The organism is Pseudomonas sp. ASL8, assembly GCF_056680355.1.
This window is the reverse complement of record NZ_CM155278.1, coordinates 5,130,194-5,187,864: the sequence shown is the minus strand read 5'-3', so window position 1 is coordinate 5,187,864 and position 57,671 is coordinate 5,130,194. Positions and strand designations below refer to the sequence as shown.

Below are 57,671 nucleotides of genomic sequence, written 5' to 3'. Positions count from 1 at the left end.
CGGCTAATTTGACGACCCGGATTTCACGTAGCAGCGCGAAATTCACTCCATTTTTTAGCGCCCGGGCAGATCAAAAGAGTTTTCACACAGTCTGCACAGATCACATCTCCGCTTCCTGACTCAGCATCTTTATAAAGGCCTCCAGCGGCAGCGCCTCGCTGAACAGGTAGCCTTGATACAGATGGCAGCCCAGTTGCTCTAGAAACCTCAGTTGTTCCGGTTTTTCCACGCCTTCGGCGATCACTGCCAGGTTCAGGCTTTGGGCCATGGCCACGATGGCGCGGATGATTTCGGCGTCGTTGGGGTCAGTGGTTGCGTCGCGTACGAACGATTGATCGATCTTGAGCGCGTCCACCGGCAAGCGCTTGAGATAGGTCAGCGACGAGTAACCCGTGCCGAAGTCATCCATCGCGAAGCTGACGCCCATTTTCTTCAAACGGCGCATTTTGGCGATGGTGTCGTCCAGGTTCTGGATCACGATGCCTTCGGTGATTTCCAGCTTGAGAAGCCGGCTGGGCAGGCGATGAACGCGCAGGCTACGTTCGACGCGTTCGACGAAGTCAGTCTGGCGAAACTGCCGGGGGCTGATGTTGACGCACATGCTGAAATCATCCGCGTCGATCAATGCTTCCCTTAATAGCTGCCCGCCGGCCTTGCACGCTTCATCAAGAATCCAGCTACCGACTTCCAGAATCATTCCGCTTTCTTCCAGCACCTGAATGAAGTGACTCGGTGCCATTGCGCCTAATTGCGGATGATGCCAGCGCAGCAATGCTTCGGCACCGACGATGCGGTTGTCTCGTGCGTCCACCTGAGGCTGGTAGTGCAAGCTGAACTCGCCGCGCGGCAGAGCCAGGCGTAAATCGTTTTCCAGGCTCAGGCGCTCACTGGCGGCTTTCTGCATGGTGCTGTGGAACAGTTGTGTGGTGTTGCGCCCGGAATCCTTGGCCCGGTACAGGGCAATGTCCGCACGCTTGAGCAGGTCAGCCGGGGTTGAGCCGTGATCGGGGATCAAGGCCACGCCAATGCTCGGTGTCACCTGCAGACGTTGACCGTCGAGGAACATCGGCTCTGCCAGTAGCTCACGCAGGGTGTCAGCCAGGCCGCGCACCTGCTGGGTGACTTCGGCCCGCGTGCCCTCCAGTCCGGTGATCAGGACCACGAATTCATCGCCGCCCAGACGCGCCACGGTGTCTTCCGTGCGCACGCTGGCCTCCAGGCGTGCGGTGATGACCTTCAATACGCTGTCGCCGACCGGGTGACCGAGAGAGTCGTTGATGTGCTTGAAGTGGTCGAGGTCGAGAAACAATAGCGCGCCACGCAGGTTGTGGCGCTTGAGCAGGGCAATCTGCTGGCTTAGGCGATCCATCAGCAACGCGCGATTGGGCAGGTCGGTCAGCGGGTCGTGGTAGGCCAGGTGCTGGATCTGCGCCTGAGCGTTCTTCAGTTGGCTGACGTCGCGGGCAGTCATTAGCAGGCACGGCGTTTCATTCAGGGTGATGGGTTCTACCGACACGTCAACCGTCAGCATGTCTCCATTTTTATTGCGTGCCAGCATTTCCCGGTGATGGACGCGGCCTTGTTCCTGTAAATCACTGATTATCAGGCTGCGCTGCGTCGGCTCAGCCCAGATGCCCACCTCGTAGGCCGTGCGTCCTATCACCTCTTCGCAGGTGTACCCGGTCAACCGGCAGAAACCGTCGTTGACCTCAAGGTAACGACCCGAATCGCGCTCGGTGATGGTAATGGCGTCGGGGCTGGAGTGGAACGCTTTGGCAAACTTCTCTTCGCTGGCCTTGAGCGCCGCTTCGGCACGTTGCTGCTGGGTGATGTCGCGCAGGGTGGTAACGATGCACGGTTGTTCGTCGACCACGATCAAGCGGCTGGAGATGATGCAGGTCAGCAGTTCGCCTTCCTTGTTCTTCAGCAGCACCTCAAGATTGTCCAGGCCCTTGTCGCGGATGATTTGCTGGTTGCGTTGCTGGCGTTTTAACGGGTCGGCCCAAAAACTGATGTCTGTAACGTTCAAACCGATGATTTCATCGGCTTTCCAGCCAAATGTCTGGGTGAAGCTGGGGTTGATCTCGATGAATTGACCCGTCTCGAAATGGGTGACGCACACCGGGTCGGGGCTGGCTTGAAACAGGCTGGCGAATTTCTCCTCGGAGCTGGTCAGGCGTTGCTCGCGCTCGACCTGATCGGTGATGTCCAGCAACGTACCGGCCATGCGCAGCGGGTCGCCGTTTGCGTCACGGTAGAGCCGGGCGCGGCTTTCGAGAAAGCGCGAGGTGCCGTTCTCCAACTGAATGCGGTAGGTGATCTGATAATTGCCCGCCGGGCCTTCGCGCAGGCTGCGATAAGCCTGACGCATATGGTCTCGATCTTCGCCGGGCACACCCTCGAAAAAGGCATCGAATGACTCGTGAAAAGGCTCCGGCGCCAGGCCATGCAACTGCGCCGAGCGGGCTGACCCGTACAACATGCCAGTGGGGATGTGCCAGTCCCACGTGCCCAATTGCGCCGAATCCAGTGCCAGGTCCAGACGCTCCTGACTTTCTTTGAGGGCCAGTTCGGCACGCTTATGTTCGGTGTTATCCAGAAAAGTGCTGAGAAGATAGGCGCAGTTGTCCAGCACGATCTTCTGTGCGCACAGCGTGCCATCGTGAACCCGGCCATTACTGGCGTGCAATTGCACCTCAAGGGTGATCGGTTTGGGTTCGCCCTTGACCATGTCGTGAATCTGTTGACGTTGTGCCGGAACAGCCCACAGCCCGATTTCCACGCTGGTACGGCCCAGAATATCTTTGATTGGCCAGCCCAGCAGGCTTTCAAAATGTCGATTGGCCTCACAGATCATGCCGTCTTCCAGCCGGGTCAGAAGGACGACATTGGGACTGAGGTTATACAAAGTCTCAAAGCGTTTTTCCGACTCGCTAGAGTCAGTGACCGGGTCAAATGCCGGGATTAGGAGGCTGTCTGCTGTTTTTGGCATCGGTCAACAAGCCTTGAGGAAGTGGGCGAAGACGTTGATTTTTTTAGCATTTTTAAGCTCGGAAACTACGCTATTTGCGCATCCAGTAATGCCATGAACGCTCGTGCGGCATTGGATAGCGTCCGTTCAGTGTGCACGATGTAGCCTAGCTGGCGAGTAAGCTGAATGCCCGGCAAAGGGATGCGCGCCACTTGATCATCAAGCATGGTGCGTGGCAAGACGCTCCAGGCCAGGCCAATGGATACCATCATTTTGATGGTCTCCATATAGTTGGTGCTCATGGCAATATTGGGTTTCAGGCCTTGAGCTTCGCACAGGCGGCTGACGATGTGATGGGTGAATGTATTTTCGCCGGGAAACACCGCTGGGTAGCGCGCTATATCCATCAGGCTTACAGCGCCGCTGTTGGCCAAAGGATGTTCGGGGGCTGCGACGAAATCCAGGGGGTCGTCCCAGACCACTACCGCCTTGACCAGCGTATGCGGTTGCGGAGCGAGGGTGATCACCGCCAGTTCGGCGCGCCCATGGAGGATTTCATCGTAGGCCACTTCCGAGTCGAGAAACTGGATGTCCAGCGCGACCTCGGGGTATCGCCGCGTGAATTCGCGCAATAAGGGCGGCAGGCGATGCAGGCCGATGTGGTGGCTGGTCGCCAGGGTCAGCCGTCCGCTGATCTCGCCGCTGAGATTAGTCAATGCCCGGCGAGTGTCGTCCAGCACGCTCAGAATTTGATAGGCCCTGGGCAGCAGTGCCCGACCCGCCTCGGTCAGGCTGACTTCACGGCCCAGTCGGTCGAACAGCCGAACCTTGAGTTGCTGCTCCAGACCGGCAATTCGTTTACTGATCGCTGGCTGGGTCAGATGCAAACGTTCCCCTGCCGCTGAGAAGCCTCCCGTCTCGGCAATGGCAATAAACGCGTTGAGATTGGCTAGATCCATTTTAGGATTCCAATTGGTTATCCAAAGCATAAAAAATATGAATTTGAGTTATTTAATCATACCCCATAGGATCGGCCTCACAAGCCAAAGGGTTATTGAGCCACGTCATCAATAACCGGCATAGAAACAAGCTGATGAGGAAACGTCTGATGGCCGGCAAAACGCTCTACGACAAGCTCTGGGATTCGCATTTGGTCAAACAGCGCGACGACGGTTCGGCGCTGATTTATATCGACCGTCACATCATTCACGAAGTGACCTCGCCGCAAGCCTTCGAAGGCCTGCGTCTGGCCGGGCGCAAGCCATGGCGGATCGATGCCAACATTGCCACCCCAGACCATAACGTGCCGACCACACCGGAGCGTAAAGGCGGGATCGAGGCCATCGTCGATCAAGTGTCTCGCCTGCAAGTGCAGACCCTTGACGACAACTGCGATGAATATGGCATTACCGAATTCAAGATGAATGACCCGCGTCAGGGCATCGTTCACGTCATTGGCCCGGAGCAAGGCGCTACTCTGCCGGGCATGACCGTGGTCTGCGGCGATTCGCACACCTCGACTCACGGCGCGTTTGGCGCGTTGGCCCATGGCATCGGTACGTCCGAGGTCGAGCATGTGCTCGCGACGCAGTGCCTGGTCGCCCAGAAAATGAAAAACATGTTGGTGTCGGTCGAAGGCACATTGCCGTTCGGCGTCACGGCCAAAGACATCGTTCTTGCTGTTATCGGCAAGATCGGCACGGCTGGCGGCAATGGTCATGCTATCGAGTTCGCAGGCAGCGCGATTCGCGACCTGTCCGTCGAAGGGCGCATGACCATCTGCAACATGTCCATCGAAGCCGGCGCTCGCGTGGGCCTGGTGGCGACCGATGAAAAAACGGTCGCTTACGTGAAGGGTCGTCCGTTTGCCCCTAAAGGTGCGGAGTGGGACTTGGCTGTTGAAGCCTGGAAAGACCTGGTGTCCGATGCCGACGCCACCTTCGATACCGTGATCAAGCTCGATGCCGCGCAGATCAAGCCGCAAGTCAGTTGGGGTACTTCACCGGAAATGGTGTTGGCCGTTGATCAAAACGTGCCGGACCCGGCCAAAGAAACCGACCTGGTCAAGCGTGGTTCTATCGAGCGCGCGTTGAAGTACATGGGCTTGCACGCCAATCAGGCGATTACTGACATTCAGCTGGATCGTGTGTTTATCGGCTCCTGCACCAACTCGCGGATCGAAGACTTGCGTGCCGCGGCGGAGATCGCCAAAGGCCGCAAAGTCGCTTCCACCATCAAGCAGGCTATCGTGGTGCCGGGCTCGGGTCTGGTGAAAGCGCAGGCGGAAAAAGAAGGGCTGGACAAGATTTTCATCGAGGCCGGTTTCGAATGGCGTGAACCGGGCTGCTCGATGTGCCTGGCGATGAACCCGGACCGTTTGGAGTCCGGCGAGCATTGCGCGTCCACGTCCAACCGTAACTTCGAAGGCCGTCAAGGCGCCGGTGGCCGTACTCACCTGGTCAGCCCTGCCATGGCGGCAGCGGCGGCGGTCAATGGTCGATTCGTCGATGTTCGTGACTTGATCCAACACTAAGGAGCCCAGCATGAAAGCATTTACTCAGCACACCGGCCTCGTCGCTCCTTTGGATCGTGCCAACGTCGACACCGACCAGATCATTCCCAAGCAGTTTCTCAAGTCGATCAAACGCACGGGCTTTGGTCCTAATCTGTTTGACGAGTGGCGCTATCTGGATGTGGGGCAGCCGTATCAGGACAACTCCAAGCGTCCGTTGAACAAGGATTTCGTGCTCAATAACGCGCGTTATCAAGGCGCCAGCGTTTTACTGGCTCGCGAGAACTTCGGCTGCGGTTCCAGCCGTGAACACGCACCTTGGGCGCTGGAAGAATATGGCTTTCGCAGCATCATCGCGCCGAGCTATGCCGACATCTTCTTCAACAACAGCTTCAAGAACGGTTTGCTGCCGATCATCCTCAGCGATGCGGAGGTCGATGAGCTGTTCGAACAGGTCGAGGCCACGCCGGGTTATCAATTGAATGTTGATCTGGTGGCGCAGACCGTGACCCGTCCTGATGGCAAAGTCTTGAGCTTCGAGATCGATGCGTTCCGCAAGCATTGCCTGCTCAATGGCCTGGACGACATTGGTCTGACGCTGATGGATGGCGAGGCGATTGCCCGCTTCGAAAGCATGCATCGCGTCAGCCAGCCGTGGTTGTTTCGCGACTGATTGACAGACCGCGTCAAGCCGATCGCGGGCAAGCCCGCTCCTGCGGAATGTGTACCGTCCTTCTAGGAGCGGGCTTGCCCGCGATAGCGTCCCGACAGTTGAAACCGATTATGGAGCTCCATGATGACCCGCACCGCGCACACCCAAGTCGTCCAGCGTCAATTCGGTGAACAGGCTGCGGCCTATCTGAGCAGTGCTGTGCACGCTCAAGGCACCGAGTTCGCGTTGCTACAGGCCGAAGTGGCCGGGCGTGGCGATGCGCGAGTGCTGGATCTGGGCTGTGGCGCCGGTCATGTGAGTTTTAATGTGGCGTCGTCGGTGGGCGAGGTGGTGGCTTACGACCTGTCGCAGCAGATGCTCGACGTGGTCGCCAGCGCTGCGGTTGAGCGTGGGCTGAGCAACGTGCAAACGGTATGTGGGGCCGCCGAGCGTCTGCCGTTCGAGGACGGTGAGTTCGATTTTGTGTTCAGCCGTTACTCGGCGCATCACTGGAGCGATCTGGGCCTGGCCCTGCGTGAAGTGCGACGTGTGCTGAAACCGGGCGGCGTTGCGGCGTTTATTGACGTCATGTCGCCGGGCAGCCCGCTGTTTGATACGTATCTGCAAAGTGTTGAAGTGCTGCGCGACACCAGTCACGTACGCGACTATTCTGCGGATGAGTGGTTGCGCCACGTCAGCGAGGCCGGGTTATTCACCCGCAGTCACAGCCGCCAGCGCTTGCACCTGGAATACAGTTCATGGGTCGAGCGTATGCGTACGCCGCAGACGTTGCGGGTTGCGATTCGTGATTTGCAGCAGGCAATGGGCGCAGAAGTGCGCGATTATTTTGAAATCACTGATGACGGCTCCTTCAGCACCGATGTGCTGGTGTTGTGGGCGGAGCGTTAGTCTTGTTGCTTCTATAAAACAATTATAAAAGCGGCGATGGTTCTTTTGCAGGCGCACGATCACGCGCCGTTTAAATGGATTGAGGAAAGCATGAGCAAGCAGATTCTGATTCTCCCAGGTGATGGTATCGGTCCGGAAATCATGGCCGAAGCGGTCAAGGTGCTGGAATTGGCCAATGACAAGTTTCAGTTGGGCTTCGTGCTCAGCCATGACTTGATTGGTGGCGCGGCCATCGACAAGCATGGCGTGCCTTTGGCCGATGAAACCCTGGCCCGCGCCCGCGCTGCCGATGCTGTGCTGCTCGGTGCGGTTGGTGGCCCGAAATGGGACACGCTGGACCGTGCTATTCGTCCGGAAAAAGGCCTGCTGAAGATTCGCTCCGAGCTGAAACTGTTCGGCAACCTGCGGCCAGCCATTTTGTATCCGCAATTGGCCGAAGCGTCCACCTTGAAACCGGAAGTGGTGTCGGGCCTGGACATCCTGATCGTTCGTGAGCTGACCGGTGGTATCTACTTCGGTACGCCACGGGGCATTCGCACCCTCGACAATGGCGAGCGCGAGGGTTACAACACGCTCCCGTACAGCGAGAGCGAAATCCGCCGTATCGCCCGCGTGGGCTTTGACATGGCCCGGCTGCGCGGCAAGAAACTGTGCTCGGTGGACAAAGCCAACGTCATGGAATCCAGCCAGCTCTGGCGTGAAGTGGTCGAACAGGTCGCCAAGGATTATCCGGACGTCGAGCTGAGCCACATGTACGTCGACAACGCGGCGATGCAACTGGTGCGTGCACCCAAGCAGTTCGATGTGATCGTCACCGATAACCTGTTCGGCGATATTCTGTCCGACGAGGCTTCGATGCTCACCGGTTCTATCGGCATGCTGCCTTCGGCGTCGCTGGATGCCAACAGTAAGGGCATGTACGAACCCTGCCACGGCTCGGCTCCAGACATCGCAGGGCAGGGCATTGCCAACCCGCTGGCAACGATTCTGTCGGTCGCGATGATGTTGCGTTACAGCTTCAATCAGCTGGCTGCTGCTGAGGCGATCGAACGCGCTGTGAGCCTGGTACTGGATCAAGGTTTGCGTACCGGCGACATCTGGTCGATCGGTAACGCCAAGGTAGGTACGCAGGAAATGGGCGAGGCCGTAGTCGCCGCGCTGCTCAATCTGTAATATCTCGGGCCCGCTCTTATTGGAGCGGCCCACTTTTTCGTTAAAGGTGCAGTTGCGATGAAACGTGTAGGTCTGATCGGTTGGCGCGGTATGGTCGGTTCCGTGCTCATGCAGCGGATGCTGGAAGAGCAGGATTTTGATCTGATCGAGCCGGTGTTCTTCACCACGTCCAACGTCGGTGGCCAAGGCCCGGCCGTGGGCAAGGATATTGCGCCCCTGAAGGACGCTTACAGCATCGAAGAACTCAAAACCCTCGACGTGGTTCTGACCTGTCAGGGTGGCGACTACACCAATGAGGTCTTCCCGAAACTGCGCGAAGCCGGCTGGCAGGGTTACTGGATCGATGCCGCTTCCAGCCTGCGTATGCAGGATGACGCGGTGATCGTGCTGGACCCGGTAAACCGCAAGGTTATCGACCAGCAGCTCGATGCCGGGACCAAGAACTTCATTGGCGGCAACTGCACGGTCAGCCTGATGCTGATGGGCCTGGGCGGTTTGTTCGAAGCCGGTCTGGTGGAGTGGATGAACGTCATGACGTATCAGGCGGCCTCCGGTGCCGGTGCGCAGAACATGCGTGAACTGATCAAGCAGATGGGCGCTACTCACGCTGCCGTGGCCGACGACCTGGCCAACCCGGCCAGCGCGATCCTCGACATCGACCGCAAGGTTGCCGAAGCCATGCGCAGCGAAGCTTTCCCGACTGAAAACTTCGGCGTGCCATTGGCCGGCAGTTTGATTCCGTGGATCGACAAAGAGTTGCCGAACGGTCAGAGCCGTGAAGAGTGGAAAGGCCAGGCCGAGACCAACAAGATCCTGGGTCGTTTCAAGAACCCGATCCCGGTCGATGGTATCTGCGTGCGCATCGGTTCCATGCGTTGCCACAGCCAGGCGCTGACCATAAAGCTGAACAAGGATGTGCCAATCGCCGACATCGAAGGCATGATCAGCCAGCACAACCCTTGGGTGAAGCTGGTACCGAACCACCGTGAAGCCAGCATTCAAGAGCTGAGCCCAACGGCGGTGACCGGGACAATGAGCATCCCGGTGGGTCGTCTGCGCAAGCTGAACATGGGCTCGCAATACCTGGGCGCGTTCACTGTTGGCGACCAGTTGCTCTGGGGCGCCGCCGAACCGCTGCGTCGCATGTTGCGGATTCTGCTGGAACGTTAATGCGTTAGTCGCTTCAAAAAAAACCGCTTCTCGTTTAGAGAAGCGGTTTTTTATTGCGCGCCGTGTGAAAACGTAGCGAGCTAATTCATTCAGGAAGGCGTGGTGCCAGGCTTGCCGAGGTCAAGCGGTCCTTGCTCCATCGCTTGCCAAGCGCGATGCCGCGCAATTCGATGTGGCGATAACTCAGCACCGAAACAGCCAGCACCGCCGCCACCTCAATGATTATCAGCAGGTTGTCGAGGGCCATGCTACCGGTATCGATGTAGCGGATAACCACGCCAACGATTTCGCTGGGGAGGTCTATGAGCAGCGGCAGGTGGGTAAGCTTGGCGACAATCATCACCCCGATCGACATCGCGAAAATCACCGCTGCGTGGGTCATGTAGATAGAAAACGACAGCATGCCGAGCCAGGTGAACAGGGATGTGCGCAGCAGCGTCGAGACCCAACCGGCTTCGAACGCAAACACCCAGATTGCTACGCAGAACAGCAGGCTCAGGAGAATATCCTGGGGCGTGTCGCTGTAAATCATGATCAGGTAAATCACACCCAGAACCAGCACCTCAAGCGCGCTGCCAAGCAGTGGGCTCAGGTGCAGGCTTTGCAGTTTTGCGTAAACCCGATAAGTGACGCCCCCCGCAAAAAAACAGCCCAGGCCTTTCAGCGCATTGTCCGTTACCAGCGTGCTTTTGAAGTAGAGCGCGAGGAAAGCGAGTACCGCGATGGCTGCGAAGACCTTGCGCGCCTGTGTCGGCAAGGCCAGGGCGATCAGGCCGAAGATCAGGTACAGGTAGTACTCGACGCTGATGCTCCACGACGGGTAGTTGAACGACAGCGCGTTGAAACTCGGCCACCAGGACTGAATCAACAGCAGGTTCGGCACAATCTCGTCGGGCGCCCGGGCGCCGGTGAAACTCGGGGCGTTGAAGGACATTCCGTAGCGCTCGACCACGACTTTCAATACTTCGAAGCCGATGAATACCGCCAGCATCACCACGTGCAGCGGGTACAAACGGCAGGTGCGAGTGATCACGAAGCGGCGCAACTGCTCGACCGAGCCCAACCGGTTCGCATAGGTGTGATAAAGCACAAAACCGCTGAGGACGAAGAAGAACTCGACGAGGTAGTTAGCGTTCTTGAAAAACGCCAGTTCAGTAAAGCTGCGCAGCGCGTGGGAGTGATGCATCACCACCGCCAAGGCACACAGCCCCCGAAAACTATCGAGCACCAAAAATCGCTTCATGGCAGTTGTCCTTGCAGATGAGGAGTGGGTCTGACGACTTTTTTTGGCAACGCGACAATGGCCGCACAAACGCAGTGCGCACGGCACGACCACAACCCTGGAAACCTGTGCGCGACAAAGCGTCAACAGGCCAGAGAACACGCGGGGAGGGAGCGGACGAAGAATTTCAGGATAGTTACCACCCTCGGCGCAGGGGCCGATTGGCAGGTGGATCAACGCGGGAAATGCCTAGGCAGTATGCCGTATTTGGCAGAAATGATGCCAGTGCTGACGTGCTGCGTACAGGCGCGTTTGTCGGCACTTTATTTGTGGTTTTATCGTCCCTATATATGGGATGTGAATTTACATATTGAGATAGTCCAAACTTTGGGTCTATAGTCGTCGGGCACTCACTTATCTCGCAAAAAAATAAAACAGGTGAAGCGATGCACGCGCAATTAATCGCGCTCGATTGGGGGACAACCTCTCTGCGTGCCTACCGGCTCGGGGAACAGGGCCAGGTTCTGGAACAGCGCTCGCTGAGCGCAGGCATCATGCAGTTGCCGACGGCCCCTCGGCTGATTGCTGGCGTGATGTGTGCCAACGGATTCGAACTTGCGTTCGATCAGGCGTGTGGTGATTGGCTCGACGCCCAGCCCGGGACGCCTGTCATTGCCTGCGGCATGGTTGGCAGCGCCCAGGGATGGAGTGAAGCTGTGTACCGCGAAACCCCTGCGGATGTCGCGGGTCTCAGCGCAGCCCTGCAAACCGTACGCAGTGTCCGTGGGGTCGATGTACACATCGTTCCTGGCGTGCTACAGCGTTCTGTGTTGTCCAACGTGATGCGCGGCGAAGAAACCCAGGTCGTGGGTATTCTCGCCAGCTTGCCTGCCGAAAAAAATCACGACCCATTGTTGATCGGCCTGCCTGGCAGTCACTCGAAATGGGTGCAGGTCGCTGATGGCTGCATCGTGCATTTCGATACGTTCATGACGGGCGAGGTCTATGCCGCCCTGAGTGCGCACACCATCCTCGGTCGAACCCTGCAGCACAGCGAGGCGTTCGACGCCGAAGCATTTGATCGCGGCGTCGCTGTCGCAGGGTCTGCCGACGGTGCAGCCGGGCTGCTGTCGACGATATTCAGCTGCCGGACCCTTGGCCTGACCGGCGAACTCAGCGCCACCGCTCAGTCCGACTATCTGTCCGGCCTGTTGATCGGTCACGAATTGGTCGCGCTTGTCGCCTTGCAGCGGCGGGCCCGCGAACACCTCCCTCCCATCATCCTGATCGGCAATAGCCAGCTGTGCGCGCGTTATTCACGTGCGCTGGCCGCCTGCGGTTTCGCTCAGGTGACCGTGGCCGAACAGGCCACCGAACGCGGTTTATGGCAATTGGCGGTACAGGCCAACTTGCTCAAGCCCACTCTTGCAGAGGTCTGACATGCTTAAACAAACACTGGCTAAAAACGGTTTGATCGCGATTCTTCGTGGTCTGCGTCCTGAAGAGGCGGCGTCCATCGGTGAGGTGTTGTATCAAGCTGGTTTTCGCGTCATCGAAGTGCCGCTTAACTCACCTGAGCCTTACGACAGCATCCGTATTCTGCGCGCGACGTTGCCCGCCGATTGCCTGATCGGCGCCGGCACGGTGTTGACGTCTGAGCAAGTGGGGCTGGTCAAAGAGGCGGGCGGTCAAGTGATCGTCATGCCGCACAGCGATCCCAAGGTGTTGCGTGCCGCCAAAGCAGCAGGCTTGTACTTGTCGCCGGGTGTTGCCACGCCGACCGAGGCCTTCGCCGCACTGGCTGAGGGCGCGGATGTACTCAAACTGTTCCCTGCCGAGCAAATGGGCCCGGCAGTGGTCAAGGCCTTCCTCGCTGTATTGCCGGCCGGTACCGCACTGATCCCGGTGGGCGGTATTACCCCGGACAACATGCAGGTCTTTATCGACGCCGGTGTGTCCGGTTTCGGTCTTGGCTCCGGGCTGTTCAAACCGGGGATGAGCGCCGCTGAGGTTGCCGAGCGCGCCGATGCCTACATGTCTGCATGGAATCAATTGAGCTGAGCTGATCGGCGCCCTGAGCGTCGCCTCCAATAAGAGAGCGCACACATGAAAATCACCAAACTCACGACGTTTATTGTTCCTCCACGCTGGTTGTTCCTGAAAATCGAGACCGACCAAGGCGTGACCGGTTGGGGCGAGCCAGTGGTCGAAGGCCGTGCGCACACGGTCGCTGCGGCGGTGGATGAATTGTCCGATTACCTGATTGGCAAGGACCCGCGCAACATCGAGGACATCTGGACCGTGCTCTATCGCGGCGGTTTTTATCGGGGTGGAGCGGTGCACATGAGCGCCTTGGCCGGGATTGATCAGGCGTTGTGGGACATCAAGGGCAAGGCCCTGGGGGTGTCGGTCAGCGATTTGCTTGGCGGTCAGGTGCGCGACAAGATCCGCGTATATTCCTGGATCGGCGGTGATCGCCCAGCCGACACCGCTCGCGCTGCCAAAGAGGCCGTGGACCGTGGTTTTACCGCCATCAAGATGAACGGCACCGAGGAGTTGCAGTTCCTCGACTCCTTCGAAAAAGTCGACCTGGCACTGGCCAACGTCGCCGCCGTGCGGGATGCCGTCGGGCCTAACGTCGGCATTGGCGTCGACTTCCATGGCCGGGTGCACAAACCCATGGCCAAAGTGCTGATGAAGGAACTCGATCCGTACAAGTTGATGTTCATCGAAGAGCCGGTACTCAGCGAGAACTATGAAGCGCTCAAGGAGTTGGCGCCCCTGACCAGCACCCCGATTGCCTTGGGTGAGCGTTTGTTTTCGCGCTGGGACTTCAAGCGCGTCCTGAGCGAAGGCTACGTCGACATCATTCAGCCCGATGCCTCGCACGCAGGCGGGATCACCGAAACCCGCAAAATCGCCAACATGGCTGAAGCCTACGATGTCGCCCTCGCGCTGCATTGTCCGCTGGGGCCGATTGCCCTGGCTGCCTGTTTGCAGCTGGATGCGGTTTGCTACAACGCGTTTATCCAGGAGCAGAGCCTGGGTATCCATTACAACGAAAGTAACGATCTGCTCGATTACATCAAAAACCCGGAAGTATTCGACTACGACAAAGGCTTCGTGAAGATCCCCAACGGCCCGGGTCTGGGCATCGAAATCAACGAAGAATACGTCAAGGAACGCGCCGCCATCGGTCATCGCTGGCGCAACCCGATCTGGCGCCATGCCGACGGCAGTTTTGCCGAGTGGTGATTCAGTAGCCCCCCCCGTTCCGTGTTGTCCTCAAATAACCATAATAAGAGGCACCCCATGCAACCTCAGACCTTCGCAGGAAAGGCGTCGTTAGTGACGCCGACCCGTAAGCGTTTTTTCATCATGGTGCTGTTGTTCATTACGGTAGTGATCAACTACCTGGATCGCGCCAACCTGTCGATTGCCGCACCGGCCCTGACCACGGAGCTGGGGATCGATCCGATTCATGTCGGTTTGATCTTCTCTGCTTTCGGCTGGACCTACGCCGCCATGCAGATCCCCGGCGGCTGGCTGGTGGACCGCGTACCGCCGCGGATTCTGTATGCCGTCGCGCTGTTGCTGTGGTCGCTGGCGACCATCATGCTCGGCTTCGCGGCCAGTTTTATCGCACTGTTTGTTCTGCGTATGGCAGTGGGCGCCCTGGAAGCGCCGGCTTATCCGATCAATAGCCGTGTGGTTACCACTTGGTTCCCGGAGCGTGAACGGGCGACGGCGATTGGGTTTTATACGTCTGGGCAATTTGTCGGGCTGGCGTTTCTGACGCCGGTTCTGGCCTGGTTACAGGCGCAGTATGGCTGGCACATGGTTTTCGTCAGCACCGGTGCCGTGGGTGTCATCTGGGCACTGGTGTGGTTTCTGGTCTATCGCGAGCCGCGTGATTTCAAAGGCGTCAATCAGGCGGAAATCGAGTTGATTCGCGACGGGGGCGGGCTGGTGGATATCCAGACCAATGCCGAGAAAAACAAACGCGGCTTCAGTTGGCCGGATCTGGGGATCGTCCTGAGCAAGCGCAAGCTCTGGGGCATCTATTTGGGCCAGTTCTGTCTGAACTCGACGCTGTGGTTCTTCCTGACCTGGTTCCCGACGTACCTGGTGAAGTACCGTGGGATGGACTTCATCAAATCCGGTTTACTGGCTTCACTGCCTTTTCTTGCCGCGTTCATTGGTGTGCTTTGTTCGGGTTTCTTCTCCGATTGGTTGATCCGTCGCGGCAACAGTGTCGGTTTTGCCCGCAAGTTGCCGATTATTGGCGGGCTGTTGATTTCAACCTCAATCATTGGCGCCAACTACGTCGAGTCGACACCGCTGGTGATCGCCTTCCTCGCGCTGGCGTTCTTCGGTAACGGGCTGGCGTCGATCACTTGGTCGCTGGTGTCGACTCTGGCGCCCGCCCGATTGCTGGGATTGACCGGCGGCACCTTCAATTTCATCGGCAACCTGGCGGCGATCACCACGCCCATCGTGATCGGTTTTCTGGCAACAGGGGATTCCTTTGCCCCCGCGATCACCTACGTAGCCGTGTTGGCGCTGGTGGGCGCGCTGTCGTACATCCTGTCGGTGGGGAAGGTCGAGCGCATCGAGTTGTAACCGAGGCAAGCTGGCGACAATAATGCCGTCAGCTTTCTGACTGGATAAGGCGTGATATGCAGCACGATTCACTCAACCCTGCGATAAGCAACGCCACCAAGGACGTCGCGCCAACCGGTACCCAAACCCTGCTGCGTGGGCTTGGCGTGGTTCAGGCCGTGGCCAGCGGTGCCCGTGACCTCAAGGAAATTGCCCGGGTTATCGGCACCACGCGCAGCACGACCCATCGTCTGGTCAGTTGTCTGGTGGAGGAACGTTATCTGCGGGTCTTGCCACAGGTGGGTTACCTGCTCGGGCCAAAGCTGATCGAGCTGGGTTTTCAGGCCCGTGAGGAAGTGCCGCTGGCAATGTTGGCGCGTCCGTATCTCGACGAGTTGTCAGCGCTGACCGGGGATACCGTGCACTTGGCGATTCGTGAGGGTGATGACGTGTTGTATCTGCACAAAAACCCGGGCCGCAATGGTCCCGAAATGCGCTCGCGGGTCGGTCACCGTATGCCGTTGGCGCGCACCGGGATTGGCAAGGCGTTGATGATTGATTGCACGCAGGACGAGTGGCAGCGTCTGTATCAGATCAGCTTGCCAGTCGGCGGAAAATCTATGGTGTGGCCGCAGCATCAGGAGCAGTCCTGGGAACAGTTCTGGCAGCGAATGCTGGACTATGTCGCGGGCGGCTATGCGTTTGATCTGGAGGACAACGAACCGTCGATTCGCTGTGTTGCCGCGCCGGTACGTGATGCCAGCAACCGAATCGTTGCCGGCATCAGCATTGCCAGTACCGTGCCTTATATGCCCCTGGAGAAAATGGCCGAGCTGATCCCGCTGATCAAACAGACCGCAGCGCGACTCTCGGCCGAGTTAGGGGCCAAAGCCTGATTCAGGCTTTCAAACTCGCCATATCGATGACGAAACGGTACTTCACGTCGCCCGCGACCACTCGGGTAAAGGCGTCGTTGATGTTGCGGATGTCGAGCATCTCGATGTCGCAGGTGATGCCATGCTCGGCGCAGAAGTCCAGGACTTCCTGGGTTTCCGCCATGCCGCCGATCATCGAGCCTGCCAGCACACGACGTTTCGTGACCAGGTTGGCCGAATGCACTGGGGGTTCCACTGGCTCGACCAGCCCGACCAGAATATGCACGCCGTCGAAACGCAGGGTCTGCAGGTAGGGGTTGAGGTCGTGTTGCACCGGAATGGTGTCCAGCAGGAAGTCGAAATGGCCGGCTGCTGCTGCCATCTGTTTGGCGTCGGTTGAAACAATTACATGGTCGGCGCCCTGACGACGGCCTTCCTCAGCCTTGGCCTCGGAGCGGGTGAACAGGGTCACTTCGGCGCCCATGGCTTTGGCGAATTTGATGCCCATGTGACCCAGGCCGCCCATGCCGAGAATGCCGACCTTGTCGCCCGGTTTCACGTTGTAGTGCTTGAGTGGCGAGTACGTGGTGATCCCGGCGCACAGAATTGGCGCCGCGCTGGCCAGGTCCAGTTTCTCTGGAATGCGCACGACGAATCGCTCGCTGACCACGATGCTGTCGGAGTAACCACCCATGGTGATGCTGCCGTCGACGCGGTCTTTCGATGCGTAAGTCTGAGTCGGCCCTTCCAGGCAATATTGCTCCAGGTCAGCCTTGCAGGCTTCGCACTGGCGGCAGGAATCGACCATGCAACCGACCCCGACCTTATCGCCGACTTTGTAGCGGCTGACGTCTGCACCGACAGCGGTCACCTTGCCAACGATCTCGTGGCCTGGCATCAAAGGATAGACGGCGATCCCCCATTCGTTGCGCGCCTGGTGGATATCGGAGTGGCAGACGCCGCAGTAGAGAATCTCGATGGCCACGTCATCGGCCCGAGGGCTGCGGCGTTCGAAGTTCATGGGGGCGAGGGGGGCGGTGGCCGACTGGGCGGCGTAACCGATGGCTTTATACATAGTGAACCTCGCAAAACAATGACTGGGTGATGCGAACCATTGTCCCCGTGCATGACATGACCGGCCATGGTCATTCCTCCGGCTATCTTGCCTATTCCTCCGGCATCAGCGCTGATTGGCTGTTTTGTTGGGCGGATCTGCGATGATGGCGCTGTCTATTCCTCTTGCGAAGCTGGATTCCCATGTTGTTGACCCGCCACGTTGATGCCAACGCAACACTGGTCTCGTTGATTCGGCCGCTCGCCACTCGTCCGGGATTTCTGCCGACGCTATTGCCTGAGGTGCAGATTGTCTCGGCCCGAAGCAATGTGGCGCGTTGCCCACAGATCTACGAGCCGAGCCTGATGATCATTGCCCAAGGCAGCAAACTGGCCTACCTGGGGCCGCGCACTCTGGAATATGGCGCTGGACGCTATCTGGTTCAGGCGTTGTCGATGCCCTTCGAGTGCGAAACCTTTGCCACGCCCGAAGTGCCGTTGCTCGGTGTCGCGATTGGCATTGACCGGAGCATGCTGGGGGAGTTGGTGCTGGCCATGGGGCTAATGCCGGGGCGTGACACTCAACCCCAGACCCTGGAGTCCATGAGCTCCGCCGAGCTTGACGCGGGCATGCGCGAAAGTGTCGAGCGCTTGTTGCGGTGCCTGCATGATCCGATGGAATGTCAGATCATGGGCCGCACGCGTTTGCGTGAGGTGCTGTATGCCGCGCTGCGTGGCCCTCAGGCCAGTGTGTTGCGGGCGTTGGTCGAGCAGCAAGGGCCGTTCGCCCGTGTTGCTGCATCGTTGAGCCATTTGCATACGCACTATGCCGAGCCGCTCAGCGTCGAGACCCTGGCTCGCTGCGCAAACATGAGTGCCTCGACCTTCCATGAGCACTTCAAGCGCGGCACCCTATTGTCCCCGGTGCAGTACCTGAAGCGCCTACGGCTGCTCAAGGCGCAACGGATGTTGATCGCCGAAGGCATCGGCGTGGCGCAGGTTGCCCTGCGCGTGGGGTATCAAAGCACGTCGCAATTCAGTCGGGAATATAAGCGCTACTTTGAACACAGCCCTGGAGACGAAGTGATTGGCGCGCATCCATGATGCTGATCGTTCAGGTGCGGACCGGAGGTTTTTCAGACTCAACAAAAAGGCTCCGAACAGGCTGTGTGAAAACGTAGCGAGCGAAGGCAAGACAAGGCAAAAACAGGCGAGGAAGCGGAGTCTACGTGTTGTAAATGAGCATTCCGAGCCTGTTTTTAACGCAGTATTGTCGAGCGCAGTAGTTTTCACACAGTCTGCAAAGGAGCCTTGATGTGTGATCGCCAGCTTTACATGTTCGGGTAAGTCGGACCACCACTGCCTTCAGGCGCTACCCAGGTGATGTTCTGGGAAGGGTCCTTGATGTCGCAGGTTTTGCAATGCACGCAGTTCTGCGCGTTGATCTGGAAGCGTTTTTCGCCGTCTTCCTTGGTGATCACTTCATACACGCCGGCAGGGCAGTAGCGCTGGGCCGGTTCGTCGTACAGCGGCAAGTTGGTGCCAATCGGGATGCTCGGATCGGCCAGCTTCAGGTGGCAGGGTTGTTCCTCTTCATGGTTGGTGTTGGAGAGAAATACCGAGCTGAGCTTGTCGAAGCTGAGCTTGCCATCGGGGCGTGGGTAATCGATCTTTTTCGAGTCGGCCGCAAGCTTCATGCACGCATAATCCGGCTTGGTGTCGTGCAGGGTGAACGGGATCTTGCCGCCAAAGAAGTTCTGATCGATGAAGTTGAATGCACCGCCGAGGATCGGACCGAACTTGTGCAGCGCCGGGCCGAAGTTACGGCTGGCGAACAGTTCGTCATAGAGCCAGCTGGCTTTGAAGGCCTCAACGTAAGTGTTCAGTTCGTCGCCGCCTTCCTTACCGGCGAAGAGGGCATCAGCCACCGAATCAGCCGCGAGCATGCCGGATTTCATGGCGGTATGGCTGCCCTTGATCTTGGCGAAGTTCAAGGTGCCGAGGTCGCAGCCGATCAGCGCGCCGCCCGGGAAGACCATTTTCGGCAGCGAATTCAGGCCGCCCTTGCAGATGGCGCGTGCGCCGTAGCTGATGCGCTTGCCGCCTTCCAGGTACTGCTTGATTACCGGGTGGTGCTTGAGGCGCTGGAATTCATCGAACGGTGACAGGAACGCATTGGAGTAGGACAGATCGACGATCAGGCCGACCACCACCTGATTGTTTTCCAGGTGATAAAGGAAAGAACCGCCAGTGTTCTCGGTGCCCATTACGTCCAATGGCCAGCCAGCGGTGTGTACCACCAGACCTTGCTCGTGCTTGGCCGGGTCGACTTCCCAGATTTCTTTGAGGCCGATACCGTAATGCTGCGCATCGGCGTCGGTATCGAGGTTGAAGCGCTTGAGCAGTTGTTTACCGATATGCCCACGGCAACCTTCGGCGAACAGCGTGTACTTGCCGCGCAGTTCCATGCCGGGGGTGAAGTAACCCTCTTTAGGATGGCCTTCACGGTCAACGCCCAGGTCGCCGGTAATGATCCCGCGGACCACACCGTTCTCGTCGAACAATGCTTCCTGGGCGGCGAAGCCCGGGTAGATTTCGACACCCAGGTTTTCAGCCTGCTGAGCCAGCCAGCGGCACAGATTGCCCAGGGAAATGATGTAGTTACCTTCGTTGTGCATGGTTTTAGGCACAAAGAGGTTGGGTACTTTAGTTGCGCTGTCGGCACTTTTGAGTACGAAGATATCGTCGCGCTTGACCGGGGTGTTCAGCGGCGCGCCGAGTTCTTTCCAGTTCGGAAACAATTCGTTCAGGGCGCGAGGTTCGAACACGGCACCGGATAAAATGTGCGCACCCACTTCAGAGCCTTTTTCCACCACGCAGACGCTGATTTCCTTTCCGGCTTCGGCGGCCTTCTGTTTCAGTCGGCAAGCGGCGGAAAGACCCGCGGGGCCTGCGCCGACGATGACGACGTCGAATTCCATGTATTCGCGTTCCACAGGCTATCTCCTACTCAGGGCTCAACAGTTTTTTTTATATGAAGCAACTAGCGCGGGTCGCGAGTAACATTGGCTGACCTGCGCGCCGCAAAGGCACGCATTATATCTGGACCATCGCTCAGGTCCAATACAAACGTTTGTTTGAATTTGCTGGAAGCCAGATAAATCAAAGACGCGCTGCTCATATCTGACCATTTTGGCGTATTGACCAGAAAAGACGTTCCGGTCAAGATACGGGCGGTTTTGCGCTCGCCGTAGGCTGACCGCTGGTTTCAAGGGCACCTCTAAAAAGCGTTGTGAACGCAGTACAGTTGTTTTTAGAGGTGTCCTTTTTGCCGACGTGTATCAATCGCCAGGTCCGCCCGGGCGATTTTCTTTTCACCGGAGAGTAACGAGGAATCCATGAAGGTTCTTGTAGCTGTCAAACGAGTGGTCGACTACAACGTCAAGGTTCGCGTCAAAGCGGACAACTCCGGCGTCGATCTCGCTAACGTCAAAATGTCGATGAACCCCTTCTGCGAAATCGCTGTGGAAGAAGCCGTCCGCCTGAAAGAAAAAGGCGTTGCGACCGAGATCGTCGTCGTTTCCATTGGTCCGACCACCGCTCAGGAGCAACTGCGTACCGCCTTGGCTCTGGGTGCTGATCGCGCCATCCTCGTTGAGTGTGCCGACGAGCTGAATTCCCTGGCGGTGGCCAAGCTGCTCAAGGCTGTGGTCGACAAAGAACAACCGCAGTTGGTGATCCTGGGTAAACAGGCCATCGACAGCGACAACAACCAGACTGGCCAGATGCTGGCTGCGCTGAGCGGCTACGCCCAGGGCACCTTCGCCTCTAAAGTCGAAGTGTCTGGCGACAAAGTCAGCGTCACGCGTGAAGTCGACGCCGGCTTGCAGACTGTGTCCCTGAGCCTGCCAGCGATCGTGACCACAGACCTGCGTCTGAACGAGCCACGCTACGCCTCCTTGCCAAACATCATGAAAGCCAAGAAGAAGCCTCTTGAAGTGCTGACTCCGGACGCTTTGGGCGTTTCTACCGCCTCCACGACCAAAACCCTGAAAGTTGAAGCGCCGGCTACCCGCAGCGCAGGCATCAAGGTCAAGTCGGTGGCTGAACTGGTCGAGAAACTGAAAAACGAAGCGAAGGTAATCTAAATGACTATCTTGGTTATTGCTGAACATGAAAATGGTGTCGTTGCCCCGGCAACCCTGAACACCGTAGCTGCCGCTGTAAAAATCGGTGGTGATATTCACGTACTGGTTGCTGGTGCCAACGTTGGTGCCATCGCTGAAGCTGCCGCGAAAATCGCTGGTGTCTCGAAGGTGCTGGTTGCCGACAACGCTGCCTATGCACACCAGTTGCCGGAAAACGTCGCGCCGCTGATTGCCGAGCTGGGCAAGGCTTACAGCCACATCCTGGCTGCTGCTACGTCCAACGGCAAAAACATCCTGCCGCGTGTTGCTGCGCAGCTGGACGTTGACCAGATCTCCGAGATCATCGCCGTTGAAAGCGCTGACACCTTCAAGCGTCCGATCTATGCCGGTAACGCCATTGCGACAGTGCAGTCTTCGGCCGCTGTCAAAGTGATCACCGTGCGTGCTACGGGTTTTGATCCGGTTGCTGCTGAAGGCGGTTCCGCTGCAGTTGAAGCAGTTTCGGCTGCTCACGATGCTGGCAAGTCCATCTTCGTTAGCGAAGAACTGGCCAAGTCCGATCGTCCAGAACTGACCGCTGCCAAAATCGTCGTTTCCGGCGGTCGTGGCATGCAGAACGGCGAGAACTTCAAACACCTGTACGCCTTGGCCGACAAGCTGGGCGCTGCTGTGGGTGCTTCGCGCGCCGCAGTCGACGCAGGTTTCGTACCGAACGACATGCAGGTCGGTCAGACCGGCAAAATCGTTGCGCCACAGCTGTACATTGCGGTCGGTATTTCCGGCGCGATCCAGCATTTGGCCGGTATGAAAGACTCCAAAGTGATCGTTGCGATCAACAAGGACGAAGAAGCGCCGATCTTCCAGGTGGCTGATTACGGCCTGGTGGCTGATTTGTTCGAAGCCATACCTGAGTTTGAGAAGCTGGTTTAATCCAGGCTCTTCACTTATAAAGAGAACCCGTTCATTTCGGGCTGTGTGAAATTGCGCTACGCCGCAGATTCCCATGGCCTTCGATGAGCGGGTTTTTTATTGGATTCGATTAAGGATTGACCTATGAGCAGGCCTCGGCTGCTATTGCCATCGCTTCTTTTAGGCGTGTTCATGCTGCCATCACTGAGTTTCGCCGCCGGCAAATGTGAGCGTCTGATCGTGACAGGCAGCCCCGATGCGCCGCCTTATCTATGGCGTGACCCCCAGGACCCGAAGCACCTGATGGGCGCCAATGCCGACCTGCTCAAGCAAGCTGCGCAGGAATTGGGCCTGAAAGTAGAGCTGCTGTATGCAGGTAAACGCAGTCAGGCGCTGGAAGAAGTGCGCAGTGGGCGCATGGACCTGTTGGCCGACGCACCGTTGAAGTCGTCGGAGCTTGAATCGCTCGATTACATTCATCCTTCGATCACCCAGAACGAAATCGTTGTCTGGACTCGACGTGATCATGCGCAACCGTTCAATGTGCTCGCCGATCTGCGCGATCATCCGGGCGCGGTATCGAACAAAATTCGCCTCACGCAACCCTTTGAGGCGCTAGTCAGTGAGCATCTGAAACTGGAGCGCACCGAGAATCTGACCCAGGCGTTTCAAAAATTGATCCTGGGGCAGGTTGAATATGTACTGGCGGGGCGTTACGCCGGGCTGGCGATGGTCCAGGCGTTGGGGGTGTCGGCGGACCTGATTGCGCAGCCTTTGCCACTGGATAAACCGGGGCTGTACCTGGCGTTGTCATTCAATTCAGCCTGCAATGATCCTTGGTTGCGCGGACAACTGGCTAAAAAGATGACAGAATCGGCCGCCTCCGGCCTGTCAGGCGAGGCGGTGAAGCGCAATCTGGAACTCTGGAAAGCGCAGTTGCTGCTGCCGGCCAGCGCCCCAAACAAGTAGGAATGTTTTCGTGAGTATTCGAGCTTTATTCGCCGCCACAGCCTTTGCTGCTCTGGTCGGCTGTGCCAACGATCCGGCACCGATCGAACAGTTACGACTGACCGAGCAAGCAGTGGAGCAAGCCAAAGCGGTGGGTGCCACCGAAGAAATACCAGAGCTGACACTGGCCCAATCAAAACTGATTCAGGCTCGCGCCGACATGGCCGACCAGTCATTCAAAGAGGCGCGCATGCAGGCCGAGCAGTCGGAACTCGATGCGCGGCTCGCCGAAGCGCGCGTCCTGACCCAGAAGAGTCAGGAGCAAATAACGCAGATGAACACTCGCCTCAATCGTTTGCGTAAGCAAGTGGGAGACGTTCAGTGAGTCGTATCCCTCGTATCATCAGCGTGGTCATGCTGCTGGGTTCGGCAGGCCTTTACGGTTGTGCAGGGCATCAGGACAGCGAGCGGGCAGTGCAGCAAGCCAGTGTCGACTTCCAGAAAGTCAGGGAAGATACCAACGTTCTGCGCGGCGCCCCCAAGGATGTTATCCGTGCCGGCGAATTGTTAGGGCGTGCCGAGCGTTTGTCCGGCTATTGGGGCAGTGGCGCAGACGTCAGCCATTACGCATACCTTAGCCGCCGCTACAGCGAAATTGCTCGCGAACACACGAACCTGATGCTCAATCAGGAACAGTTGGCCAAGTCGGAGCTAGACCGTCAGCGCCTGCAACTTGCGTTGCGTGAAGCCAAATTATCCAGTTTGCAGCAGCAAGGCAAATGGCTGGAGGAGCAGATGGTTGCCTTGGCCACCATCCAGACTGATCGCGGTCTGGTCATGACCCTGGGCGACGTCCTATTTGATACGGGGAACGCTGAGCTAAAAAGTTCGGCCAATCGCACGGTGCTCAAGTTGGTGCAATTTCTCCAGCTTAATCCCAAGCGTGTCGTGCGGATCGAGGGCTATACCGACAGCACAGGCGGCAAGCAGGAAAACCTTCAGCTTTCCAGGGATCGGGCGCAGTCGGTGGCTGATTTGTTGATGGATCTGGGCATTGACGAGAAGCGTCTTCAGGTCGAAGGCTACGGGGATGAGTTCCCTGTCGACGCGAACGCTTCGGAGCGCGGAAGGGCGCAGAATCGTCGGGTTGAAATCGTATTCTCCGACGACAAAGGCCATTTGGGGGCGGCGCGCTAAGCGTTCTCATTAAAAAACCCGGTAACCGCAAGGTGCTGGGTTTTTTTTGAGTAAAAATTGGGACGGATAGCGGGTTTTTCGATGGAATTGTTCTATCACTACCCAGGAGGGCTATCATTTCTTGAAACTGTCCCCGTACACTTCCTGACTGTTACGGTAGTCACCCGTCTTGAACACTTTATAAAAATAAGTTGTCAGCAGCATCGAGGGCCGCGTCATGACCAATCTTCTACTTTATCAACGCATTGCTCAGCAACTGGCTGAGGATATTCGCCGGGGTGTCTATCAACCCGGTGAGCGCGTGCCCTCTGTTCGCAAAATGAGTTCGCAGCTCAATGTCAGCCATGCAACGGTGTTGCAGGCCTATGCAAACCTTGAAGATCAAGGTTTGATCCGGGCGCGGCCGCAGTCGGGTTATTACGTGCACCAGACGCCGGCGCTGACTGCGCCCACCCCGGACATCGCTCGCGTAGAACGTCCTGGTCTGGTCACTCGCAGTAGCATTATCCAGCAGGTTTTAGTCGAATCACGCCGCGAAGGTGTGTTTCCGTTAGGGGCTGCGGTGCCTCACGTAGACTATCTGCCAGTTCGGGCGCTGCACCAGCAGTTGGCAAAAGTGACGCGCTTTCAGAGCCCGCGCGCTTTCAGCTATATGTTCAGTCCCGGTTTCGAGCCGTTGCGTCGTCAGGTTGCCATTCGTATGCGCGATGCCGGGGTGGTGGTCGATCCGTCCGAGGTAGTGATTACCCACGGTTGTGTCGATGCGTTGCAAATGTCCTTGCGGGTACTGACCCGGCCCGGTGATCTGATCGCGACTGAGTCGCCCACCTATTATGGTTTGCTGCAAATGGCCGACCTTCTGGGGCTCAAGGTCATCGAGATTCCGAGTGATCCTGCCACCGGCATCAGCCTTGAAGCGTTGCAACTGGCGGCCAACCAGTGGTCGATCAAGGCGTTGGTGATGACATCGCGTCTGAGCAATCCATTGGGTGGGACCGTGCCTGAAGAGCGGCAGAAGCATCTGCTGCGACTCGCCTCGGATTTTGATATTCAGATTGTGGAAGACGACATTTATGGCGAGCTGATGTTTGAGCTCGGGCGAACCAAGGCGTTGAAGGCCTTTGACCGGCTGGGCAGGGTGATTTATTGCTCGAGTTTTTCCAAGACCTTGGCGCCCGGTGTGCGTATCGGCTGGACGATTGCCGGAAAGTATCAAGCGGAAATCCAGCGATTACAGACATTCAGTACCCATTCAGCCTGCAGCGTCACCCAAATGGGCGTTGCTGCTTATCTGGAAAACGGCGGTTATGACCGGCATTTAAGGTTCATTCGCCTGGAATACCGCAAAAATTTGAGCGCGTTCCAGTTGGCGGTGCAGCAATATTTCCCGGAAGGGACTCAAATGAGTCGGCCAACGGGAGGATTTATTCTGTGGGTGAGCTTGCCGGGGCGGGTTAACACCCAGGAATTGCATGTGCGAGCCCTGGAGCAGGGAATCAGCATTGCGCCGGGGCTTATTTTTAGCAATACAGAGCAGTTCAATCACTGTATTCGGCTCAACTGTGGTATCCCGTGGAACCGCGAAGCGGAGCGCGCACTGATGACTTTGGGCATGCTCGCCAAGCAACTGTGTCAAGAAACGGCGCAAGCTTACTGAGGTGTTACCTCAGGGGTGAATCCTGTACTCAGCGCTTTGCACTCGTCCGGTTTGAATCTGCTGGCTTGTCATGAACCCTTCAACAGGCCAGCATATGGCCCTCTGCCTTGCTGCCATTTATGTCTATGAATTTTCTTCGTTGTATCGGGTTGCTGTTAATTGTACTGGTGAGTGCCTGTGGTCCTGAAAAACCTTCTGCGCCGGTGCCTAAGGTCGTACCAGAAGCAGCGTCGGGTGTACCGGTGGACGCGGGGGGCAAGCCGGTCGTCGTGCCACCTGCGCCAATCGCAGCGCAGGTGCATGTCCATGAGTTGAAACCTAACATTCCGGTGGTCCCGGTAGTGGTGACTCCAGGCCTGGCGGCCTCGATGAAGAAAGCCGCTGCCGCCAAAGCACCTGTCACCCCGTCGGCGGCGGTGACTCCCTCAGCCAAGGCGTCCGTACAAAAGACTGTCTCCGGCAAAGCCATGCCCGAGTCGACCCCGGCAAAGCCTCGCGCGCCGATGGCCAGCAAGACCAAGCCCGCCAGTGAAGTGGTGCGGCAAACCCGTCTCTCCCAGCCGAATCTGGACTTGAGTCTGCCGACAGATATGGTCAAGGAGATGGCGCCCGTTGGTACAGTGGCGCCTATCGCTAACAAGTCTTTATTGCCACCCATGTTTGGCGAGAAAAAAACGGCTCCGGAAGGTCCTTTCCAGCTCAACGGCCGCTTGCTGAATAACGCAATGAAGCTGCAAATGCGCGACGAAAATCGGCGGGAAGTCGAAGGTGCCGCCCTCGATTTCGAGTTCAAGCAGTAACGCTAAAAAGCGGTCTGCCGTCAGACTGATTTCAAACGGCCGTTTTAGCGGGTAATATCCCTCGATACTTTAACCATTGCCGGTCGCGAGGATATTCGTTATGGACTGTCGTCCAGATTGCGGGGCCTGCTGCATCGCACCTTCTATCAGTTCGCCAATTCCTGGCATGCCCAATGGCAAGGCCGCAGGAGAGCGCTGCCTGCATCTTTCTGTCGAATCGTTGTGTGGTTTGTTCGGCAGGTCCGAGCGACCTGCCGTGTGCAGTGCGTTTTCGCCGGATGAGGAGGTCTGTGGGTCGAGCCAGGCGGAGGCTATTCGTCTGATTGGCTGGTGGGAGCAAGCGACCGCAGTGGCGTGATGGCCTTTACTCAAGCAGAACTGATTTCCCGCAAACCGGTTTACCGGAACTTTGACAACAAGGAATAAAATAATGAGTTCGCTGCATCGGATAGCTGTTGTGTGTGGTTTGACTGTATTGATGGCTGCTGCCGCTCAGGCTGAAGACTGGAAAGTCGCGAAGGATGAGGGGGGTATCAACATCTCTTTGAGCGAAGTGGCGGGCTCCAAGTACAAGGCTTATCGCGGTGTCACTACGATCAAGGCGAGTGTGGCCAAGCTGCGCGGCCTGCAGGAAGACGTTGTGGGTGCTTGTACCTGGATTCATGAATGCAAGTCGCAGAAGTTGCTCAAGTATGACGGTGCCAAGACGTGGACCTACACCCAGTTCAATACCCCTTGGCCTGTGACTCCGCGCGACTCGGTGTTGCTGGTGACTTCCGAGCAGGGCGCTGATGGCACTCTGACGCGCACGCTAAAGGGCGAGCCAACGTATATTCCAGAGGAAAAAGGCTTTGTGCGGGTCGCGCAGGTAGAGGGTTTCTGGAAATTTGTTCCCAAAGGTGCCGATCAAACCGAAGTGACGTACCAGGTTCATACCGAGCCGGGTGGTAGCGTGCCGTCCTGGCTGGCCAACAAGTTTGTGGTGGACGCTCCTTTCAATACCTTGAAGGCGTTGAAAGAGAAGGCGGAGAAGTAATCGATACTGATCGTCGGGGGCTGATGACAGCTTTCCTGGCGCTACAAAAAAGGGCTGCCAATGGCAGCCCTTTTTTAATTCTCGACGGTTTAGGTCGAGAATGGTTTGCAGTCTTACTTGCGATCTTCCAGAGGCACGATGTCGCGAGACACGTAGCCAGTGTAGAGCTGGCGAGGACGGCCAATCTTGTACGGGCTGGAGAGCATTTCTTTCCAGTGCGAGATCCAGCCGACGGTCCGCGCCAAGGCGAAGATCACGGTGAACATGCTGGTTGGAATGCCGATAGCTTTCAGGATGATGCCCGAATAGAAGTCTACGTTCGGGTACAGCGAGCGTTCGATGAAGTACGGGTCGGTCAGGGCGATCTCTTCGAGACGCATGGCCAGTTCCAGCTGTGGATCGTTGGTGATGCCCAGCTCTCTTAGTACTTCGTCGCAGGTCTGCTTCATCACGGTGGCGCGCGGATCGCGGTTTTTGTAAACCCGGTGACCGAAGCCCATCAACTTGAACGGATCGTTCTTGTCTTTGGCCTTGGCAATGAATTTGTCGATGTTCGAGACATCGCCAATTTCATCGAGCATAGCCAATACTGCTTCGTTGGCGCCGCCGTGTGCCGGGCCCCAAAGGGCTGCGATGCCGGCAGCGATGCAGGCGAACGGGTTGGCGCCCGAGGAACCGGCCATGCGCACAGTAGAGGTCGACGCATTCTGCTCGTGATCGGCGTGCAGGATAAAGATCTTATCCATTGCCTTGGCCAACACCGGGCTGATCGGTTTGATCTCGCAGGGGGTGTTGAACATCATGTGCAGGAAGTTTTCTGCGTAGTTCAGGTCGTTGCGCGGGTACATCATGGGTTGCCCCATGGAATATTTGTACACCATCGCTGCCAGGGTAGGCATTTTTGCAACCAGACGGATCGCGGAGATTTCACGATGCTGCGGGTTATTAATGTCCAGAGAGTCGTGATAGAACGCCGACAGGGCACCCACCACGCCGCACATAACGGCCATTGGGTGAGCGTCGCGACGGAAGCCGTTGAAGAATGTCTTCAACTGCTCGTGCACCATCGTGTGGTTCTTCACGGTGATCACGAACTGGGCTTTCTGTTCGGTCGTCGGCAGTTCGCCGTTGAGCAACAGGTAGCAGGTTTCCAGGTAATCCGATTCTGCAGCAAGCTGTTCGATCGGGTAGCCGCGGTGCAACAGGATGCCTTTGTCACCGTCGATATAGGTAATCTTCGACTCGCAAGAGGCGGTCGACATGAAACCAGGGTCGAATGTGAAGTGGCCGGTGGCGGTTAGACCGCGAACGTCGATTACATCGGGACCCACGGTGCCGGTCAGAATTGGCAGCTCGACGGGGGCTGCGCCCTCGATGATCAACTGCGCTTTTTTGTCAGCCATGTGGCCTCCTATATATGCTTCAAATCATCAGACAGACCCCCCACGCAGGGCCCGCACCACTATAGTGAGATAAATCTTAAAGTCAATTTGCCTAAAGTCTTGCTGCAGGGGGCTTCGGGCGAGGTTTTTCCGTGAAGATTCGAGCCGTTTACGCCTTTTATAAGTCGGGCGCAATTGCCTATTAGCGTGAGGTCTGCGCGTTGTCATTAGTGACCTAACTGTCTATACTCTGGCTCCGACCGCCGGGGGCTTTAGGGCCTGTTTCATGGGGGTCGTCACTCTCTGGGTGGTGGGTACCTGACCAGTGCACTTCCCAACAACTTTGCCCTGATTGTTAGGGGCTCTTCAAGTGTGAAAAAAAGCCGTGAATAGCCAACGACCTGTAAACCTCGACCTAAGGACCATCAAACTCCCAGTCACTGCTTACACGTCCATTCTTCACCGTATTTCCGGTGTCATCCTCTTTGTCGGCCTTGCCATCATGCTTTATGCATTGGGCAAATCGCTGGGCTCCGAGGAAGGTTTCGGGGAAGTGAAGGCGTGTTTGACCAGTGTGCTAGCCAAGCTAGTAATTTGGAGCCTGCTGTCCGCCTTGCTGTATCACTTGGTGGCAGGTATTCGCCACTTGATCATGGACATGGGCATCGGTGAAACGCTGGAAGGCGGCAAACTGGGCTCGAAAATCGTTCTCGCCGTCTCCGCGGTGCTGATCGTTCTGGCGGGAGTATGGATATGGTAACCAACGTCACTAACCTGTCGCGTTCGGGCCTCTATGACTGGATGGCACAGCGCGTATCTGCGGTCGTGCTCGCGGCTTATTTCATATTCCTGATCGGGTACCTCATCGCGAACCCTGGCCTGGGGTACGCCCAATGGCACGCGCTGTTCGCTAACAACGCGATGCGTATCTTCAGTCTGCTGGCCTTTGTTGCTCTGGGCGCTCACGCCTGGGTTGGCATGTGGACCATCGCGACCGATTACCTGACGCCGATGGCGCTGGGCAAGTCCGCGACTGCAGTACGTTTCCTCTTCCAGGCTGTCTGCGGCATCGCGATGTTCGCTTACTTCGTCTGGGGTGTGCAGATTCTTTGGGGTATCTGATTCATGGCTAACATTAATACGCTTTCTTTTGACGCCATCATCATCGGTGGCGGCGGCGCTGGCATGCGCGCAGCATTGCAGCTGGCCCAAGGCGGTCACAAGACCGCTGTAGTTACAAAGGTATTCCCGACTCGTTCCCATACCGTTTCCGCTCAGGGTGGCATCACCTGTGCCATCGCCTCCGCAGATCCAAACGATGACTGGCGCTGGCACATGTACGATACCGTCAAGGGCTCCGATTACATCGGTGACCAGGACGCTATCGAATACATGTGTTCCGTAGGCCCGGAAGCGGTCTTCGAACTCGAGCACATGGGTCTGCCGTTCTCCCGTACCGAGCAAGGCCGTATCTATCAGCGTCCGTTCGGCGGTCAGTCGAAAGACTTTGGCAAGGGCGGTCAGGCTGCACGTACTTGCGCAGCTGCCGACCGTACCGGTCACGCGCTGCTGCACACCCTTTACCAAGCCAACCTGAAAGCCGGCACTGTATTCCTCAACGAATACTATGCAGTGGATCTGGTGAAGAACCAGGACGGCGTGTTCGTCGGCATCATCGCGATCTGCATCGAAACCGGTGAGACTTCGTACATCCGCGCAAACGCGACTGTACTGGCCACTGGCGGCGCTGGCCGTATCTACTCGTCGACCACCAACGCACTGATCAATACCGGTGACGGTATCGGCATGGCGCTGCGTGCAGGCGTGCCGGTTCAGGATATCGAGATGTGGCAGTTCCACCCAACCGGCATCGCCGGCGCAGGTGTACTGGTTACTGAAGGTTGCCGTGGTGAAGGTGGTTACCTGATCAACAAGCATGGCGAGCGTTTCATGGAGCGTTATGCTCCGAACGCCAAAGACCTTGCTGGTCGTGACGTAGTAGCACGCTCCATGGTTAAAGAGATCATCGCCGGTAACGGTTGTGGTCCGGATGGCGATCACGTAATGCTCAAGCTCGATCACCTGGGCGAAGAAGTGTTGCACAGCCGTCTGCCAGGTATCTGCGAATTGTCCAAGACATTCGCTCACGTCGATCCAGTGACCGATCCGGTTCCTGTGGTTCCGACATGCCACTACATGATGGGCGGTGTTGCCACCAACATTCATGGTCAGGCAATCACACAGAACGCTGCTGGCGTGGACACCATCATCCCGGGTCTGTTCGCTGTCGGCGAAGTGGCTTGCGTGTCGGTGCACGGCGCCAACCGTCTGGGCGGCAACTCGTTGCTCGACCTGGTGGTCTTCGGCCGCGCTGCCGGTATCCACCTGGAACAAAGCCTGCGTGAAGGTGTTGAATACCGCCGCGCGACTGAAACCGATGTTGACTTCGCACTCGAGCGCCTTGCTGGCTTGAACGCGCGGACCACCGGTGAAGACGTCGCTTCGCTGCGTAAAGAACTGCAAAGCTGCATGCAGAACTACTTTGGTGTGTTCCGTACTGGCGAATACATGCAGAAGGGTATTGCTCAGTTGGCAGGCCTGCGCGAGCGCATCGCCAACGTCAAGATCAACGACAAGAGCCAGGCGTTCAACACGGCTCGGATCGAAGCTCTGGAACTGCAAAACCTGCTGGAAGTTGCTGAAGCTACCGCGATTGCCGCAGAAAATCGTAAAGAGTCCCGCGGCGCTCACGCCCGTGAAGACTTTGAAGATCGCGATGACGTGAACTGGCTGTGCCACACCCTGTACTTCCCGGGTGAAAAACGCGTAGCCAAGCGTGCCGTGAACTTCTCGCCGAAGACTGTTCCGACTTTCCAGCCCATGATCCGCACTTATTAAGGGTGGCCGATATGTTGCAAGTCAGTGTTTATCGCTACAACCCGGATCAGGACGCTGCGCCGTTCATGCAGGAATTCAAGGTCAATACCAACGGTAAAGACTTGATGGTTCTGGACGTGCTGGCCCTGATCAAAGAGCAGGACGAGGGTTTCTCCTATCGTCGCTCTTGCCGTGAAGGCGTGTGTGGCTCAGACGGCATGAACATCAACGGTAAAAACGGCCTGGCATGTATCACGCCGCTGTCCGCCGTGGTCAAGGGCAACAAGCTGGTGGTACGTCCACTGCCTGGTTTGCCGGTTATTCGTGACCTGGTCGTCGATATGAGCATCTTCTATAAGCAGTACGAGAAGGTGAAGCCTTACCTGCTGAACGACACGCCGGCTCCGGCCATCGAGCGTCTGCAGTCGCCAGAAGAGCGCGAGAAGCTGGACGGTTTGTACGAGTGCATTCTGTGCGCTTGCTGCTCGACTTCCTGCCCGTCCTTCTGGTGGAACCCTGACAAGTTCCTCGGTCCAGCTGCACTGCTGCAAGCCTACCGTTTCCTGGCTGACAGCCGTGACACTCATACCCAGGAACGTCTGGCTTCGCTGGATGACCCGTTCAGCGTTTTCCGCTGCCGCGGGATCATGAACTGCGTGAACGTGTGTCCGAAGGGCCTGAACCCAACCAAGGCTATCGGTCACGTTCGCAGCATGCTGCTGCAAAGCGGCGTCTGATTTGACTGTTGTACTCGTAACACCGTAACACCCGTAACTGATGTACCTGTACTAGCTGCGGCGCAGGCTTCAACCGGCGCCGTAGTTTTAACCTGAGCAGTAGCTCATAAAGCTGCGGCTCTTACTTTGAAGAAATGAGACCAGCAGGGGCATCCGGGCTGGTACCCGGACTATCTGCGTGAACCTTGGTGGCTTGTCTGAGTCGTTTCACATGGACTTTGTCAGGTTTACTGCGGTGTCTTCGCCGGTGGTGTCCCCTTACCGAGGGTGACCAAGCATGCAAGAAAGCGTGATGCAGCGCATGTGGAACAGTGCCCACCTTTCCGGTGGTAACGCTGCCTATGTGGAAGAGCTCTACGAGCTCTACCTGCACGACCCTAACGCTGTGCCAGAAGAATGGCGCACCTACTTTCAGAAGTTGCCAGCTGACGGCAGCACTGCCACCGATGTTTCGCACTCGACAATCCGCGATCATTTTGTGTTGCTGGCCAAAAACCAGCGCCGCGCCCAACCGGTTTCCGCCGGTAGCGTGAGCAGCGAACACGAGAAGAAGCAGGTTGAAGTTCTGCGACTGATCCAGGCTTATCGGATGCGGGGCCATCAGGGCGCCCAACTCGATCCGCTGGGATTGTGGCAACGTCCTGCGCCAGCCGACTTGTCGATCAATCATTACGGTCTGACGAACGCTGATCTTGATACAACTTTCCGCGCCGGCGATTTGTTCATCGGCAAAGAGGAAACTAGCCTACGCGAAATTCTCGAAGCGTTGCAGCAGACATATTGCCGCACCATTGGCTCTGAATTTACCCATATTGTCGATTCCGAGCAGCGTAACTGGTTTATGCAGCGCCTCGAAAGCGTGCGCGGGCGTCCAGCGTTCTCCGCTGACATCCAAAGCCACTTGCTCGAGCGCGTGACTGCCGCTGAAGGCCTGGAAAAATACCTGGGTACCAAATACCCCGGCACCAAGCGTTTCGGTCTGGAAGGCGGCGAAAGCCTGATTCCGATGCTGGATGAGTTGATCCAGCGTTCGGGCTCTTACGGCACCAAAGAAATCGTGATCGGCATGGCCCACCGGGGACGTCTGAACGTCCTGGTCAACACCTTCGGCAAGAACCCGCGCGATCTGTTCGACGAGTTCGAAGGCAAGAAAAAGGTCGAGCTCGGTTCCGGTGACGTTAAATATCACCAGGGTTTCTCGTCCAACGTGATGACAGCCGGTGGCGAAGTCCACTTGGCGATGGCATTCAACCCGTCTCACCTGGAGATCGTTTCTCCTGTGGTGGAAGGGTCGGTGCGTGCACGCCAGGATCGTCGTAACGATCCGACCGGTGACAAGGTTCTGCCAATTTCCATCCACGGTGACGCTGCGTTCGCAGGTCAGGGCGTGGTCCTGGAAACCTTCCAGATGTCGCAGACTCGCGGCTTCAAGACGGGCGGCACGATCCATATCGTCATCAACAACCAGGTTGGCTTCACCATCAGCAACCCGGAAGACGCGCGCTCCACCGAGTACGCGACCGACGTTGCCAAGATGATTCAGGCGCCGATTCTCCATGTGAATGGTGATGACCCTGAAGCCGTCGTGTTCGTGACCCAGTTGGCCATCGACTACCGCATGCAGTTCAAGCGTGACGTGGTGATCGATCTGGTCTGCTACCGTCGTCGTGGCCACAACGAAGCTGACGAACCAAGCGGTACCCAGCCGTTGATGTACCAGCAGATTGCCAAACAGCGCACCACTCGCGAGCTGTATGCCGAGCGCCTGACCCTGGCTGGTATTCTCGACGACGCGCGCGTGCAGGCAAAAATCGACGACTATCGCAATGCGCTGGACAACGGTCTGCATGTAGTAAAAAGCCTGGTCAAAGAGCCGAACAAAGAACTGTTCGTCGATTGGCGTCCGTATCTGGGCCATGCCTGGACTGCTCGTCACGACACCCGTTTCGACTTGAAGACCTTGCAAGAACTGTCCGCCAAACTGATGGAGCTGCCAGAAGGCTTCGTGGTTCAGCGTCAGGTGTCGAAGATCTACGAAGATCGTCAGAAAATGCAAGTTGGCGGCCTGCCGATCAACTGGGGTTACGCCGAAACCATGGCGTACGCGACTCTGGCATTCGAAGGTCATCCGATTCGCATGACCGGCCAGGACATCGGCCGTGGTACGTTCTCGCACCGCCATGCTGCGCTGCATAACCAGAAAGATGGCGCTACCTACATTCCTCTGCAGAATCTGTACAAAGGTCAGCCGCGTTTTGACCTGTACGACTCCCTGCTGTCGGAAGAAGCGGTATTGGCGTTCGAGTACGGTTATTCGACCACCGAGCCTAATGCACTGGTTATCTGGGAAGCCCAGTTCGGCGACTTCGCCAACGGTGCCCAAGTGGTTATTGACCAGTTCATCACCAGTGGCGAGCACAAGTGGGGCCGTCTGTGCGGTCTGACCATGTTGCTGCCGCACGGTTATGAAGGTCAGGGACCAGAGCACTCGTCTGCGCGTCTGGAGCGTTACCTGCAATTGTGCGCTGAGCACAATATTCAGGTGTGCGTACCAACGACCCCTGCTCAGATCTACCACTTGTTGCGTCGTCAGGTCATTCGTCCGCTGCGCAAACCGCTGATTGTGCTGACGCCGAAGTCCTTGCTGCGTCACAAACTGGCGATTTCGACCCTGGAAGATCTGGCTGAAGGTTCGTTCCAGACCGTTATTCCAGAAGTCGACGCGCAGGATCCGGAAAAAGTGGGTCGCCTCGTGCTGTGTAGCGGCAAGGTCTACTACGACCTCCTGGAAAAACGCCGTGCCGAAGGTCGTGATGACATCGCCATCGTGCGTCTTGAGCAACTGTACCCGTTCCCGGAAGACGACTTGATCGAAGTCCTGGGCCCGTACAAAAACCTCAAGCACATCGTTTGGTGTCAGGAAGAGCCAATGAACCAGGGTGCCTGGTACTGCAGCCAGCATCACATGCGTCGGATCATCAGCGGTCACAACAAGGCATTGTTCCTTGAGTACGCTGGTCGTGACGCGTCTGCAGCGCCTGCGTGTGGCTATGCATCGATGCACGCTGAGCAGCAGGAAAAACTGCTGCAAGATGCCTTCACTGTTTAACGCCTTCGCGCATTAGAAACCGAATTTAAGGAATTACAGATAATGGCTATCGAGATCAAAGCCCCCTCTTTCCCGGAATCAGTTGCCGATGGCACCATTTCCAAATGGCATAAACAGCCGGGCGAAGCGGTAAAGCGTGACGAGCTGCTGGTTGACATCGAGACTGACAAAGTTGTTCTCGAAGTGTTGGCTGAAGCTGACGGCGTGTTGGCATCGATCGTGAAGGGCGAGGGCGAAACTGTCCTGTCCAATGAACTGATCGCGACCCTGGATGCAGGCGCTACTGCCTCTGCCGCTCCAGTGGCTGCTGCTCCTGCTGCATCGGCCCAAGTGGCTGCTGCTCCAGCTGCTGCTGGCGACGAAGATGCAATCGGTGCTCCAGCTGCGCGCAAGCTGGCTGAAGAAAACGGCATCAACCTGAATAACGTCAAAGGCACCGGTAAAGACGGTCGTGTGACCAAGGAAGACGTGGTTGCTGCGATTGAAGCGAAGAAATCCGCTCCAGCCGCTGCGCCCGCGCCTGCCAAAGTCGCTGCCGCTGCTGCTCCAGTGTTCGCTGCCGGTGATCGCGTCGAGAAGCGCGTTCCAATGACTCGCCTGCGTGCCAAGGTTGCAGAGCGTCTGGTTGATGCTCAGTCGAACATGGCGATGCTGACCACGTTCAACGAAGTCAACATGAAGCCGGTCATGGACCTGCGTTCGAAGTACAAGGACCTATTCGAGAAGTCGCACAACGGCGTACGTCTGGGCTTCATGTCGTTCTTCGTGAAAGCGGCCACCGAAGCGCTGAAACGCTACCCTGCGGTCAATGCCTCGATCGACGGTACTGACATCGTTTACCACGGTTACTCCGACGTCGGTGTTGCCGTGTCCAGCGACCGTGGTCTGGTTGTGCCGGTTCTGCGTAACGCCGAACTGATGAGCCTGGCAGAAATCGAAGGCGGCATTGCCAACTTCGGTAAAAAAGCCAAAGACGGCAAGCTGACCATGGACGACATGACTGGCGGTACCTTCACCATCTCCAACGGTGGTACCTTCGGTTCGTTGCTGTCGACCCCGATCGTCAACCCGCCACAAGCCGCCATCCTGGGCATGCACAAAATCCAGGAGCGTCCAATGGCGGTCAAGGGTGAGGTCGTGATCCTGCCGATGATGTATCTGGCACTTTCGTATGACCACCGTTTGATCGACGGTAAAGAAGCAGTGACCTTCCTGGTTACCATCAAGGACTTGCTGGAAGACCCAGCCCGTCTGCTGCTGGATATCTGATTTTGTCTGTCGGGCAGGGTCGTGGTTGATCACGATGTCCTGCCTGATTGTTGAATGAACCAGCTTCGTCCCACGACGGTCCTCACAAGGGGCCGTCCGGTTTGATTTGAAAAAAGGAATGACTCATGACCCAGAAATTCGATTTGGTAGTGATTGGTGCGGGCCCTGGCGGTTATGTTGCCGCTATCAAGGCAGCGCAACTTGGCCTCAAGACTGCCTGCATCGAGAAATATCAGGACAAGGAGGGCAAACTTGCCCTTGGCGGTACTTGCCTGAACGTCGGTTGCATTCCATCCAAGGCGCTGCTGGACAGCTCCTGGAAATTCTACGAAGCTAAAAACGGCTTCAAAGTCCACGGCATCTCGACGTCCGACGTGACCATGGATGTGCCAGCCATGGTTGGCCGTAAATCGACCATCGTCAAAGGCCTGACTGGCGGCGTAGCCAGCCTGTTCAAAGCCAATGGTGTGATTTCCCTGCAAGGCCACGGCAAGTTGCTTGCCGGCAAGAAAGTCGAACTGACCCACCCTGATGGCACGGTCGAAGTGATCGAAGCCGAGAACGTGATCCTTGCTTCTGGCTCGCGTCCGATCGACATTCCTCCTGCTCCGGTCGATAACAACGTTATCGTTGATTCCACTGGTGCCCTTGAGTTCCAGCAAGTTCCGAAACGCCTGGGCGTGATCGGCGCTGGCGTGATCGGCCTTGAACTGGGTTCGGTCTGGGCTCGTCTGGGTGCACAGGTCACTGTCCTCGAAGCTCTGGAAAAATTCATTCCAGCGGCTGATGAGCAGGTTTCCAAAGAAGCCTTGAAGACCTTCACCAAGCAAGGTCTGGACATCAAGCTCGGCGCGCGCGTGACCGGCTCCAAGGTCAGCGGCGAAGAAGTCGTGGTGACCTACACTGACGCCACTGGCGAACAGACCATTACTTTCGACAAGCTGATTGTTGCTGTTGGCCGTCGCCCGGTGACCACAGAGCTGTTGGCTTCCGACAGCGGCGTAACCATCGACGAACGCGGCTTTATCTTCGTTGATGATCAGTGCGCTACCAGCGTTCCAGGTGTTTACGCCATTGGTGACGTGGTTCGTGGTCTGATGCTGGCGCACAAGGCCTCGGAAGAGGGCATCATGGTCGTTGAACGCATCAAGGGTCACAAAGCCCAGATCAACTACGACCTGATTCCTTCGGTTATCTACACCCATCCGGAAATCGCATGGGTCGGTAAAACCGAGCAAACCTTGAAGGCTGAAGGCGTTGAAGTTAATGTGGGCACCTTCCCGTTTGCTGCCAGTGGCCGTGCCATGGCTGCAAACGATACCGGCGGCTTTGTAAAAGTCATCGCCGACGCCAAGTCTGACCGCGTATTGGGCGTCCACGTGATTGGTCCAGGCGCTGCAGAGTTGGTACAGCAGGGCGCAATCGCTATGGAATTCGGCAGCAGTGCTGAAGATATCGGGATGATGGTCTTCTCTCACCCGACGTTGTCCGAAGCGTTGCACGAAGCAGCACTGGCAGTGAATGGCGGCGCCATCCACATCCAGAATAAAAAGAAACGCTAAGACAATAAGAAACCACGACGGACTGCCCGTCGTGAGCCTTGCTAGCAAGTCTCACCGCGGAACGTCCGCCGGACTCGAACTTATGGGCGCCTTCAGGAACGTACAGAGCATTGTTTCGGCACATTCCTGAGGTCATCCGAGGTAGCGGTCACAGGTGGTGCGGCACTTCTCGAAGTGCAGCACCGAATGCGCAGCACTAACGAAGACGGTAATAAGCATGAATCTTCACGAATATCAGGGTAAGCAGCTCTTCGCTGAATACGGCCTGCCAGTATCCAAAGGCTACGCAGTCGACACCCCGGAAGCAGCAGCAGAAGCTTGCGATAAAATTGGCGGAACCGAATGGGTCGTCAAAGCCCAGGTTCACGCGGGTGGTCGCGGTAAAGCGGGCGGCGTAAAGCTGGTTCGTAGCAAAGAAGAAGCCAAGGCTTTCGCTCAACAGTGGTTGGGCAAGCGTCTGGTGACTTACCAGACTGATGCCACTGGTCAGCCAGTGACCAAGATCCTGGTTGAAACCTGCACCGACATCGCCAAAGAGCTGTACCTGGGCGCTGTAGTGGATCGTTCGAGCCGTCGTATCGTGTTCATGGCTTCCACCGAAGGTGGCGTGGACATTGAGAAAATCGCTAACGATACCCCTGAGAAGATTCTTAAGGCCACTATCGATCCGCTGGTAGGCGCTCAGCCTTTCCAGGGTCGTGACCTGGCTTTCCAACTGGGCCTTAAAGGCGACCAGATCAAGCAGTTCACCAACATCTTCGTTGGCTTGGCCAAGCTGTTCCAGGACTACGACCTGGCGCTGCTGGAAGTGAACCCGCTCGTTATCAAGGCTGACGGCAACCTGCATTGCCTCGATGCCAAGATCAACATCGATCCTAACGCTGTTTACCGCCAGCCAAAGCTGAAAGCTTTCCACGATCCATCGCAAGATGATCCGCGCGAAGCTCACGCTGCCAAGTTCGAACTGAACTACGTGGCGCTGGAAGGTAACATCGGTTGCATGGTCAACGGTGCTGGCCTGGCCATGGGCACCATGGACATCGTCAATCTGCATGGCGGCAAACCAGCCAACTTCCTCGACGTTGGCGGCGGCGCTACCAAAGAACGCGTAACTGAAGCGTTCAAGATCATTCTGTCCGACAGCAATGTCGCGGCAGTACTGGTCAACATCTTCGGCGGCATCGTTCGTTGCGACATGATTGCCGAAGGCATCATCGGCGCAGTGAAAGAAGTTGGCGTAAAAATCCCGGTTGTTGTTCGCCTTGAAGGTAACAACGCTGAACTGGGCGCTAAAGTACTGGCAGAAAGCGGTTTGAACATCATCGCGGCTACCAGCCTGACCGACGCTGCTCAACAAGTTGTCAAAGCTGCGGAGGGCAAGTAATGAGCGTCCTGATCAATAAAGATACCAAAGTCATCTGCCAGGGTTTCACGGGCGCACAAGGTACTTTCCACTCCGAGCAAGCCATTGCCTACGGCACCAAAATGGTTGGCGGCGTGACGCCGGGCAAAGGCGGTACCGTTCATCTGGACCTGCCAGTGTTCAACACTGTGCGTGAAGCCGTAGAAGCCACTGGCGCTACCGCCAGCGTGATCTACGTTCCAGCACCGTTCTGCAAGGACTCCATCCTTGAAGCAGCCCTCAGCGGTATCAAGCTGATCGTCTGCATCACTGAAGGCATCCCGACCCTCGACATGCTTGATGCCAAGGTCAAGTGCGACGAGCTGGGCGTGGTCCTGATCGGGCCTAACTGCCCAGGCGTGATCACGCCAGGCGAATGCAAAATCGGCATCATGCCAGGTCACATTCACTTGCCAGGTAAAGTTGGTATCGTGTCGCGTTCCGGCACCCTGACTTACGAAGCTGTGAAGCAGACCACTGATGCCGGTTTCGGTCAGTCCACTTGCGTGGGCATCGGCGGTGACCCGATTCCGGGCGCAAGCTTCATCGACATCCTGAAGCTGTTCCAGGAAGACCCGAAGACTGAAGCGATCGTCATGATCGGTGAAATCGGCGGTTCGGCTGAAGAAGAAGCGGCTGCCTACATCAAGGCACACGTGACCAAGCCAGTTGTTTCCTACATCGCTGGTGTGACTGCCCCTGCGGGCAAGCGCATGGGTCATGCTGGCGCAATCATCTCTGGCGGCAAAGGCACTGCAGACGAGAAATTCGCTGCGCTGCAAGACGCGGGTGTAAAAACCGTGCGTTCGCTGGCAGACATCGGTAAGGCCCTGGCCGAGCTGACCGGTTGGGCTGTCAAGTAAGCTTCTGCTGACCTGACAACGCAATTAACAAAGGCCACCTTCGGGTGGCCTTTGTGCTTTCCGGGGTTTAGTGGTCGGGAGGCAATCACAGCCCTCACTGTCACAAATACGACACCGGAAGTCGTTAATGAGACAGTCCGCCCTACAACAGTGCGTTTTATGCCCTGATTCGTTAGGCTACTTGCCATTTTGCGTACCCGGGTCCCATAAGGAGCCGTTTCGCTTTACGTGCCTGTCTTATAAGGACCGGCAGCATTTCCCTAACCCTGCGGGAAATCCCCTCTAAATTCCGATTCAGTAGTGTGGTATTTCCGTAATGAAAGTGTTGAAAGGCCAGGACATTCTGGCACTTGGTTTTATGACGTTTGCCCTGTTTGTCGGGGCTGGCAATATTATCTTCCCTCCCATCGTGGGTTTACAGGCCGGGCCGCATGTCTGGATGGCGGCGCTGGGTTTCCTGGTCACTGCAGTGGGCCTTCCGGTAGTCACGGTCATTGCCCTGGCCAAAGTCGGCGGTGCGATGGATGCGCTGAGCAGCCCTATTGGTAAAGTCGCTGGCGGTATTCTCGCGGCGGTCTGCTACCTCGCGGTGGGGCCGCTGTTCGCGACCCCACGCACGGCCACCGTGTCGTTCGAAGTGGGGCTGGCTCCACTGACAGGTGACAGCCCGCTGGCGCTGTTTCTGTATAGCCTGGTGTACTTCCTCGTTGTGTTCTGGGTGTCGCTGTATCCAGGCCGCTTGCTCGACACCGTGGGTCGCTTCCTTGCCCCGCTAAAAATCTTCGCGCTGGCTGTACTGGGCATTGCTGCATTCGCCTTGCCTGCTGGCGATATTGGTGTTGCCGAGCCGGCGTATGTGGCTGCGCCGTTTTCCCAAGGCTTTATCAATGGGTACCTGACCATGGATACCCTGGGGGCGCTGGTGTTCGGCATTGTCATCGTCAACGCTATTCGCTCGCGGGGCGTCGATTCGCCACAGCTGATCACCCGATACGCAATCATTGCCGGGCTGATCGCCGGCCTGGGTCTGGCGCTGGTCTATATCTGCCTGTTTCGCTTGGGGTCAGGCAGCCATGCAATCGCGGCGGGGGCGGGCAACGGTGCCGTCGTGCTGCACGCCTACGTGCAACACACCTTCGGTTCGTTGGGCAGTGGTTTTCTTGCGGTGCTGATCTCGTTGGCCTGTCTAGTGACGGCTGTCGGTCTGACCTGCGCCTGTGCCGAATATTTCAGCAATATCTTGCCGCTGTCTTACAAAACGCTGGTGATCTTGCTGGCCGGTTTTTCGTTGCTGGTGTCCAACCTGGGGCTGACCAAGCTGATTTTATTCTCCATCCCGGTGCTGACAGCGATCTACCCGCCGTGCATCGTCCTGGTGGCGTTGAGCTTCTGCAAGGACTTCTGGCACTCACAAAGTCGCATCGTCGCGCCAGTGATGTTGGTGTCGCTATTGTTCGGCATCATCGACGCCTGCAAGGGTGCGGGCCTGGCTGATTGGTTGCCGACTCGGCTGGCGCATTTGCCTTTGAGTGAGCAAGGCCTGGCGTGGCTGGTGCCCGCGGTGATCACGCTGGTTGGCGCATTCATCTGCGACCGGCTGCTGGGTAAACGCCGCGAAGCGCTGGCCTGAAGTGACTGCCAACAGGTCGCGATGCTAAATCGCGACCTGTTGGCAGCATGCTGCAACAATCAAAAAACCTGCATTTGCTGATGCGGGTTTTTTTTGCACAAACGATCAGTGCCTTTTTCCATGGGGTATCGTCGAAGCAGAGGGAATGCTCTTTACTGTTCTCAATCCTGCCCACGTGCTTCGGAATAATGCATGCCGTTCATTCAAGCCAATCTGATTCATCTCATGGCAGCACTCTGGTTCATCATCTGCTGGGGAGGTTACACCCGCTATGCCAGCCTGAAGGCCGCCGACACTGCTTGCCTGGCCAGTGTGTTGCACCTTTATCGGGAGGACTGGATGCGCCGAATGCTGCTGCGCGACAACCGTATCGCCGATGCCAGCGTGATCGGTAATCTGGAGCGCAACGCCTCTTTTTTTGCGTCGAGCACCTTGATCATCCTTGCCGGTATTCTCACCGTATTGGGCGCTTCCGAGCGGGCGGTGTCGCTGTTGGCGGACATTCCCATGGTCCAGCAGGTTTCGCAGGGCATGTCAGAAATCAAACTGTTGTGCCTGGCAACCGTCTTCGTCTACGCCTTTTTTACATTCAGTTGGTGCATGCGTCAGTACAACTTCGCGGCGGTGCTGATCGGCTCTGCGCCCATGGTCGGTGAGCGCCATGTCAGCGAGTTGGAGCGCAAATCGTTTGCCTTACGCGCTGCCCGGGTTATCTCCATGGCTGCCAACCAGTTCAACTTCGGGTTGCGTGCTTACTATTTCGGCATGACGATGCTCGCCTGGTTCGTCAGCCCCTGGTTATTCATGTTGATGAGCACAGGGGTGGTGCTGGTGTTGTACCGGCGGGAGTTTCATTCCGACGTGTTGCAAGTGATGGTCTACACCCAAACGGAGGCTCCGACTGCGGAGCCCATCAAGGAGACGACAGCGTTATGAGTATCCCTTTCTGGTGTTTGTTTATCAGTGCGGTGTTGATTTATGTAGCGCGGATACCGGTCGCCAAGGCGATGAAAGAGCAGGGCGGTTACAACAACCATTTGCCGCGTGCCCAGCAGGCGCAATTGACCGGTTATGGCGCCCGCGCGTTGGCGGCGCATCAGAACAGTTTCGAAGCGTTCGTGTTGTTTTCGGCGGGAGTGTTTGTCGCCCATACCACGCAGACGCAAGGCTTTTTAATCGACGGGATCGCTGTGACTTTCGTGATTGCGCGTTTGATTTTTCTGGGGGCGTATCTGGCGGATATTCCGACCGTGCGTAGCCTGGCCTGGTTTGTCGGGCTGTTATGTTCGTTGGTGTTAATGCTCAGCCCGTTGCTGCGCTGAAACTAATGAAGCCCGCTACGCGCGGGCTTCATGGTCTGAAAGCGCCTCAGCTTACTTGGTAGTGGTTGGCGCTGGGGCCTGACCGTTGGCTTCTTTTGCGCGCTCTTGAGCGGCTTCAGCATTCTTCTGGGCGGCTTCCTGACTTTCTTTGGCGGCGTCGTTGACTTTGTCTTGGGCCTTATTCATCGACTCTTGGGATTCTTGCGCCGCTTTGTTGGCATCTTGCTGTTTGTTCTCGCTGGCTTTATCGCACGCGGCGAGACCCAGAGTGGCAGAAAGCATCAGGGCACAGGCTAAAGATTTACGCATGGGGTGTTTCTCCTTATAAAGATATCTACGAGCCTTTCGAGCGCCGGCCCATAAATTTAGTTCCACTTTGCCTACAGATATATAAAGGTTGATGTTTCAGAGGCTTTACGCCGAGGCTATGCTGGCCTCCAATAAAAATAATCAGAGTCAGCGTTCAATGAGCGACAACCCCATTTTTGAGCGCGCGGTGCGCTTTATTTCGGTGCTCCGGCATTGCCAGGTTCTGGGCATGCGCGTGCACAGCGCGGATACCGACGGCATGACCCTGGTCCTCCCCTATAGCCCGCACATCGTTGGTAACCCGCAAACCGGCGTTATCCACGGCGGCGCGCTGACGTCGCTGATGGACACCGCCTGCGGGATTGCCACGCTTTGCGTGCTGCCGGAGTTCGAAGTGTGCCCGACCCTCGATCTGCGCATCGACTATATGCATCCCGCTGAACCACACAAAGACGTCTTTGGTTTTGCCCAGTGTTATCGGGTGACCACCGACGTTATGTTTATCCGGGGTTTTGCTTATCAAGCCGACCCGCAACAGCCGATTGCCCATGTGGTCGGGACGTTCATGCGCATGGGCAAGGGTGCTGCTACAGGCAGTAAAGGGTTGAGCGGCTCGATCAATGGCGGTGCGTTATGACGATTGATTTCAAGGACCAGGTTCGCCAGGCCCGTGAGCAGGACAGCTATGAAACGTTGTTCGAGTTGATTCCCTACGCGAGGCTGATTGGTATTGAGTGTTCGCGTCAGGATGATGAGTTGCTGTTTCGCCTGCCCGCCAACAAGGACAATATTGGTAACCCCCTGTTACCGGCCATTCACGGTGGCGTGATCGCAGGCTTCATGGAGCTGGCGGCAGCCATGCATTTGCTGGTTACCACCGGATCGGGCTCGGTTCCCAAGATCATCGACTTCTCGGTCGACTACCTGCGAGCCGGTTATTTTCGTGACACCTATGCACAGTGTCAGGTCTGGCGGCAGGGGCGACGGGTGGCCAATGTCGCTGTTACCGCCTGGCAGAGCACCTCGGCGGAGCCCATTGCCACGGCGCGGGCGCATTTTAAAATCGAAGAATCGTAGATCGGCACGTATAAGCCCTTGAAAAATCGGACCCAGCCCCCACTTTGATGACATCCCGCCGCTGTGTATGCGGCTTGTGCCATCTGATTGGAGTTTGATAACCATGAGTGTGGAAACTCAAAAGGAAACCCTGGGCTTCCAGACCGAGGTAAAGCAACTGCTGCACCTCATGATCCATTCGCTGTATTCCAACAAGGAAATTTTCCTTCGCGAATTGATCTCGAACGCCTCTGACGCTGTCGACAAATTACGTTTCGAAGCGTTGTCCAAACCGGACTTGCTCGAAGGTGGCGCTGAGCTGAAAATCCGTGTGAGTTTCGACAAGGACGCGAAAACCGTCACGCTCGAAGACAACGGTATCGGCATGAGCCGTGAAGATGCGATTACCCACTTGGGCACTATCGCCAAGTCGGGCACTGCTGACTTCATGAAGAACCTATCCGGCGATCAGAAGAAAGATTCGCACCTGATCGGCCAATTCGGTGTGGGCTTCTATTCAGCATTCATCGTTGCCGATAAGGTTGAAGTGTTCAGCCGCCGTGCCGGCGTACCTGCCAGCGAAGGCGTGCACTGGGCGTCCAAGGGTGAAGGCGAGTTCGAAATCGCGACCCTTGAGAAAGCTGATCGTGGTACCCGTATTGTTCTGCACCTGAAAAGCGCTGAAGGTGAGTTCGCCGACGGTTATCGTCTGCGCAATATCATCAAGAAGTACTCCGATCACATCGCTTTGCCGATCCAGTTGCCGAAAGAACAGGCCGCTGTCGAAGGTGAAGCTGCGCCTGAGCAGGAATGGGAAACCGTCAACCGCGCCAGCGCACTCTGGACCCGTCCGCGCACCGAGGTGACGGACGAGGAATACCAGGAGTTCTACAAACACGTCGCTCACGATTTCGAAAACCCACTGAGCTGGAGCCACAACAAGGTCGAAGGCAAGCTGGAATACAGCTCGTTGCTGTACGTTCCGGGCCGTGCGCCTTTCGACCTGTATCAGCGTGAAGCGCCGCGTGGGCTGAAGCTGTATGTCCAGCGCGTATTCGTCATGGACCAGGCTGAGTCGTTCCTGCCGTTGTACATGCGGTTCATCAAGGGCGTGGTCGATTCCAATGACCTGTCTTTGAACGTATCCCGTGAAATCCTGCAGAAAGACCCGATCATCGATTCGATGAAATCGGCGCTGACCAAGCGCGTGCTGGACATGCTGGAAAAACTGGCGAAGAACGAGCCTGAGCAATACAAAGGCTTCTGGAAAAACTTCGGTCAGGTCATGAAAGAAGGCCCGGCAGAAGATTTCGCCAACAAAGAAAAAATTGCCGGCTTGCTGCGCTTTGCGTCGACCCACGAAGACGGCGGTGAGCAAGTTGTGGCGCTTGCTGAATATCTGGCGCGCGCCAAGGAAGGTCAGGACAAGATCTATTACCTGACTGGCGAAACCTACGCTCAGGTCAAGAACAGCCCGCACCTGGAAGTCTTCCGCAAGAAAGGCATCGAAGTGCTGCTGTTGACCGACCGTATCGATGAGTGGCTGATGAGCTACCTCAGCGACTTCGACGGCAAAGGTTTTGTCGACGTGGCCCGTGGTGACCTGGATCTGGGCAAGCTTGATTCCGAAGAGGACAAGAAAGCCCAGGAAGAAGTCGCCAAGGATAAAGAAGGCTTGATCGAACGGCTGAAAGTCGCTCTGGGCGACGCTGTCAGTGAAGTGCGGGTTTCCCACCGTCTGACCGACTCTCCTGCGATTCTGGCAATTGGCGAGCAGGACCTCGGTCTGCAGATGCGTCAGATTCTCGAGGCCAGTGGCCAGAAGGTTCCGGACTCCAAGCCAATCTTCGAATTCAACCCGGCCCACCCATTGATTGCCAAGCTTGATACTGAGCAGAGTGAAGAGCGATTCGGCGACCTGTCGCACATTCTCTTCGATCAGGCGGCCCTGGCCGCTGGTGATAGCTTGAAAGACCCAGCCGCTTATGTGCGCCGTCTGAACAAGCTCTTGGTAGAGTTGTCGGTTTAAACACCCGGTATGAAAATCCCGCTTCGGCGGGATTTTTTTATGTCATTTTCTTTGGAGGTCAGCAATGAGCAACGTGACTGTTCGTTCAGTGGTTTATCAGATTGATGGCCAGCCCTACGAGAGCCGTTTGGTGTTTGATTCCGGTGACGCGTCCTCGCGTCCGGGTCTGGTGATGGCGCCCAACTGGATGGGCGTTAGCCAAGGCGCGGAAAAAATCGCTCAGGCAGTGGCCGAGCAAGGTTATGTTGTGCTGGTGGCCGACCTGTATGGTCAGGGCACGCGCCCGAAAAATGGCGATGAGGCGGGCGCAGCGATGATGCCGCTTAAAAACGATCGGGCATTGTTGCGCAAGCGCATGCAGGCTGCGCTCGACGCATTGAAGTCTCAGGTCGACGCGCCTGTAGACACCCTCAAGCTGGCGACTTTCGGGTTCTGTTTCGGCGGTTGCTGCTCGCTTGAACTGGCCCGTACCGGCGCTGAATTGAAAGCGGCGGTGTCCTTCCACGGCACGCTGGACACACCCAACCCGGCGGACGCAAAAAATATCCAGGGGTCGGTGCTGGTCATGCACGGCGCTTCCGACCCATTGGTGCCTAAAGAGCAACTGCCTGCATTCGAAGCGGAAATGAATGCGGCGGGCGTGGATTGGCAATTGCTGAGCTACGGCGGTGCGGTGCACTCGTTCACCGATCCGGAAGCGAACACGCCGGGCATGATGATGTACGACGCAAAAACCGCCAAGCGCGCGTTTGCATCGATGCATAACTTGCTGGATGAAGTGTTCAAGGGCTGATAACTGAGGCCCTGAAGGGCCTGTCGCTCCTACATGGGGTCAGCGTCAACGTGTAGGAGCGGGTTTGCCCGCGATGGCGGAGTATCAGGCACCCGGATTCAAGCTAAGGCAATTCAATCCTTTCCGTTTCACCCGGCACCGTCGGCCAGTCACCGGCCGCCCAGCGGGCGCGCGCCTGTTCGATCAGCGCCGGGTCGCTGGCCACGAAATTCCAGTTGATCCGTCGTGGTCCGTCCAGCGCGGCGCCTCCAATCAGCACGGCATGACATGCGCTGTCAGCGCATAACGTCACGCGCTCTCCAGCCGGCAGCACGATCAAACTGCGTGCCTCTATCGGCTCGCCATCCAGTTGCGCCTCACCGCTCACCACATACAGCGCCCGCTCTTCGTGGTCAGCAGGGATCGTCAGCGCAGTGGCGGTTTGCAGGCTGACTTCGGCATATAGCGTCGGCGACAGCACCGGCACCGGGGATGTCAGGCAAAACCCGCTGCCGGCAATCATCCGAATACAGACGCCGAGGTTATCGCTAACCGGCAGTGTCTGTGCGGGATGATGGCTATAGTGCCCTGGGCCTTGTTCGTGTGGTTTAGGCAAGGCCAGCCAGACCTGCAGCCCATGCAGGCGTGAGCCGCTGCTGCGCAGCTTTTCCGGTGTGCGTTCGATGTGGGCAACGGCGCTACCGGCTGTCATCCAGCTTACGTCACCGGGCAGGACCAATTGGTCGCTGCCAAGGCTGTCCTTGTGCAAGAGCTGGCCCTCGAACAGATAGGTGAGGGTAGACAAACCGATATGCGGATGTTGACGGATATTCATGCCGCTGCCGGCCGGGTAATCGGTCTCCAGCATGTGATCAAAAAAAACGAAAGGGCCGATGCTGCGACATTTGGCTGACGGCAGCGGGCGCAGAATCGGTTGGCCTTCGACATCTTCTGTGCGGGGCTTGATTACGATCATTAGCGTCATCTCGGCAAGCAGTGCGGGTCGATGCAAACAGCATAACCCGCCCTGACGTGTACGGCGCTATTGGTCGACGGCGGCTTCGGTCAGGTGAGTTTCGATGCTGACTTCAGTCGTGGTCATCAGCTTGTGTACCGGGCAGCGATCGGCGATGCGATGCAGCAGGGTACGCTGCTCATTGCTCAGCATGCCCTCAAGGGTCAGCTCAACATGCAGATGATACTTGCCTTCCCGTTCCTGGCTGCTGTCGTGTTTGACCTCGACAGTGACACCCGTCAGCGGGATGTCGTGTTTTTCGGCATACAGTTTGAGCGTCAACGCCTTGCACGCGCCCAGGGCTGCATCGAAATAATCATGCGGATCAGGCGCGGAGTCTTCGCCGCCGAGGCTTACTGGAAGATCGGTGAGCAGCTTATGTTTGTGATTGATTTCAATGCTGTGGCGATAGCCGTTGCCGGACAGCGTGTGGACAGTGATGGTCATGGAAAACCTCTCAGGGATGAAGCGGCGCTTTGCGGTATGGGATCGGCGTATTACAGCATGAGCAGCTGTTCTATCTCTTGTGCCGAGACAGGCTTGCTGAACAGATAGCCTTGCATTTCATCGCAGCCGTTTTCGCGCAGGAAAACTTTCTGTTGTTCGGTTTCTACGCCCTCGGCGATCACCTTGAGATTCAGTTTGTGCCCCAATGAAATCACGGCCGTGGCGATGGCTCTGTCATTCTCGTTATCGGGAAGGTCGCGCACGAAAGACTGGTCAATTTTCAGTCGGGCAATGGGGAAGCTTTTCAGTGCGGCGAGGCTTGAGTAGCCGGTGCCGAAGTCATCGATCGAGAGGCTTATTCCCATCGCCTGCAGTTCCTTCATCTTGGTAATGGCTTGCTTGAGGTCTTGCATGATCAAGCTTTCGGTCAGTTCCAGCTCAAGGTACATGGGGTCCAGCCCGCTTTCCTGCAACGCGTGTTGCACCCGGCTGACCAAGTCCCTTTCGATGAATTGGCGTGCTGAAATATTGACTGAGATGGTGATCGTGGGCATGCCTGCATCCTGCCAGGCTTTGTTCTGTTTGCAGGCAGTGTGGATCACCCAATCGCCAATGGGCACGATTAATCCGGTTTCTTCGGCTGGCGGAATAAACTTGATGGGGGAAACCATGCCGAGTGTGGGGTGCTGCCAGCGGATCAGCGCTTCCACGCCGATGACCTGACCTGAGTGTAAATCCACCTGGGGCTGATACAGCAACAGGAACTCCTCACGGTCAATTGCATTTCGAAGCCCGTCCTGCATGGCAAGCTTGCCCTTATGCTTGCTGTTCATCTCGCTGGTGTAGAACTGGTAACTGTTGCGGCCCAGCTCCTTGGCGCGATACATGGCGGCGTCCGCGTTTCTGAGCAGGGTCTCGGTGTCGGTTCCGTCGGCAGGGTAGGTGGCCAGTCCCATGCTGCAGGTGACGTGAAGTGTGTGCCCGCTGAGCAGGATGGGTTGCAGGATGGCTTCCTGGATTTTTTGCAGGACCGGGGTGATACCGTCGACGTCTGAAGGCTGATCGAACAGGATGATCACGAACTCGTCGCCGCCCAGTCTAACGACCGTGTCGGTGCGGCGCACGCACTGCACCATTCGGCTGGCGACGGTTTTCAGCAGCTCATCCCCGGCGCTATGGCCCAGACTGTCATTGACCAGTTTGAATTTATCCAGGTCGATGAACACCACCGTTACCCGGCGAGCGCAACGTTGAGCGTAAAGGATGGCTTGTTTGAGACGGTCTTCCAGCAGCGTGCGATTTGGCAGTCCGGTCAATGCATCATGGTCTCCCATATAGCGGATGCGGTTTTCCGTGTGTTTGCGCTCAATCGCGATTCCGGCGAGGTGCGTCGCTATGCCAATCAGCTGCATCTCGATCTCGACGGGGCTGCGCACCGTACGGGAATACAAGGCAAAGGTTCCCAGGACCTTTCGATCATGGGACAGGATGGGTGTCGACCAGCAGGCGCGAAGGCCGTAGGGCGCTGCGATTGATCGATAATCTTCCCACAGTGGGTCGTGCTCGATATCAGCAACAATCACGGGTTCTCGTCGATACACGGCAGTGCCACACGAGCCGACCTTCGGGCCGATTGCAACCCCGTCGATGGCCTGGGTGTAGGTCTTCGGCAGGCTGGGTGCGGCTCCATGCAGGAGGTGCGTTCCCTCTTCGTCCAGCAGGAGGATGGACACCATCATGTCGTTCATCTGCGACTCAACCAGATGGGCCAGACTGTCGAGGACCTCCTGGAGTTCGGTACTTTTCGCGATCAGTTCAAGGACGTTACCTTGGCCGGTGCGTACAACAGCCTCCTGTTGCAATTGAGAGTTTTGTAAAGCGAGCCGTTCTTTGACGGTGCTCAATTCGGCTGTTTTTCTTTCAAGCTGCTGGCGATCTTTCAGAAACTGATTCACGGCACGTGCCATGTCGCCGATCTCGTCCTTCTCCTGCACCTCCATCACCAGCGGCGTATCGTCGATACGCTCCTGCCGTAGCTGGCGGCTTATCTCATTCAGGCGCTCGAGCACATGACGACCCATGAATATGCGCGTCACAAACCATGCAAGTATCAGGCTGCCGCCCAGCATGATCAGTATCCATTGCTGGCTGCGATTGGAGGCTTCGACCAATTCCTGCACGGCTTCCCGGTAGTCTTGGGTGTACGCGTCGGATTGCTCGCGTGCCACCGTCACCAAGGACTCGGCCTGGCTTTCCAGAGCATCATGAAAGTGCTGCAGCGCGTCGTGCTGACTGATCAGTTTCAGGCGCAGGGAAAACGGATCGTGCGCGTCAGGATCAATAAGGTCGGACTGCTGTGATTGCAGGGTGGCGACATCGTTTCGCACTGCATCGGGTAACTCGCGTGTCGCATCGGCCTTGCGCATGAAGCGCGTACGCAGCAGCTCCACCGCATTGCGGTCATTCACGACAGGCAGGTTGTACAGCAGAACCGCCAGCTCCGGGCTGCCTTGAGTTCGAGCGCCGATCAAGCGACCGGTACGATCCTTCAGGGTGTGTTCGAAGTCGACTTCGGTTTGCAGTACGCCTTCACGCAGTTGAGCCACAATGTTGGCGGTATTGCGAAATAGTTGACTCGACTGATGCACGTCAAGTATCGCGACAGCATTACTCGCGGTTGTCAGCTGAACCACCAGACGATCAAGTGCCTCAAGCTGTTTGACCGTCTCGGCATAGCTGGAGCGCAGGGTGTCAAAAGAGGCGGTGGTCAGTAGCTGATCCGTTTGGCGCTCGATCAGCAGTGTGCTCTGCAGCATGTCCTGCCCAGCTTGCATGCGGACCAGTCGCTCTTTGGTCAGCTCTCGGGTGGCGTTGTTTGACGTACGCAAGGCGTAGACCGCCGTCGTGCCGCCTGCCAGGATCAACAGGGCCAGCGCTAGAAAGGCAAGGATGAATTGAGCGCGTAACGATTGCGGGAGCAGTTGGCGATACACGGCGGTGAGTCTGGAAGTCACATCCACGGTCAGCGGTTCCATAGGCGGCGGTACACATTCCGGTAGCCATTGTCAGGGTCGTACTGGAACTTCTCCCCGCCATCGAGGGTGACGTTGTCGGCATTGACCAGATGAACTGGCGCCACGAATCCGCTGACGGGGAGCCCTGCAAGGAGTCGGTTCAATTCATCCATCACCTGCCATCCGTGCAGATTCAGCGGCTCGGCCACTGTGACGGTCTGATAAGTCTTTGCCTGTATGCGCAAAAAAGCGGAAGCACTGCCATCCCCGGCAGACAGTAGATTGAGTCCGTTGCTCGGTATTCCGGCGCTGGCCAACGCTGCAGTCGCGTAGTCGAAATAGATATCGTTGATGGCCAGCGTATGCGTCCAGCGTTTGCCATACCGCAGGAGCAGTTCTTTAGTAATCGCGGGCATACGCTCGCCACTCTCAGAGATCGCAATGTCGCGCACTTCCAGCAGGGTGCACCCTTTGCAGGACTGGATGATGTCTTCCATGGCCTTGGCCTTGGCTGTGGCGATGCTGTACCTGGAGTCCGTCAGGATGACCACGCCAGCGTGACCCATTGATTGCGCCACTGCCGCCAATGCAGTGAGGCGTGCGACCTCCACCGGGTCGGTGGTGACGTTCATGGCGACAGGTGTGCCCGCAATCGGCCCCGGCTGTGCATCCGCGTGCCAGGCAACGACAGGCACGCTATGGCTGGCAAAGGTTTCCAGTGCCGCACGGTTCTCGTGTGCATCCGACCCGCACAGGATAAGGCCGTCGGGGTTTGCTGCCAGCGCATCGGCAAAGGCTTTCGCGCGTCCGGCTGACGATCCGCCGCCATCGAATATCTTGAGCGACCAGCCCATCACCGCAGCCGCCTCGCGTGCGCCTTGCGCGACACCGACAATTCCGCCATTGCGTAAATCTTCTGCCACAAAGGCAATGTTTTTGCCCCGAGGGGCAGGAGGGCCGGACTCGGGGCCGCTCCAGTGCGCTTTGAGGGTTGCCTTGGCAACGATCTGCTGTGCCTGGCTGACGAAGACCATGGCGTTTTTGCCATCGTCTCTGGCTAGCGGAGCTGGTAAATTCTGGGCATGCCCGGGAACTGCGGCTAAAAGACAGAAGGCTGTAATCGAAGCAATACCGAGAAAGTAGGATCTCTTCATTCGCTTGGGGTCGTTACCGCGTGAGATGCCAGGCCTTGCGCCGACATTGCGATCATATTCTTCCATGGCATTTGGCTACGTAGGGAGGTGCCACAAGGTGCTGTGGGTACGAAAAAGCGACGAAAAAAACGGCACCCGAAGGTGCCGTTTTTTATGCAGGTGTTACTTACCCTGCCAGCGTTTCAGCACCAGGGTGGCATTGGTGCCACCGAAGCCAAAGCTGTTGCTCATGACCTGATCGACCTTTGCGTTCTCACGGGTCTTGAGCAGGATCGGCATATCGGCCACAACCGGGTCGAGCTCTTCGATGTTGGCAGAGCCAGCGATGAAGTTGCCTTCCATCATCAGCATGCAATAGATCGCTTCGTGAACGCCGGCAGCGCCCAGAGAGTGACCCGACAAGCTTTTGGTCGAACTGATGGCAGGAGCATCTGTGCCGAAGACTTCACGTACACCTTCCATCTCTTTCGCGTCGCCGACCGGAGTCGAAGTCCCGTGAGTGTTGATGTAGTCGATAGGGCCTTCAACAGTGGACAGCGCCATTTGCATGCAGCGAATAGCGCCTTCGCCGCTTGGGGCGACCATGTCGTAGCCATCTGACGTTGCGCCGTAGCCTACGATTTCTGCGTAGATTTTTGCGCCACGAGCCAGAGCATGCTCCAGCTCTTCAACCACGACCATGCCACCGCCACCGGCAATGACGAAACCGTCACGTTTGGCATCGTAAGCGCGGGAGGCTTTCTCCGGCGTTTCGTTGTACTGGCTGGACAGAGCGCCCATCGCGTCGAACAGGAACGACTGGCTCCAGTGCTCCTCTTCACCGCCACCGGCGAAGACCACGTCCTGTTTACCCATCTGGATCTGTTCCATTGCGTTGCCGATGCAGTGAGCACTGGTGGCGCAGGCAGACGCGATGGAGTAGTTCAGGCCCTTGATTTTGAACGGGGTGGCCAAACAGGCGGAGACGGTGCTGCTCATGGTCCGCGTGACGCGGTATGGGCCAACGCGCTTGACGCCTTTTTCGCGAAGGATGTCCAACGCTTCCATCTGGTTAAGCGTCGACGCGCCGCCGCTGCCAGCGATCAGGCCTGTGCGCGGGTTGGACACCTGGTCTTCGGACAGTCCGGAGTCGACGATAGCGTCCTTCATGGCCAGGTAAGCGTAAGCCGCTGCATGGCCGACGAAGCGATAGATCTTGCGATCGATCAGCTCTTCGAGGTTGAGGTCAATGGAGCCGGAAACCTGGCTACGCAGACCCATTTCGGCATATTCCGGATTGAAACGGATGCCAGGGCGGCTTGCACGCAGGTTAGCGGAAACGGTGTCTTTGTCATTGCCCAAGCAGGAAACAATGCCCAGACCAGTGATAACGACGCGGCGCATGCGGATACCCTTAGAAATTTTCAGTGGAAGTGAACAGGCCGACCCGAAGGCCTTCGGCGCTGTAGATTTCGCGACCATCAACGCTCACGGTGCCGTCGGCGATTGCCAGGACCAGTTTGCCTTTCATGGTGCGTTTGATATGGATGTTGTAGGTGATTTTTTTTGCGGTCGGAAGAACCTGACCGTAAAATTTCACTTCGCCCGACCCCAAAGCACGGCCACGGCCAGGATTACCCTGCCAGCCGAGATAGAAGCCGACGAGTTGCCACATGGCATCAAGGCCCAGGCAGCCTGGCATCACCGGGTCACCTTCGAAGTGACAGGCGAAGAACCACAGGTCCGGATTGATATCCAGCTCGGCGACCAATTCACCTTTACCGTACTTGCCACCCTCGGCGCTGATATGGGTGATGCGATCCACCATCAGCATGTTCGGGGCGGGCAGTTGCGCGTTACCTGGGCCGAACAGCTCACCGCGACTGCAGCGCAGCAGGTCTTCCCGGGTATAGGCGTTTTGTTGGGTCATGCGAGCTCCTCAATAATCCTGTGCGGCAGGGTAAGGCAAATTTTCCTGTCCGGCTGACGCGCCAGGTCTCTGCCGTCAGCCTACTCATAGACTATTGCGTTGTAGTGAAAGTCACAGCACAAGGGAAATGAAAGTACACTTGTGCACTGGAATTATTATCCAAGCAGCGTTTGCGAGCTGATTTGGTCACTAAGACTGCCGTAATTTAGCATTTATCGCCAGTCGCAGATGCTTGAAAGGGCAGCCAACGCTGAAGAACTTGCTGTAAATCAGTACGTTTGAAGGGTTTTGCCAGATAATCGCTCATTCCGGCCTGCAAGCAGGCCTCCCGATCGCCGTGCAATGCGTTGGCGGTCAGGGCGATGATGGGTACCTGAATGCAGTTTGTCAGTTGACGAATCTGCCGCGTCGCTTCGTAGCCGTCGATCACTGGCAGGCGACAGTCCATGAGAATCGCCGCGAAATCTCCAGTTTGAGCCGCGCTCACAGCCTGTGCCCCATCGCTGACCACGCTGATCTGGAAGCCCAGACTGCGCAGCATCGCCTCGACCACGGTCTGATTGACCGGGTTGTCCTCAACCAGCAACACATGCTGATTTTTGCCGTTGCTGTTACCCGCGAGGAAGGTCGGTACCTGTTCAGGGGCTTTTTCCCTGTGCAGCGCCAGCGGAATTTCAAGGGTGAAGATTGATCCGATGCCTTCTTCGCTCCGGGCCCGAAGTGTTCCGCCCATGCGCTCGGCCAGGGTTCTGGCGATAGGCAAGCCTAGCCCGGTACCGCCATACCGCCGGGAAATCGAGCTGTCCGCCTGTTCAAAGGCGTTGAACATCAGTTCCAGGCGCTCGGCAGAGATACCGATGCCGCTGTCGCACACCGTGCAGGTGAACCAGACCGACTCCTGATCCAGAGGCTGCCACCGGGTCTCGATCTGTACGCTGCCCAGGTCAGTAAATTTCAACGCGTTGCCGATCAGATTGACCAGAATTTGCCGAATACGGGTCGGATCACCTTCGACCTCAAGGGACTCCAGTCCCGGAGGGGTTTTCAGCTCCAGGGAGATGCCGCGTTGCTGGGCGTTATGGTGGAAAGCCTGGGCCGAGGTGCTGATCAATTCAGCCAGATTGAACGGTATATGCTCCAGCGCCAGTGCTTCGCGCTCAATACGCGAGAAGTCGAGGATGTCGTTGATCACACGCAGCAAGTGCTCGGTTGATTCGGTCGCCAACGCAGCATATTCAGCCTGCTCATCGGTCATTTTGGTGGTTTCCATCAACTGCAGCATCCCCAATACACCGTTCATGGGGGTGCGCAGTTCGTGGCTCATCATGGCCAAGAAGTTGGACTTGGCACTGTTGGCCCGTTCGGCTTCTTCGCGGGTCTGAATCAGTTGGTCAATGGTCTGTTGCTGTTCGCGGCTGGCGTGTTCCAGTCCGTAGGCGAGGTTGTTGATGTGTCGCGCCAGGTCACCCAGTTCGCCGTCGTCGGTCACCGGTAATGGCCTGTTGTAGTCACCTTGCTGGATCGCCTTGACCGCTTCGCCCATGTCGCTGATCGGTTGCGACAGGCTTAGCGCCAGACGACGGGCGAGGACATAGGTAAAAAGCAGGGCGAACAGCGCGAGAACCCCGGCTTTGAGCAGGATTTCCTGTTGGCGCTGACTGAATGCATCGTTGGACATACCGACGATCACCCGCCCCAGGTAATCCTCATTCGGCGAGCTGGCCTGGGGGGCAGGGGCTTGCAGGAGGTCATTCCCCAACGGGATGTTCTGTGACCGGATAGGTGCCTGGAAGATCTCCACCTGAGCGGATCGTGTGTCGTTTTCGTTCGGTTGCTCGACGTACATCAGCACGTTGTTGGCGTTGTCCTGCACCTCCAGAAAGCGCACGTGGGGCGTGGCCAGCGTGGCGCGCATCAGGCCTTCGAGAACGTCATCGTTGCCCACGATCACGCCATATTCCGACGCTGGAGCCAACTGA

The 57,671-nt window shown here is 57.2% G+C and carries 49 protein-coding genes and 1 pseudogene (1 of these 50 cut by a window edge); 36 read left to right on the top strand and 14 right to left on the bottom strand.

Features of this window, described 5'->3' with window-relative positions; translation table 11 throughout:
* Positions 1-100: 100 nt before the first annotated feature.
* A pseudogene (locus AC1MEA_RS23730) lies at positions 101-2,929 on the bottom strand (sensor domain-containing protein); the annotation flags it as partial.
* Between the two features lie 128 nt (positions 2,930-3,057).
* Entirely contained in the window at positions 3,058-3,930 is an 873-nt protein-coding gene (locus tag AC1MEA_RS23725) for a LysR family transcriptional regulator (RefSeq protein ID WP_219060779.1), read from the bottom strand.
* A gap of 149 nt (positions 3,931-4,079) precedes the next feature.
* Here AC1MEA_RS23725 and leuC point away from each other — a divergent pair, with 149 nt between their 5' ends.
* The 5 genes from leuC to asd all read left to right on the top strand — a co-directional run bounded on the left by leuC (position 4,080) and on the right by asd (position 9,387).
* On the top strand, positions 4,080-5,504 hold the full coding sequence (gene leuC / locus AC1MEA_RS23720; protein WP_219060862.1) for a 3-isopropylmalate dehydratase large subunit: 1,425 nt from the start codon (positions 4,080-4,082) through the stop codon (positions 5,502-5,504).
* A gap of 10 nt (positions 5,505-5,514) precedes the next feature.
* Positions 5,515-6,156, top strand: a complete 642-nt coding sequence (leuD, locus tag AC1MEA_RS23715) for a 3-isopropylmalate dehydratase small subunit (RefSeq protein WP_480417556.1) — start codon at positions 5,515-5,517, stop codon at positions 6,154-6,156.
* A gap of 123 nt (positions 6,157-6,279) precedes the next feature.
* On the top strand, positions 6,280-7,044 hold the full coding sequence (locus tag AC1MEA_RS23710; RefSeq protein WP_480918210.1) for a class I SAM-dependent methyltransferase: 765 nt from the start codon (positions 6,280-6,282) through the stop codon (positions 7,042-7,044).
* A 90-nt stretch (positions 7,045-7,134) separates the two neighbouring features.
* Entirely contained in the window at positions 7,135-8,217 is a 1,083-nt protein-coding gene (gene leuB, locus AC1MEA_RS23705; RefSeq protein WP_219060781.1) for a 3-isopropylmalate dehydrogenase, read from the top strand.
* A 57-nt stretch (positions 8,218-8,274) separates the two neighbouring features.
* Positions 8,275-9,387 (top strand): aspartate-semialdehyde dehydrogenase, encoded by a 1,113-nt coding sequence (gene asd, locus AC1MEA_RS23700; protein WP_219060782.1) that lies wholly within the window; start codon positions 8,275-8,277, stop codon positions 9,385-9,387.
* An 85-nt stretch (positions 9,388-9,472) separates the two neighbouring features.
* On the opposite strand, the gene AC1MEA_RS23695 is transcribed toward asd, so the two are convergent.
* Positions 9,473-10,630, bottom strand: coding sequence for an acyltransferase family protein (locus AC1MEA_RS23695; RefSeq protein ID WP_219060783.1), 1,158 nt, complete (start codon positions 10,628-10,630; stop codon positions 9,473-9,475).
* 425 nt (positions 10,631-11,055) lie between these two features.
* Between AC1MEA_RS23695 and AC1MEA_RS23690 the strand changes: the two genes are divergently transcribed.
* From AC1MEA_RS23690 to AC1MEA_RS23670, 5 genes are read left to right on the top strand one after another with little or no spacing between them, the layout of a single operon-like run.
* Positions 11,056-12,048, top strand: a complete 993-nt coding sequence (locus AC1MEA_RS23690) for a 2-dehydro-3-deoxygalactonokinase (protein ID WP_480417555.1) — start codon at positions 11,056-11,058, stop codon at positions 12,046-12,048.
* Between the two features lies 1 nt (position 12,049).
* The gene (locus AC1MEA_RS23685) at positions 12,050-12,670 is read left to right on the top strand and encodes a 2-dehydro-3-deoxy-6-phosphogalactonate aldolase (protein WP_219060785.1); all 621 of its coding nucleotides are present in this window, start codon (positions 12,050-12,052) and stop codon (positions 12,668-12,670) included.
* Between the two features lie 45 nt (positions 12,671-12,715).
* On the top strand, positions 12,716-13,864 hold the full coding sequence (gene dgoD, locus AC1MEA_RS23680) for a galactonate dehydratase (RefSeq protein ID WP_219060786.1): 1,149 nt from the start codon (positions 12,716-12,718) through the stop codon (positions 13,862-13,864).
* A 57-nt stretch (positions 13,865-13,921) separates the two neighbouring features.
* Positions 13,922-15,232 carry an MFS transporter gene (locus AC1MEA_RS23675; RefSeq protein ID WP_480417554.1) on the top strand — a complete coding sequence of 437 codons (1,311 nt, stop codon included), beginning with the start codon at positions 13,922-13,924 and terminating at the stop codon, positions 15,230-15,232.
* A 56-nt stretch (positions 15,233-15,288) separates the two neighbouring features.
* Positions 15,289-16,107, top strand: a complete 819-nt coding sequence (locus AC1MEA_RS23670) for an IclR family transcriptional regulator (RefSeq protein WP_219060788.1) — start codon at positions 15,289-15,291, stop codon at positions 16,105-16,107.
* A 1-nt stretch (position 16,108) separates the two neighbouring features.
* Here the strand turns inward: AC1MEA_RS23670 and AC1MEA_RS23665 are convergent, their stop codons facing one another.
* Positions 16,109-17,161 carry an NAD(P)-dependent alcohol dehydrogenase gene (locus tag AC1MEA_RS23665; RefSeq protein ID WP_219060789.1) on the bottom strand — a complete coding sequence of 351 codons (1,053 nt, stop codon included), beginning with the start codon at positions 17,159-17,161 and terminating at the stop codon, positions 16,109-16,111.
* A gap of 182 nt (positions 17,162-17,343) precedes the next feature.
* Between AC1MEA_RS23665 and AC1MEA_RS23660 the strand changes: the two genes are divergently transcribed.
* Complete coding sequence (locus tag AC1MEA_RS23660; protein WP_219060790.1) at positions 17,344-18,243, top strand: AraC family transcriptional regulator; 900 nt, start codon at positions 17,344-17,346, stop codon at positions 18,241-18,243.
* Between the two features lie 227 nt (positions 18,244-18,470).
* Here the strand turns inward: AC1MEA_RS23660 and AC1MEA_RS23655 are convergent, their stop codons facing one another.
* Positions 18,471-20,135 (bottom strand): electron transfer flavoprotein-ubiquinone oxidoreductase, encoded by a 1,665-nt coding sequence (locus AC1MEA_RS23655; protein WP_219060791.1) that lies wholly within the window; start codon positions 20,133-20,135, stop codon positions 18,471-18,473.
* 402 nt (positions 20,136-20,537) lie between these two features.
* Between AC1MEA_RS23655 and AC1MEA_RS23650 the strand changes: the two genes are divergently transcribed.
* The 9 genes from AC1MEA_RS23650 to AC1MEA_RS23610 all read left to right on the top strand — a co-directional run bounded on the left by AC1MEA_RS23650 (position 20,538) and on the right by AC1MEA_RS23610 (position 27,834).
* On the top strand, positions 20,538-21,287 hold the full coding sequence (locus AC1MEA_RS23650) for an electron transfer flavoprotein subunit beta/FixA family protein (RefSeq protein ID WP_219060792.1): 750 nt from the start codon (positions 20,538-20,540) through the stop codon (positions 21,285-21,287).
* Positions 21,288-22,217, top strand: coding sequence for an electron transfer flavoprotein subunit alpha/FixB family protein (locus AC1MEA_RS23645; protein ID WP_480417553.1), 930 nt, complete (start codon positions 21,288-21,290; stop codon positions 22,215-22,217).
* A 123-nt stretch (positions 22,218-22,340) separates the two neighbouring features.
* Complete coding sequence (locus AC1MEA_RS23640) at positions 22,341-23,165, top strand: substrate-binding periplasmic protein (RefSeq protein ID WP_480417552.1); 825 nt, start codon at positions 22,341-22,343, stop codon at positions 23,163-23,165.
* Between the two features lie 10 nt (positions 23,166-23,175).
* On the top strand, positions 23,176-23,529 hold the full coding sequence (locus AC1MEA_RS23635) for a DUF4398 domain-containing protein (protein ID WP_449635175.1): 354 nt from the start codon (positions 23,176-23,178) through the stop codon (positions 23,527-23,529).
* A gap of 29 nt (positions 23,530-23,558) precedes the next feature.
* On the top strand, positions 23,559-24,341 hold the full coding sequence (locus tag AC1MEA_RS23630) for an OmpA family protein (protein ID WP_480918209.1): 783 nt from the start codon (positions 23,559-23,561) through the stop codon (positions 24,339-24,341).
* A 217-nt stretch (positions 24,342-24,558) separates the two neighbouring features.
* On the top strand, positions 24,559-25,998 hold the full coding sequence (locus AC1MEA_RS23625) for an aminotransferase-like domain-containing protein (protein WP_219060797.1): 1,440 nt from the start codon (positions 24,559-24,561) through the stop codon (positions 25,996-25,998).
* Between the two features lie 119 nt (positions 25,999-26,117).
* Entirely contained in the window at positions 26,118-26,798 is a 681-nt protein-coding gene (locus AC1MEA_RS23620; protein WP_219060798.1) for a translation initiation factor 2, read from the top strand.
* A 100-nt stretch (positions 26,799-26,898) separates the two neighbouring features.
* Positions 26,899-27,156 (top strand): YkgJ family cysteine cluster protein, encoded by a 258-nt coding sequence (locus tag AC1MEA_RS23615; RefSeq protein ID WP_219060799.1) that lies wholly within the window; start codon positions 26,899-26,901, stop codon positions 27,154-27,156.
* Between the two features lie 72 nt (positions 27,157-27,228).
* Entirely contained in the window at positions 27,229-27,834 is a 606-nt protein-coding gene (locus AC1MEA_RS23610) for an START domain-containing protein (RefSeq protein ID WP_219060800.1), read from the top strand.
* Positions 27,835-27,947: 113 nt separating this feature from the next.
* On the opposite strand, the gene gltA is transcribed toward AC1MEA_RS23610, so the two are convergent.
* Positions 27,948-29,237, bottom strand: coding sequence for a citrate synthase (gltA, locus tag AC1MEA_RS23605; protein ID WP_219060801.1), 1,290 nt, complete (start codon positions 29,235-29,237; stop codon positions 27,948-27,950).
* Between the two features lie 364 nt (positions 29,238-29,601).
* On the opposite strand from gltA, the gene sdhC reads away from it, so the two are divergent.
* The 12 genes from sdhC (at position 29,602) to AC1MEA_RS23545 (ending at position 43,987) form a co-directional block, all read left to right on the top strand.
* Positions 29,602-29,976, top strand: coding sequence for a succinate dehydrogenase, cytochrome b556 subunit (sdhC, locus tag AC1MEA_RS23600; protein WP_219060802.1), 375 nt, complete (start codon positions 29,602-29,604; stop codon positions 29,974-29,976).
* Positions 29,970-30,338: a succinate dehydrogenase, hydrophobic membrane anchor protein gene (sdhD, locus tag AC1MEA_RS23595; RefSeq protein ID WP_219060803.1), complete on the top strand. Its 369-nt coding sequence runs from the start codon at positions 29,970-29,972 to the stop codon at positions 30,336-30,338. Before sdhC ends, sdhD begins: the two co-directional genes overlap by 7 nt.
* Positions 30,339-30,341: 3 nt before the next feature.
* Positions 30,342-32,114 carry a succinate dehydrogenase flavoprotein subunit gene (sdhA, locus tag AC1MEA_RS23590; protein WP_219060804.1) on the top strand — a complete coding sequence of 591 codons (1,773 nt, stop codon included), beginning with the start codon at positions 30,342-30,344 and terminating at the stop codon, positions 32,112-32,114.
* An 11-nt stretch (positions 32,115-32,125) separates the two neighbouring features.
* Positions 32,126-32,830, top strand: a complete 705-nt coding sequence (locus AC1MEA_RS23585; RefSeq protein WP_219060805.1) for a succinate dehydrogenase iron-sulfur subunit — start codon at positions 32,126-32,128, stop codon at positions 32,828-32,830.
* A gap of 277 nt (positions 32,831-33,107) precedes the next feature.
* On the top strand, positions 33,108-35,939 hold the full coding sequence (locus AC1MEA_RS23580; protein ID WP_219060806.1) for a 2-oxoglutarate dehydrogenase E1 component: 2,832 nt from the start codon (positions 33,108-33,110) through the stop codon (positions 35,937-35,939).
* A gap of 42 nt (positions 35,940-35,981) precedes the next feature.
* A complete protein-coding gene (odhB, locus tag AC1MEA_RS23575; RefSeq protein ID WP_219060807.1) occupies positions 35,982-37,208 on the top strand; it encodes a 2-oxoglutarate dehydrogenase complex dihydrolipoyllysine-residue succinyltransferase in 1,227 nt (408 codons plus the stop codon).
* Between the two features lie 125 nt (positions 37,209-37,333).
* Positions 37,334-38,770 (top strand): dihydrolipoyl dehydrogenase, encoded by a 1,437-nt coding sequence (gene lpdA / locus AC1MEA_RS23570; RefSeq protein ID WP_219060808.1) that lies wholly within the window; start codon positions 37,334-37,336, stop codon positions 38,768-38,770.
* Between the two features lie 217 nt (positions 38,771-38,987).
* Entirely contained in the window at positions 38,988-40,154 is a 1,167-nt protein-coding gene (gene sucC / locus AC1MEA_RS23565) for an ADP-forming succinate--CoA ligase subunit beta (protein WP_219060809.1), read from the top strand.
* Complete coding sequence (gene sucD / locus AC1MEA_RS23560) at positions 40,154-41,035, top strand: succinate--CoA ligase subunit alpha (protein WP_480417551.1); 882 nt, start codon at positions 40,154-40,156, stop codon at positions 41,033-41,035. The genes sucC and sucD overlap by 1 nt, the downstream gene beginning before the upstream one ends.
* A 316-nt stretch (positions 41,036-41,351) precedes the next feature.
* Positions 41,352-42,665, top strand: coding sequence for a branched-chain amino acid transport system II carrier protein (gene brnQ / locus AC1MEA_RS23555; protein WP_219060811.1), 1,314 nt, complete (start codon positions 41,352-41,354; stop codon positions 42,663-42,665).
* Between the two features lie 192 nt (positions 42,666-42,857).
* Positions 42,858-43,601: a DUF599 domain-containing protein gene (locus AC1MEA_RS23550; RefSeq protein WP_219060812.1), complete on the top strand. Its 744-nt coding sequence runs from the start codon at positions 42,858-42,860 to the stop codon at positions 43,599-43,601.
* The gene (locus AC1MEA_RS23545; RefSeq protein WP_219060813.1) at positions 43,598-43,987 is read left to right on the top strand and encodes an MAPEG family protein; all 390 of its coding nucleotides are present in this window, start codon (positions 43,598-43,600) and stop codon (positions 43,985-43,987) included. The genes AC1MEA_RS23550 and AC1MEA_RS23545 overlap by 4 nt, the downstream gene beginning before the upstream one ends.
* A 51-nt stretch (positions 43,988-44,038) precedes the next feature.
* On the opposite strand, the gene AC1MEA_RS23540 is transcribed toward AC1MEA_RS23545, so the two are convergent.
* A complete protein-coding gene (locus tag AC1MEA_RS23540) occupies positions 44,039-44,296 on the bottom strand; it encodes a hypothetical protein (protein WP_219060814.1) in 258 nt (85 codons plus the stop codon).
* Positions 44,297-44,453: 157 nt separating this feature from the next.
* Here AC1MEA_RS23540 and AC1MEA_RS23535 point away from each other — a divergent pair, with 157 nt between their 5' ends.
* From AC1MEA_RS23535 to AC1MEA_RS23520, 4 genes are all read left to right on the top strand, one after another.
* A complete protein-coding gene (locus AC1MEA_RS23535) occupies positions 44,454-44,933 on the top strand; it encodes a PaaI family thioesterase (protein ID WP_480417550.1) in 480 nt (159 codons plus the stop codon).
* Positions 44,930-45,373: a PaaI family thioesterase gene (locus tag AC1MEA_RS23530; RefSeq protein ID WP_219060816.1), complete on the top strand. Its 444-nt coding sequence runs from the start codon at positions 44,930-44,932 to the stop codon at positions 45,371-45,373. Before AC1MEA_RS23535 ends, AC1MEA_RS23530 begins: the two co-directional genes overlap by 4 nt.
* Before the next feature lie 103 nt (positions 45,374-45,476).
* Positions 45,477-47,381, top strand: a complete 1,905-nt coding sequence (gene htpG, locus AC1MEA_RS23525; RefSeq protein ID WP_219060817.1) for a molecular chaperone HtpG — start codon at positions 45,477-45,479, stop codon at positions 47,379-47,381.
* A gap of 64 nt (positions 47,382-47,445) precedes the next feature.
* Positions 47,446-48,174: a dienelactone hydrolase family protein gene (locus tag AC1MEA_RS23520; RefSeq protein ID WP_449635168.1), complete on the top strand. Its 729-nt coding sequence runs from the start codon at positions 47,446-47,448 to the stop codon at positions 48,172-48,174.
* A 103-nt stretch (positions 48,175-48,277) separates the two neighbouring features.
* Here AC1MEA_RS23520 and AC1MEA_RS23515 read toward each other — a convergent pair whose 3' ends face one another.
* The 7 genes from AC1MEA_RS23515 to AC1MEA_RS23485 form a co-directional block, all read right to left on the bottom strand.
* Positions 48,278-49,138 carry a pirin family protein gene (locus tag AC1MEA_RS23515; RefSeq protein ID WP_480918208.1) on the bottom strand — a complete coding sequence of 287 codons (861 nt, stop codon included), beginning with the start codon at positions 49,136-49,138 and terminating at the stop codon, positions 48,278-48,280.
* A gap of 57 nt (positions 49,139-49,195) precedes the next feature.
* Positions 49,196-49,615 carry an OsmC family protein gene (locus tag AC1MEA_RS23510; RefSeq protein WP_219060819.1) on the bottom strand — a complete coding sequence of 140 codons (420 nt, stop codon included), beginning with the start codon at positions 49,613-49,615 and terminating at the stop codon, positions 49,196-49,198.
* Positions 49,616-49,665: 50 nt separating this feature from the next.
* Entirely contained in the window at positions 49,666-52,650 is a 2,985-nt protein-coding gene (locus tag AC1MEA_RS23505) for an EAL domain-containing protein (RefSeq protein ID WP_480417549.1), read from the bottom strand.
* Positions 52,638-53,663, bottom strand: coding sequence for a substrate-binding domain-containing protein (locus tag AC1MEA_RS23500; RefSeq protein ID WP_480417548.1), 1,026 nt, complete (start codon positions 53,661-53,663; stop codon positions 52,638-52,640). Before AC1MEA_RS23500 ends, AC1MEA_RS23505 begins: the two co-directional genes overlap by 13 nt.
* A gap of 282 nt (positions 53,664-53,945) precedes the next feature.
* Positions 53,946-55,166 carry a beta-ketoacyl-ACP synthase I gene (fabB, locus tag AC1MEA_RS23495; protein WP_219060822.1) on the bottom strand — a complete coding sequence of 407 codons (1,221 nt, stop codon included), beginning with the start codon at positions 55,164-55,166 and terminating at the stop codon, positions 53,946-53,948.
* A gap of 10 nt (positions 55,167-55,176) precedes the next feature.
* Positions 55,177-55,692, bottom strand: coding sequence for a 3-hydroxyacyl-[acyl-carrier-protein] dehydratase FabA (fabA, locus tag AC1MEA_RS23490; RefSeq protein WP_219060823.1), 516 nt, complete (start codon positions 55,690-55,692; stop codon positions 55,177-55,179).
* 205 nt (positions 55,693-55,897) lie between these two features.
* Positions 55,898-57,671, bottom strand: the 3' portion of a protein-coding gene (locus tag AC1MEA_RS23485) for an ATP-binding protein (RefSeq protein ID WP_219060824.1). 158 nt of this gene lie beyond the right edge of the window; the window shows 1,774 of its 1,932 coding nt (coding positions 159-1,932); its start codon lies beyond the right edge, outside the window; its stop codon occupies positions 55,898-55,900.

What these genes read in the sequence shown, in the direction of transcription:
- AC1MEA_RS23725 (WP_219060779.1), bottom strand. Translation starts at nt 3,930, where the DNA reads ATGGATCTAGCCAATCTCAACGCGTTTATTGCCATTGCCGAGACGGGA.
- leuC (WP_219060862.1), top strand. Translation starts at nt 4,080, where the DNA reads ATGGCCGGCAAAACGCTCTACGACAAGCTCTGGGATTCGCATTTGGTC.
- leuD (WP_480417556.1), top strand. Translation starts at nt 5,515, where the DNA reads ATGAAAGCATTTACTCAGCACACCGGCCTCGTCGCTCCTTTGGATCGT.
- AC1MEA_RS23710 (WP_480918210.1), top strand. Translation starts at nt 6,280, where the DNA reads ATGACCCGCACCGCGCACACCCAAGTCGTCCAGCGTCAATTCGGTGAA.
- leuB (WP_219060781.1), top strand. Translation starts at nt 7,135, where the DNA reads ATGAGCAAGCAGATTCTGATTCTCCCAGGTGATGGTATCGGTCCGGAA.
- asd (WP_219060782.1), top strand. Translation starts at nt 8,275, where the DNA reads ATGAAACGTGTAGGTCTGATCGGTTGGCGCGGTATGGTCGGTTCCGTG.
- AC1MEA_RS23695 (WP_219060783.1), bottom strand. Translation starts at nt 10,630, where the DNA reads ATGAAGCGATTTTTGGTGCTCGATAGTTTTCGGGGGCTGTGTGCCTTG.
- AC1MEA_RS23690 (WP_480417555.1), top strand. Translation starts at nt 11,056, where the DNA reads ATGCACGCGCAATTAATCGCGCTCGATTGGGGGACAACCTCTCTGCGT.
- AC1MEA_RS23685 (WP_219060785.1), top strand. Translation starts at nt 12,050, where the DNA reads ATGCTTAAACAAACACTGGCTAAAAACGGTTTGATCGCGATTCTTCGT.
- dgoD (WP_219060786.1), top strand. Translation starts at nt 12,716, where the DNA reads ATGAAAATCACCAAACTCACGACGTTTATTGTTCCTCCACGCTGGTTG.
- AC1MEA_RS23675 (WP_480417554.1), top strand. Translation starts at nt 13,922, where the DNA reads ATGCAACCTCAGACCTTCGCAGGAAAGGCGTCGTTAGTGACGCCGACC.
- AC1MEA_RS23670 (WP_219060788.1), top strand. Translation starts at nt 15,289, where the DNA reads ATGCAGCACGATTCACTCAACCCTGCGATAAGCAACGCCACCAAGGAC.
- AC1MEA_RS23665 (WP_219060789.1), bottom strand. Translation starts at nt 17,161, where the DNA reads ATGTATAAAGCCATCGGTTACGCCGCCCAGTCGGCCACCGCCCCCCTC.
- AC1MEA_RS23660 (WP_219060790.1), top strand. Translation starts at nt 17,344, where the DNA reads ATGTTGTTGACCCGCCACGTTGATGCCAACGCAACACTGGTCTCGTTG.
- AC1MEA_RS23650 (WP_219060792.1), top strand. Translation starts at nt 20,538, where the DNA reads ATGAAGGTTCTTGTAGCTGTCAAACGAGTGGTCGACTACAACGTCAAG.
- AC1MEA_RS23645 (WP_480417553.1), top strand. Translation starts at nt 21,288, where the DNA reads ATGACTATCTTGGTTATTGCTGAACATGAAAATGGTGTCGTTGCCCCG.
- AC1MEA_RS23640 (WP_480417552.1), top strand. Translation starts at nt 22,341, where the DNA reads ATGAGCAGGCCTCGGCTGCTATTGCCATCGCTTCTTTTAGGCGTGTTC.
- AC1MEA_RS23630 (WP_480918209.1), top strand. Translation starts at nt 23,559, where the DNA reads ATGCTGCTGGGTTCGGCAGGCCTTTACGGTTGTGCAGGGCATCAGGAC.
- AC1MEA_RS23625 (WP_219060797.1), top strand. Translation starts at nt 24,559, where the DNA reads ATGACCAATCTTCTACTTTATCAACGCATTGCTCAGCAACTGGCTGAG.
- AC1MEA_RS23620 (WP_219060798.1), top strand. Translation starts at nt 26,118, where the DNA reads ATGTCTATGAATTTTCTTCGTTGTATCGGGTTGCTGTTAATTGTACTG.
- AC1MEA_RS23615 (WP_219060799.1), top strand. Translation starts at nt 26,899, where the DNA reads ATGGACTGTCGTCCAGATTGCGGGGCCTGCTGCATCGCACCTTCTATC.
- AC1MEA_RS23610 (WP_219060800.1), top strand. Translation starts at nt 27,229, where the DNA reads ATGAGTTCGCTGCATCGGATAGCTGTTGTGTGTGGTTTGACTGTATTG.
- gltA (WP_219060801.1), bottom strand. Translation starts at nt 29,237, where the DNA reads ATGGCTGACAAAAAAGCGCAGTTGATCATCGAGGGCGCAGCCCCCGTC.
- sdhD (WP_219060803.1), top strand. Translation starts at nt 29,970, where the DNA reads ATGGTAACCAACGTCACTAACCTGTCGCGTTCGGGCCTCTATGACTGG.
- sdhA (WP_219060804.1), top strand. Translation starts at nt 30,342, where the DNA reads ATGGCTAACATTAATACGCTTTCTTTTGACGCCATCATCATCGGTGGC.
- AC1MEA_RS23585 (WP_219060805.1), top strand. Translation starts at nt 32,126, where the DNA reads ATGTTGCAAGTCAGTGTTTATCGCTACAACCCGGATCAGGACGCTGCG.
- AC1MEA_RS23580 (WP_219060806.1), top strand. Translation starts at nt 33,108, where the DNA reads ATGCAAGAAAGCGTGATGCAGCGCATGTGGAACAGTGCCCACCTTTCC.
- odhB (WP_219060807.1), top strand. Translation starts at nt 35,982, where the DNA reads ATGGCTATCGAGATCAAAGCCCCCTCTTTCCCGGAATCAGTTGCCGAT.
- lpdA (WP_219060808.1), top strand. Translation starts at nt 37,334, where the DNA reads ATGACCCAGAAATTCGATTTGGTAGTGATTGGTGCGGGCCCTGGCGGT.
- sucC (WP_219060809.1), top strand. Translation starts at nt 38,988, where the DNA reads ATGAATCTTCACGAATATCAGGGTAAGCAGCTCTTCGCTGAATACGGC.
- sucD (WP_480417551.1), top strand. Translation starts at nt 40,154, where the DNA reads ATGAGCGTCCTGATCAATAAAGATACCAAAGTCATCTGCCAGGGTTTC.
- brnQ (WP_219060811.1), top strand. Translation starts at nt 41,352, where the DNA reads ATGAAAGTGTTGAAAGGCCAGGACATTCTGGCACTTGGTTTTATGACG.
- AC1MEA_RS23550 (WP_219060812.1), top strand. Translation starts at nt 42,858, where the DNA reads ATGCCGTTCATTCAAGCCAATCTGATTCATCTCATGGCAGCACTCTGG.
- AC1MEA_RS23545 (WP_219060813.1), top strand. Translation starts at nt 43,598, where the DNA reads ATGAGTATCCCTTTCTGGTGTTTGTTTATCAGTGCGGTGTTGATTTAT.
- AC1MEA_RS23540 (WP_219060814.1), bottom strand. Translation starts at nt 44,296, where the DNA reads ATGCGTAAATCTTTAGCCTGTGCCCTGATGCTTTCTGCCACTCTGGGT.
- AC1MEA_RS23535 (WP_480417550.1), top strand. Translation starts at nt 44,454, where the DNA reads ATGAGCGACAACCCCATTTTTGAGCGCGCGGTGCGCTTTATTTCGGTG.
- AC1MEA_RS23530 (WP_219060816.1), top strand. Translation starts at nt 44,930, where the DNA reads ATGACGATTGATTTCAAGGACCAGGTTCGCCAGGCCCGTGAGCAGGAC.
- htpG (WP_219060817.1), top strand. Translation starts at nt 45,477, where the DNA reads ATGAGTGTGGAAACTCAAAAGGAAACCCTGGGCTTCCAGACCGAGGTA.
- AC1MEA_RS23520 (WP_449635168.1), top strand. Translation starts at nt 47,446, where the DNA reads ATGAGCAACGTGACTGTTCGTTCAGTGGTTTATCAGATTGATGGCCAG.
- AC1MEA_RS23515 (WP_480918208.1), bottom strand. Translation starts at nt 49,138, where the DNA reads ATGACGCTAATGATCGTAATCAAGCCCCGCACAGAAGATGTCGAAGGC.
- AC1MEA_RS23510 (WP_219060819.1), bottom strand. Translation starts at nt 49,615, where the DNA reads ATGACCATCACTGTCCACACGCTGTCCGGCAACGGCTATCGCCACAGC.
- AC1MEA_RS23505 (WP_480417549.1), bottom strand. Translation starts at nt 52,650, where the DNA reads ATGGAACCGCTGACCGTGGATGTGACTTCCAGACTCACCGCCGTGTAT.
- AC1MEA_RS23500 (WP_480417548.1), bottom strand. Translation starts at nt 53,663, where the DNA reads ATGGTCTTCGTCAGCCAGGCACAGCAGATCGTTGCCAAGGCAACCCTC.
- fabB (WP_219060822.1), bottom strand. Translation starts at nt 55,166, where the DNA reads ATGCGCCGCGTCGTTATCACTGGTCTGGGCATTGTTTCCTGCTTGGGC.
- fabA (WP_219060823.1), bottom strand. Translation starts at nt 55,692, where the DNA reads ATGACCCAACAAAACGCCTATACCCGGGAAGACCTGCTGCGCTGCAGT.